Annotated in this window: 49 protein-coding genes and 3 pseudogenes (2 of these 52 cut by a window edge); 28 read left to right on the forward strand and 24 right to left on the reverse strand. The window is 63.9% G+C overall.

The features are described 5' to 3' along the window. Both AB4Z44_RS10235 and AB4Z44_RS10240 read left to right on the forward strand, forming a co-directional pair. On the forward strand, positions 1-70 hold the 3' portion of the coding sequence (locus AB4Z44_RS10235) for a hypothetical protein (RefSeq protein WP_404713931.1). 239 nt of this gene lie to the left of the window's left edge; the window shows 70 of its 309 coding nt (coding positions 240-309); the start codon falls outside the window, past its left edge; its stop codon occupies positions 68-70. Between the two features lie 9 nt (positions 71-79). Then, entirely contained in the window at positions 80-790 is a 711-nt protein-coding gene (locus AB4Z44_RS10240) for a UPF0149 family protein (protein WP_404713932.1), read from the forward strand. Positions 791-932: 142 nt separating this feature from the next. Here AB4Z44_RS10240 and AB4Z44_RS10245 read toward each other — a convergent pair whose 3' ends face one another. Together AB4Z44_RS10245 and AB4Z44_RS10250 are read right to left on the reverse strand one after the other, a co-directional pair. Continuing rightward, positions 933-2,063: a hypothetical protein gene (locus AB4Z44_RS10245; protein ID WP_404713933.1), complete on the reverse strand. Its 1,131-nt coding sequence runs from the start codon at positions 2,061-2,063 to the stop codon at positions 933-935. An 86-nt stretch (positions 2,064-2,149) separates the two neighbouring features. Further along, on the reverse strand, positions 2,150-3,757 hold the full coding sequence (locus tag AB4Z44_RS10250) for a serine hydrolase domain-containing protein (RefSeq protein WP_404713934.1): 1,608 nt from the start codon (positions 3,755-3,757) through the stop codon (positions 2,150-2,152). A 255-nt stretch (positions 3,758-4,012) separates the two neighbouring features. Here AB4Z44_RS10250 and AB4Z44_RS10255 point away from each other — a divergent pair, with 255 nt between their 5' ends. The 5 genes from AB4Z44_RS10255 (at position 4,013) to AB4Z44_RS10275 (ending at position 10,912) form a co-directional block, all read left to right on the forward strand. After that, positions 4,013-4,159 (forward strand): hypothetical protein, encoded by a 147-nt coding sequence (locus tag AB4Z44_RS10255; RefSeq protein WP_404713935.1) that lies wholly within the window; start codon positions 4,013-4,015, stop codon positions 4,157-4,159. Positions 4,160-4,766: 607 nt separating this feature from the next. Continuing rightward, complete coding sequence (locus AB4Z44_RS10260; RefSeq protein ID WP_404713936.1) at positions 4,767-6,389, forward strand: amidohydrolase family protein; 1,623 nt, start codon at positions 4,767-4,769, stop codon at positions 6,387-6,389. Positions 6,390-6,433: 44 nt separating this feature from the next. Next, the gene (locus tag AB4Z44_RS10265) at positions 6,434-7,765 is read left to right on the forward strand and encodes an aspartate aminotransferase family protein (protein WP_404713937.1); all 1,332 of its coding nucleotides are present in this window, start codon (positions 6,434-6,436) and stop codon (positions 7,763-7,765) included. Between the two features lie 57 nt (positions 7,766-7,822). Further along, a complete protein-coding gene (locus AB4Z44_RS10270; RefSeq protein WP_404713938.1) occupies positions 7,823-10,591 on the forward strand; it encodes a TonB-dependent receptor domain-containing protein in 2,769 nt (922 codons plus the stop codon). A 54-nt stretch (positions 10,592-10,645) separates the two neighbouring features. Beyond that, the gene (locus AB4Z44_RS10275) at positions 10,646-10,912 is read left to right on the forward strand and encodes a hypothetical protein (protein WP_404713939.1); all 267 of its coding nucleotides are present in this window, start codon (positions 10,646-10,648) and stop codon (positions 10,910-10,912) included. A gap of 136 nt (positions 10,913-11,048) precedes the next feature. On the opposite strand, the gene AB4Z44_RS10280 is transcribed toward AB4Z44_RS10275, so the two are convergent. The 3 genes from AB4Z44_RS10280 to AB4Z44_RS10290 all read right to left on the reverse strand — a co-directional run bounded on the left by AB4Z44_RS10280 (position 11,049) and on the right by AB4Z44_RS10290 (position 15,923). Then, complete coding sequence (locus AB4Z44_RS10280; RefSeq protein ID WP_404713940.1) at positions 11,049-11,603, reverse strand: pseudouridine synthase; 555 nt, start codon at positions 11,601-11,603, stop codon at positions 11,049-11,051. A 107-nt stretch (positions 11,604-11,710) separates the two neighbouring features. Next, complete coding sequence (locus AB4Z44_RS10285) at positions 11,711-13,474, reverse strand: DUF885 domain-containing protein (protein ID WP_404713941.1); 1,764 nt, start codon at positions 13,472-13,474, stop codon at positions 11,711-11,713. 133 nt (positions 13,475-13,607) lie between these two features. Continuing rightward, the gene (locus AB4Z44_RS10290; RefSeq protein WP_404713942.1) at positions 13,608-15,923 is read right to left on the reverse strand and encodes a serine hydrolase; all 2,316 of its coding nucleotides are present in this window, start codon (positions 15,921-15,923) and stop codon (positions 13,608-13,610) included. Positions 15,924-16,067: 144 nt separating this feature from the next. On the opposite strand from AB4Z44_RS10290, the gene dacB reads away from it, so the two are divergent. Further along, positions 16,068-17,663, forward strand: coding sequence for a D-alanyl-D-alanine carboxypeptidase/D-alanyl-D-alanine-endopeptidase (dacB, locus tag AB4Z44_RS10295; RefSeq protein ID WP_404713943.1), 1,596 nt, complete (start codon positions 16,068-16,070; stop codon positions 17,661-17,663). A 123-nt stretch (positions 17,664-17,786) separates the two neighbouring features. Further along, positions 17,787-18,695 (forward strand): histone deacetylase, encoded by a 909-nt coding sequence (locus tag AB4Z44_RS10300; RefSeq protein WP_404713944.1) that lies wholly within the window; start codon positions 17,787-17,789, stop codon positions 18,693-18,695. Here AB4Z44_RS10300 and AB4Z44_RS10305 read toward each other — a convergent pair. Beyond that, the gene (locus AB4Z44_RS10305) at positions 18,692-18,922 is read right to left on the reverse strand and encodes a hypothetical protein (protein ID WP_404713945.1); all 231 of its coding nucleotides are present in this window, start codon (positions 18,920-18,922) and stop codon (positions 18,692-18,694) included. The two genes, AB4Z44_RS10300 and AB4Z44_RS10305, sit on opposite strands and share 4 nt — an antisense overlap. Next, positions 18,919-19,191 (reverse strand): hypothetical protein, encoded by a 273-nt coding sequence (locus tag AB4Z44_RS10310; RefSeq protein ID WP_404713946.1) that lies wholly within the window; start codon positions 19,189-19,191, stop codon positions 18,919-18,921. Before AB4Z44_RS10310 ends, AB4Z44_RS10305 begins: the two co-directional genes overlap by 4 nt. A 104-nt stretch (positions 19,192-19,295) precedes the next feature. Between AB4Z44_RS10310 and AB4Z44_RS10315 the strand changes: the two genes are divergently transcribed. After that, positions 19,296-20,249 carry a rhodanese-related sulfurtransferase gene (locus AB4Z44_RS10315; RefSeq protein ID WP_404713947.1) on the forward strand — a complete coding sequence of 318 codons (954 nt, stop codon included), beginning with the start codon at positions 19,296-19,298 and terminating at the stop codon, positions 20,247-20,249. Next, positions 20,242-20,877, forward strand: coding sequence for a glutathione S-transferase (locus AB4Z44_RS10320; protein ID WP_404713948.1), 636 nt, complete (start codon positions 20,242-20,244; stop codon positions 20,875-20,877). The genes AB4Z44_RS10315 and AB4Z44_RS10320 overlap by 8 nt, the downstream gene beginning before the upstream one ends. Here the strand turns inward: AB4Z44_RS10320 and AB4Z44_RS10325 are convergent. The 4 genes from AB4Z44_RS10325 to AB4Z44_RS10340 form a co-directional block, all read right to left on the reverse strand. Continuing rightward, positions 20,870-22,282: a hypothetical protein gene (locus AB4Z44_RS10325; protein ID WP_404713949.1), complete on the reverse strand. Its 1,413-nt coding sequence runs from the start codon at positions 22,280-22,282 to the stop codon at positions 20,870-20,872. The two genes, AB4Z44_RS10320 and AB4Z44_RS10325, sit on opposite strands and share 8 nt — an antisense overlap. An 85-nt stretch (positions 22,283-22,367) precedes the next feature. After that, complete coding sequence (gene msrA / locus AB4Z44_RS10330) at positions 22,368-22,874, reverse strand: peptide-methionine (S)-S-oxide reductase MsrA (protein ID WP_404713950.1); 507 nt, start codon at positions 22,872-22,874, stop codon at positions 22,368-22,370. Then, positions 22,871-23,320, reverse strand: a complete 450-nt coding sequence (gene msrB, locus AB4Z44_RS10335) for a peptide-methionine (R)-S-oxide reductase MsrB (protein ID WP_404713951.1) — start codon at positions 23,318-23,320, stop codon at positions 22,871-22,873. Before msrB ends, msrA begins: the two co-directional genes overlap by 4 nt. A 63-nt stretch (positions 23,321-23,383) precedes the next feature. After that, the gene (locus tag AB4Z44_RS10340) at positions 23,384-23,956 is read right to left on the reverse strand and encodes a DedA family protein (RefSeq protein ID WP_404713952.1); all 573 of its coding nucleotides are present in this window, start codon (positions 23,954-23,956) and stop codon (positions 23,384-23,386) included. A 168-nt stretch (positions 23,957-24,124) separates the two neighbouring features. Between AB4Z44_RS10340 and fabD the strand changes: the two genes are divergently transcribed. The 5 genes from fabD to mltG all read left to right on the forward strand — a co-directional run bounded on the left by fabD (position 24,125) and on the right by mltG (position 28,690). Continuing rightward, entirely contained in the window at positions 24,125-25,060 is a 936-nt protein-coding gene (fabD, locus tag AB4Z44_RS10345; protein ID WP_404713953.1) for an ACP S-malonyltransferase, read from the forward strand. 104 nt (positions 25,061-25,164) lie between these two features. After that, a complete protein-coding gene (gene fabG / locus AB4Z44_RS10350) occupies positions 25,165-25,905 on the forward strand; it encodes a 3-oxoacyl-[acyl-carrier-protein] reductase (RefSeq protein WP_404713954.1) in 741 nt (246 codons plus the stop codon). Positions 25,906-25,977: 72 nt separating this feature from the next. Beyond that, positions 25,978-26,214 carry an acyl carrier protein gene (locus tag AB4Z44_RS10355; RefSeq protein ID WP_404713955.1) on the forward strand — a complete coding sequence of 79 codons (237 nt, stop codon included), beginning with the start codon at positions 25,978-25,980 and terminating at the stop codon, positions 26,212-26,214. A 156-nt stretch (positions 26,215-26,370) separates the two neighbouring features. Then, a complete protein-coding gene (fabF, locus tag AB4Z44_RS10360) occupies positions 26,371-27,630 on the forward strand; it encodes a beta-ketoacyl-ACP synthase II (protein ID WP_404713956.1) in 1,260 nt (419 codons plus the stop codon). 67 nt (positions 27,631-27,697) lie between these two features. Continuing rightward, a complete protein-coding gene (gene mltG / locus AB4Z44_RS10365) occupies positions 27,698-28,690 on the forward strand; it encodes an endolytic transglycosylase MltG (RefSeq protein WP_404713957.1) in 993 nt (330 codons plus the stop codon). Positions 28,691-28,730: 40 nt separating this feature from the next. On the opposite strand, the gene argC is transcribed toward mltG, so the two are convergent. The 3 genes from argC to AB4Z44_RS10380 form a co-directional block, all read right to left on the reverse strand. Then, positions 28,731-29,657: an N-acetyl-gamma-glutamyl-phosphate reductase gene (argC, locus tag AB4Z44_RS10370; protein ID WP_404713958.1), complete on the reverse strand. Its 927-nt coding sequence runs from the start codon at positions 29,655-29,657 to the stop codon at positions 28,731-28,733. Continuing rightward, positions 29,654-30,364 carry a C40 family peptidase gene (locus tag AB4Z44_RS10375; RefSeq protein ID WP_404714207.1) on the reverse strand — a complete coding sequence of 237 codons (711 nt, stop codon included), beginning with the start codon at positions 30,362-30,364 and terminating at the stop codon, positions 29,654-29,656. The genes argC and AB4Z44_RS10375 overlap by 4 nt, the downstream gene beginning before the upstream one ends. 148 nt (positions 30,365-30,512) lie before the next feature. Then, positions 30,513-30,872: a MarR family transcriptional regulator gene (locus AB4Z44_RS10380; RefSeq protein WP_404714208.1), complete on the reverse strand. Its 360-nt coding sequence runs from the start codon at positions 30,870-30,872 to the stop codon at positions 30,513-30,515. 256 nt (positions 30,873-31,128) lie between these two features. Here AB4Z44_RS10380 and AB4Z44_RS10385 point away from each other — a divergent pair, with 256 nt between their 5' ends. Both AB4Z44_RS10385 and AB4Z44_RS10390 read left to right on the forward strand, forming a co-directional pair. Next, the gene (locus tag AB4Z44_RS10385; protein WP_404713959.1) at positions 31,129-33,246 is read left to right on the forward strand and encodes a M3 family metallopeptidase; all 2,118 of its coding nucleotides are present in this window, start codon (positions 31,129-31,131) and stop codon (positions 33,244-33,246) included. 79 nt (positions 33,247-33,325) lie between these two features. Beyond that, positions 33,326-33,646: a hypothetical protein gene (locus AB4Z44_RS10390; RefSeq protein ID WP_404713960.1), complete on the forward strand. Its 321-nt coding sequence runs from the start codon at positions 33,326-33,328 to the stop codon at positions 33,644-33,646. 58 nt (positions 33,647-33,704) lie between these two features. Here the strand turns inward: AB4Z44_RS10390 and AB4Z44_RS10395 are convergent, their stop codons facing one another. Next, positions 33,705-35,594 (reverse strand): PAS domain-containing protein, encoded by a 1,890-nt coding sequence (locus tag AB4Z44_RS10395; protein WP_404713961.1) that lies wholly within the window; start codon positions 35,592-35,594, stop codon positions 33,705-33,707. 227 nt (positions 35,595-35,821) lie between these two features. On the opposite strand from AB4Z44_RS10395, the pseudogene AB4Z44_RS10400 reads away from it, so the two are divergent. Next, a pseudogene (locus tag AB4Z44_RS10400) lies at positions 35,822-37,570 on the forward strand (HWE histidine kinase domain-containing protein); the annotation flags it as partial. A gap of 892 nt (positions 37,571-38,462) precedes the next feature. Here the strand turns inward: AB4Z44_RS10400 and AB4Z44_RS10405 are convergent. From AB4Z44_RS10405 to AB4Z44_RS10415, 3 genes are all read right to left on the reverse strand, one after another. Beyond that, on the reverse strand, positions 38,463-39,842 hold the full coding sequence (locus tag AB4Z44_RS10405) for an efflux transporter outer membrane subunit (RefSeq protein WP_404714209.1): 1,380 nt from the start codon (positions 39,840-39,842) through the stop codon (positions 38,463-38,465). A gap of 2 nt (positions 39,843-39,844) precedes the next feature. Next, positions 39,845-42,931, reverse strand: a complete 3,087-nt coding sequence (locus tag AB4Z44_RS10410) for an efflux RND transporter permease subunit (RefSeq protein ID WP_404714210.1) — start codon at positions 42,929-42,931, stop codon at positions 39,845-39,847. 67 nt (positions 42,932-42,998) lie between these two features. Beyond that, positions 42,999-44,168, reverse strand: a complete 1,170-nt coding sequence (locus AB4Z44_RS10415) for an efflux RND transporter periplasmic adaptor subunit (protein WP_404713962.1) — start codon at positions 44,166-44,168, stop codon at positions 42,999-43,001. Between the two features lie 222 nt (positions 44,169-44,390). On the opposite strand from AB4Z44_RS10415, the pseudogene AB4Z44_RS10420 reads away from it, so the two are divergent. Both AB4Z44_RS10420 and AB4Z44_RS10425 read left to right on the forward strand, forming a co-directional pair. After that, positions 44,391-45,003, forward strand: a pseudogene (locus AB4Z44_RS10420) (TetR/AcrR family transcriptional regulator). 231 nt (positions 45,004-45,234) lie between these two features. After that, on the forward strand, positions 45,235-45,636 hold the full coding sequence (locus AB4Z44_RS10425) for a hypothetical protein (RefSeq protein WP_404713963.1): 402 nt from the start codon (positions 45,235-45,237) through the stop codon (positions 45,634-45,636). A 45-nt stretch (positions 45,637-45,681) separates the two neighbouring features. On the opposite strand, the gene AB4Z44_RS10430 is transcribed toward AB4Z44_RS10425, so the two are convergent. From AB4Z44_RS10430 to hisI, 4 genes and pseudogenes are all read right to left on the reverse strand, one after another. Beyond that, positions 45,682-46,854 carry an NAD(P)/FAD-dependent oxidoreductase gene (locus tag AB4Z44_RS10430; protein ID WP_404713964.1) on the reverse strand — a complete coding sequence of 391 codons (1,173 nt, stop codon included), beginning with the start codon at positions 46,852-46,854 and terminating at the stop codon, positions 45,682-45,684. A gap of 3 nt (positions 46,855-46,857) precedes the next feature. Continuing rightward, entirely contained in the window at positions 46,858-47,037 is a 180-nt protein-coding gene (locus AB4Z44_RS10435; RefSeq protein ID WP_404713965.1) for a hypothetical protein, read from the reverse strand. A gap of 12 nt (positions 47,038-47,049) precedes the next feature. Next, a pseudogene (locus AB4Z44_RS10440) lies at positions 47,050-48,662 on the reverse strand (NAD(P)/FAD-dependent oxidoreductase). 54 nt (positions 48,663-48,716) lie between these two features. After that, entirely contained in the window at positions 48,717-49,085 is a 369-nt protein-coding gene (gene hisI, locus AB4Z44_RS10445) for a phosphoribosyl-AMP cyclohydrolase (RefSeq protein ID WP_404713966.1), read from the reverse strand. A gap of 144 nt (positions 49,086-49,229) precedes the next feature. Here hisI and purF point away from each other — a divergent pair, with 144 nt between their 5' ends. Both purF and AB4Z44_RS10455 read left to right on the forward strand, forming a co-directional pair. After that, positions 49,230-50,690, forward strand: a complete 1,461-nt coding sequence (gene purF / locus AB4Z44_RS10450; protein ID WP_404713967.1) for an amidophosphoribosyltransferase — start codon at positions 49,230-49,232, stop codon at positions 50,688-50,690. Between the two features lie 62 nt (positions 50,691-50,752). Next, positions 50,753-51,454, forward strand: coding sequence for an SDR family NAD(P)-dependent oxidoreductase (locus AB4Z44_RS10455; protein ID WP_404713968.1), 702 nt, complete (start codon positions 50,753-50,755; stop codon positions 51,452-51,454). A gap of 30 nt (positions 51,455-51,484) precedes the next feature. On the opposite strand, the gene AB4Z44_RS10460 is transcribed toward AB4Z44_RS10455, so the two are convergent. Both AB4Z44_RS10460 and AB4Z44_RS10465 read right to left on the reverse strand, forming a co-directional pair. Then, on the reverse strand, positions 51,485-52,774 hold the full coding sequence (locus tag AB4Z44_RS10460; RefSeq protein ID WP_404713969.1) for an SGNH/GDSL hydrolase family protein: 1,290 nt from the start codon (positions 52,772-52,774) through the stop codon (positions 51,485-51,487). 98 nt (positions 52,775-52,872) lie between these two features. Continuing rightward, positions 52,873-53,289, reverse strand: a complete 417-nt coding sequence (locus AB4Z44_RS10465; protein ID WP_404713970.1) for a hypothetical protein — start codon at positions 53,287-53,289, stop codon at positions 52,873-52,875. A gap of 104 nt (positions 53,290-53,393) precedes the next feature. On the opposite strand from AB4Z44_RS10465, the gene AB4Z44_RS10470 reads away from it, so the two are divergent. The 5 genes in view from AB4Z44_RS10470 to AB4Z44_RS10490 are tightly spaced (at most 57 nt apart) and all read left to right on the forward strand, a layout consistent with a single transcriptional unit that may run on beyond the window. Then, on the forward strand, positions 53,394-54,341 hold the full coding sequence (locus AB4Z44_RS10470; RefSeq protein WP_404713971.1) for an alpha/beta hydrolase: 948 nt from the start codon (positions 53,394-53,396) through the stop codon (positions 54,339-54,341). Further along, positions 54,338-54,808, forward strand: coding sequence for an RNA pyrophosphohydrolase (locus AB4Z44_RS10475; protein WP_404713972.1), 471 nt, complete (start codon positions 54,338-54,340; stop codon positions 54,806-54,808). The genes AB4Z44_RS10470 and AB4Z44_RS10475 overlap by 4 nt, the downstream gene beginning before the upstream one ends. A gap of 10 nt (positions 54,809-54,818) precedes the next feature. Continuing rightward, positions 54,819-55,778: a YdiY family protein gene (locus AB4Z44_RS10480; protein WP_404713973.1), complete on the forward strand. Its 960-nt coding sequence runs from the start codon at positions 54,819-54,821 to the stop codon at positions 55,776-55,778. Continuing rightward, positions 55,779-56,795, forward strand: coding sequence for an arginine N-succinyltransferase (locus AB4Z44_RS10485; protein ID WP_404713974.1), 1,017 nt, complete (start codon positions 55,779-55,781; stop codon positions 56,793-56,795). A gap of 57 nt (positions 56,796-56,852) precedes the next feature. After that, on the forward strand, positions 56,853-57,671 hold the 5' portion of the coding sequence (locus AB4Z44_RS10490; RefSeq protein WP_404713975.1) for an N-succinylarginine dihydrolase. The gene runs 429 nt beyond the window's last position; 819 of the gene's 1,248 nt are visible here — the first part of the coding sequence; the start codon lies at positions 56,853-56,855; its stop codon lies off the right edge, out of view.

A 57,671-nucleotide genomic window follows, 5' to 3' on the forward strand; every position in this document is an offset into this window, starting at 1 on the left:
AGAAAGGATGCGCGGGATTGTCGGCGTCGCGAGGGTGGCACTGGATTGGACGGTGCGTCGAGCCGCCTGAACACCTCTTGTGCGCGCCGATTCAATTCTGGAGAAGGCGCGCATGCGCATATCCTCTCCCCGCCTCCGTCGCCTCGACAATGCCCTGGCTCACCTTCCGGCCGATTGCGATGCCATGCTGTTGGGCGAACTGGACGGATATCTGGCCGGCCTGATCGTCTGTCCGGACCCGATCGAGCCCGACGAATGGCTCCCGCCAGTCTGGAGCGACGACGGTGGAGAGGTGCCCTTTGCCGAGGAAGATGAAGCCAGATGGTATGCCAGGCTGGTCGTCGAACATCATGACGCTGTCGTGCGGGCCCTGAATAACGGCCCCGGCCGCTATGCGCCCTTTTTCGAAGTGGATACGAGGCACAACGAAGTGTTGTGGGAGATGTGGATCGAAGGCTTCGCCACCGCGATGACACTACGACCCGAGAGCTGGGGCGAGATCATCCAGAGCGGCGACGAAGGCGCGGGTGCGGCTCTCACCGGGCTGATCACACTGGCGGACATTGCGCGGGACGAGAGCGATCTGGAACGCGAGGCCATCGATGCGCTAACCGAAGACGCACCGAAGCTTATCCCGCAATGGATCGACGCCCTGCACGCCTGGCGATCGACGACCAGCCCCGCTGCTCCTGCCTCGCTGAGCCCGTTATCGTCCGCTAAAATTGGCCGGAACGATCCCTGTCCCTGCGGGTCTGGCAAAAAATACAAGAAATGCTGCGGACTGAACTGAAGCTGCCCACGCCCGATAATCGGGCTTGCAGCCACTCTCGCGCCAACGGCCTTCCAGCCGCGCGAAGCAGCGCAACGTCGCGGCGGATATAACTAACCACCGATCGGAGGAAATACTGTCTGTTTGAAGCCGAAGGGCGCGCCTATTCCGCCGGCTGATCCACGAGCGCGCCCCCTCGCCCGGACCGGCGTAATTCTGCAATCCGCACCAGCCCGATCGTGAACAACGGCAGCAGAAAGATCGCCATTACCGCATAGGCCATAGCCCGGTATCCGGTGGCGATCAGCGCGACGAGACCGATGGTCGAAGCGATGAACACCGATCCGAAGGTGAGCGAACCGGTCACCAACAGACGAAGCCATTGCGGCGTCGTCCGTCCGCGCTTGGCATTGTGGACATCGACGCGCGCGTTGAACGCCTGGACGAAGCCTACGCTGCATTCGAGCAAGGCAAAGAACACCATCAACTGGAAGAGGATATGGAAAATCGGCTGGTGCAGCGCGGTCAGCACATAATCGGAGGGCAAGGCTTCGCCCAGCACCCGCGGATAAAAAGCCACCAGGCAGACGAAGAAGACGATTGCGGGAACCATTGCCAGCGGCCCCGCCAGCAGCCCCGATACGATCGCATCGCGCTCGCTCTTCAGATGGCGCAGGACCGGCAGGATCAGCACTGCACCGATCACATTGTACGAGGCATAGGTGAGCCCGCCCGCGATCCAGCCAGTGGCCGGTACTGGGATCTGGAAACCCTGTGCAATCTGCGGCGTGAACGACCACAGGCTGAGCGCGAGGAAGATCGTATAGACGCCGTAGAGCAGGACCGAGACATATTTGAACACCGCCTCGGCCGCCCCCTGCCCCGCCGCGCACACCGCGAGGACGGCGAACACCAGCAGCAACGTCCCGGCAATGAGCGGCGCGCTCAGTAGTGCCGCACCGATCGCGCCAGCGGCCGATCCGAACACGGCGAGGACAAGGATCACATTGGCGAAATAGACGATCTCGAATGCGAAATCGAAACGACCGAGCAGGGCCCGGAAGAAGCTCTGATAATCATAGGCCCTGAGCTTGAAGGCGAGCAGGAAGGTCAGCGCGCAGACAAGGCTCCAGAAGGCCATCGCCAGCGCCATTCCATAAAGCCCGCCGACCGGTCCCGACGGCATGAAGAATTCGACCAGTTCGCGCCCGGTTGCATAACCGCCCCCGATCACCACCGCCTTGAAGGCGAGGCCCGGCAGGACGAAGCGATTGAGCGACGAGAAAAACCGCATGCCACCTCCGGTCGAGCAATTTCGATGCTCAATTCGGAGAAGATTGTCCTGATCGGAAAAACATGCAAGCGACAATCACGGGCGGCTCACCTACGCCCCGGCGTAACCCGCATGAACCGCATCTCATAGTCGCGCGGGTCGCTATAGTTGAAGCCGTTGATCTGTCCGCCTGGATTGCGCACGAACCTGATCATGCCGCCATTGGCGAGGGTGAACACGTCGCCATAAGCCGGATCGAGCCGAATTTCGGGCGCGCGTGCCGGGCTGACGAACGCCGCCGATCCCGCAGCGGTGATGCGCCAGCAGGCGCCGTTATCGATACTGCAATAGCGGCCGGCATAGGTCACGGCGCTTGCCGGAGGGCTCCAGTTCGCCTTGCGATAGGGTATGCGATCGCCCTCCTGCGTTTCGAGGGTCAATTGCCGCCCATCGAAGACATAGGTGCCCGTGCCGATCCGCCACCGGCCTAGCCCGGTTGGATCGAGCGTCTGCCCGCCGATCGAGAGCCGGCCGTTCACGGCACCGAACCAGACCGGGTAGTTCGACACGCTGTTGACGTAGACGCCTTCGGGCCGGTGAGGCTGGGGCTGCGTGTAGGCAGGTGCACGATAAGGCGGAAGGAAGATATCGGCGACCCTCCGCGCCAGGGCGGTCGTATCGGCATCGCCGGCATTGCATAGCAGCGCCACCGACAGGTGCTGCGTGGGATAGCGCCCGAGCCAAGCGCGATACCCACCGGTAGCACCGGGATGGCCGATTTCGGGCAGGCCATTGTGGGCGAGCTTGAACAATCCGGCGGCATAAGCGAGCTTACCGCCACCGGTGAGATTGATCTGATTCTCCATCGCAGCCGTGAAGCCCGGGCCGAGCTTGTCCGACTCCAGCGCGGCGTTCCAGATTTGCAGATCGCGCACGGTCGTCAGCAATCCGCCATTGCCATAGGCATCCTCGATCGGCTGGCCGATCGCCCAGACATTGCCCTCCCGCACATAAGCATGTGCCCGGCGCGGCACGATCGCGGTATGATCGTCTCGCCAGCGCGTTTCGGTCATGCCGAGCGGCATGAAGATCTGCGCCTTCGTGAAGGAGGCAAGCGTCTGCCCGCTCACTCGCTGGACTATGATGGCGAGCAGATTGAAGTTGGTGTTGCTGTAGAGATAGTGGCTGCCCGGTGCGAAATTGAGCGCCTTTTGTCGCGCCGCGATCGCCAGCACGTCGGCGTTGGTGACGGTACGACTGTCGCGCGGCCATCCCTCGACTGCCGCCGCACCGCCCCAGTCGCGCAGGCCGCTGACATGGTGGAGCAAGTGGCGGATCGTGATGCGCGGACCATAATTGGGCATCTCGGGTAGATATTTACGGATATCGTCGTCCAGCCCGAGCCGGCCGGCGCGCGCGAGCAGGATGATCGCCGCGGCGGTGAACTGTTTGGAGGTCGATCCCGCCTCGAACACGCTGTCGGTGCGCACCGGCACGCCCAGATCGAGATCGGCCATGCCATAAGCGCGATCGACCAGCAGATTGCCCTTGTGCATCACCGAGACCGCGCAACCCGGGCTGGTGCCGGTCGCCCAATGCGCGAAAATCCCATCGACCTCGCGAACCTGCTCGGAGGTTGCCTGCGCGGAAACCGGCGCAACGCCTGCCAGGCTGGCGACCACAGCAGCGCCATGCGTTAGGACGCGGACGATCACTGAACTTTATCCCCCTGAAACACTCGGCAATCCGCGACCCGCCTTCCCATCGGGAAGGCGCTTTGTCGAGTATCGACCGTCCGGCGTTCGGTGGGTGAGTTTACCAGCAGGAGCGGCGTCGCCGTCTCACCCTTGCGCCAAGGCTGCTCATGCGTCGTCCGTGCAAGATCGACTCTTGCATCGGCACGCAAAACATGAGCCAATAGCGAATATTGCACTGGTCTGCGCTATGCTGCCGGGCAACGGAGAGGATATATGGATAATCACGCCCGCGGGCCGATCAGCGTTGCGCACAGCGCGTCGAACCGGACCGCAATGACCATGATGCTCGTGATCTTCGGCGGCAGTCTGATCGGCGGCGCGGTGTTGCTCACCACCTTCTTCGAACTTACCAGGCTCTAGGCAAAAGAACGCGGTAATCGACGCCAGAATATTGATTGTCGGTTGGCGTTGCCCCGACGCTCGATCAGTGCGCCGAACAAGGCCAGCGCCCTCTCCTAATTCATTTCAGATTGGCCGACGCCACAGCCAGGGCAAATGACAACGCCCACAAGCCGAGCAGGTTATTACAAGCGGTGCGGGGCCTGCGCCACCTCATCGATAAGACCCATCCTTTATCGACTGCTCGACTTATCGCACGACTATGTTCGAAATACAAATTCCCGTACAAGCTTGTAATTGGATAGCGTTCCATCTCGCTTATCATCGCACGTGGAATAAAGATCCCGGAATATTTCCCGAGATTGGCTTTTATGGCCGTTGCATCTGTAACTATATATTTGTGGCACACCCGTAGCTGCAACGGCTTGGCGCTTTCATATCCTGCGCGGCATGAGCCGCGCGCGGGACATCAGCAGCCCCGCCCGGCCGGAAGTGCCAACATCTCGCTATTGAGACAAAATTATCCTGATCAGAAAAATTTTGCTGTATTTGCCGATTTACGCTGATAGTCTCACATGGTTTCAAGAGTGCGGCCGTGGCCGCGGGAACGGAAACGGGGAAAATGATCGTGAGAACGCTGCTGCTCGCCGCCACCGCCTTGCTCTTGGCTTCTGCGGCAAGCGCAGCCGATTTCGACATCGTCATCCGCAACGGCAAGGTGCTCGACGGCGCCGGCAATCCGTGGGTCCGGGCCGATGTCGCGGTGAAGGATGGCCGCATCGTCAAGATCGGCCAGATCGGCGGCAGTGGCTTCAAGGAGATCGATGCGGCCGGCCGCTACGTGACGCCGGGATTCATCGACATGATGGATCAGTCGAGCCGGGTCCTGCTCGTCAATGGCGGGGCCGAGAACAAGCTGCTCGAGGGCGTCACATCGGTCATCGCGGGCGAAGGCGGCACGCCGGTCCCTGCCGCCGATATCCCGAGCTATTTCGCCAAGCTCGAAAGGCAGGGCATCGCGATCAATTTCGGCACTTATTATTCGCCCACGCAGGCGCGCGTGAAGGTGATGGGCGACGCCGCCGGCATCCCGACGCCCGAGCAAATCAAGGCGATGGGCAAGGAAGTCGATATCGCGATGCACGCCGGCGTGTTCGGCATCTCGTCAGCGCTCGTCTACGCCCCGAGCAGCTTCCAGAGTACCGCCGATCTGATCGCGATGGCGAAGGTCGCGAGCAAGTGCAACGCCATCTACGCCACCCATATGCGCGATGAAGCGAACAAGCTGGTGTCCGCGGTGAAGGAGGCGATCCAGATCGGCGAGGAAGGTGGCGTGAAGGTGGAGATATTCCACCTCAAGGCCGGCTTCCGCCCCGGCTGGGGCAAGCTGATGCCCGATGCGCTCGCAACGATCGAGGCGGCGCGGGAACGCGGCGTCGATGTCGCCGCCGACATGTATGTCTACACAGCGGGCGGCACCGGGCTCGACATCACCGTGCCGGGCTGGGTGTGGGCCGACGGCAAGGAGAAGGGCATCGAACGGCTCAAGGATCCCGAGATCCGCAAACGCCTGAAGAAGGAGATCGTCACCGGCTATCCCGGCTGGTCGAACTTCGTCGAAGCGGCGGGCGGCTGGGAGCATGTCAGCCTCGCCAGCGCACATAGCGATGAATATGCCAGATATAACGGCATGAGCATCGCGAAGATCGGTGCGACGCTGCGCAAGGATCCCGCCGATGTGGCATGGGACATATTGATCGCCGGCCTGCCCGAGCGCGCGACCGCGCTGTATTTCATGATGGGCGAGCCCGACATCGAGCTCGCGCTCCGCCAGCCTTATGTCAGCATCGGCAGCGATGCCGGTGCCGCGGTCAAGCCGGGCGAGCTCGATGCGCTGTCCCTCCCCCATCCGCGCAGCAACGGTAATTTTACGCGCGTCATCGCCGAATATGTCGAGAAGCGCCACGTGCTGACCCTGCCCGAGGCGGTGCGCAAGATGACGAGTTGGCCCGCCGCGCGCATGGGGCTGAGCGATCGCGGGCTGGTGCGCGAAGGGATGCGCGCCGATCTTCTGGTGTTCGATCCTGCCAAGGTGAAGGACGTCGCAACCTACGAGCAGCCGCTGCTGCTTTCGACGGGCATCGACGAGGTCGTCGTCAACGGCGTGCTCGCAGTCGATGATGGTAAAGTAACGGGTTTGCGTGGCGGCCATGTCCTGCGCCACACATGCTCTGCACCGATGGCCGACTGAGCGATGTCGCGCGGCGACCGATCGACGTGCGGGGGCAAGTCGCGATGAGACCGAACGACCTTTCGAGCCACTGGATGCCGTTTACCGCAAATCGGCAATACAAGGCCGCGCCGCGGATGATCGTGGCGGCGGACGGCATGTATTACACTACCGACGATGGCCGCCCGTTGCTCGACGCGACCGCCGGCCTGTGGTGCTGCAATGCCGGCCACAACAATCCACGCATCGTCGAGGCGATCCGAGCACAGGCCGGCGCGTTGGATTATGCCCCCTCGTTCCAGATGGGCCATCCCAAGGCGTTCGAACTGTCCGCCCGGCTGATCGCCATGGCGCCGGCGGGCTTCGATCAGGTCTTCTTCTGCAATAGCGGATCTGAAGCGGTCGATACCGCGCTCAAGATCGCCCTGGGCTACCATCGCGTCCGTGGCGACGGCAGCCGCACACGCTTGATCGGACGCGAACGCGGTTATCACGGCGTCGGCTTCGGCGGCATTTCGGTTGGCGGGATGGTCGGCAATCGCAAGATGTTCGGCGCTTTGCTGAGCGGTGTCGATCATCTGCGCCATACCCATCTGCCCGAACTGAACAGCTTCACGCGCGGCATGCCCGAGCATGGCGCCGATCTCGCCGACGATCTCGAGCGGCTGGTGCAACTCCACGATGCCTCGACCATCGCTGCGGTGATCGTCGAGCCGGTTGCCTGCTCTACCGGCGTGCTCGTGCCGCCGAAGGGCTATCTGGAGCGATTGCGCGCGATCTGCGACCGCCATGGCATATTGCTGATCTTCGACGAGGTCATCACCGGCTTCGGCCGGATCGGCGCTAGCTTCGCCGCCGACCGGTTCGGCGTCACTCCCGACATGATCACGATGGCAAAGGGCATAACCACCGGTGCGGTACCGATGGGTGGCGTGCTGGTGCAGGGCAAGATCTACGATGCATTCATGGACGCGGCGCCCGCCAACGGCATCGAGTTCGCGCATGGCTATACCTACTCCGCGCATCCGCTTGCCTGCGCCGCCGCGCTGGCGACGCTCGACGTCTATCGTGACGAACACCTGTTTGATCGCGCGGCGAAACTCGCGCCGATGTGGGAAGAGCGGCTCCACAGCCTCGCCGATGAAGAGGGCATCGTCGACATCCGCAATTTCGGACTGATCGGCGCGATCGAACTGACACCCCAGCCGGGCGCTCCGGGTGCGCGCGGTTACGACGTCTATCTGCGCTGCTTCAACGCCGGCGTGCTGGTGCGCTACACCGCGGATACGATCGCGATGTCGCCGCCTTTGATCATTTCCGAACAACAGATCGATCAGATCATCGACACGATCCGCACGGCGCTTCGCGCCAGCGCGGCCAGTATCAGCACATCATAAAGATGGCTTAGTTCAGGAGAGGACGCCTGGGATTCAACCTGAAAATGGGGAATTCACATGCGTCTGGACAAAGGGACATTGAAGATCAGGCGGGCAATGCTGCTCGCCACCGCGTTGACCAGCCTGGCCGGGACGGCGCCCGCCTTCGGGGCGCCCGCACCGGCCGCCGATCCGGCTCCCGCCACCGATGAGGCACCGACGGAGATCGTCGTCACCGGATCGCAGGTTCGCCGCGCGGGCTTCACCTCGCCGACCCCAGTGACCAGTCTCACCCCTGCCGATCTTGCCAAGGTCGGCGCACCCAACATCGCCGACGCGCTCAATCAATTGCCCGCGCTCAAACCCAGCATCACGCCATCGTCGGTCACCAACCTTTCGGTCGTGTCGGGCGGCAACTTCCTCGATCTGCGCGGCCTCACCTATCTGCGCACGCTCACCCTGATCGATGGCAAGCGCTACACACCCACCACCGTCACCGGCGCGATCAACATCAACCTCGTACCGCAGGCACTGATCGGATCGGCCGACGTCGTCACCGGCGGCGCATCGGCGGCCTATGGTTCGGACGCGGTCGCCGGCGTGGTCAACCTGAAGCTCGACGACAGATTAGAGGGCATTCGCGGCAGCTTCCAGGGCGGCATCACCGATCACAACGACAATCGCAATTATCTGGCGTCGGCCGCTTTCGGGAAGAGCTTCGCCGGCGGGCGCGGCCGGATCCTGATCGGCGCCGAAATCGCGCAGAACAGCGGTGTCGGCAAAATGGGCGATCGGGACTGGGGCCAGAACCGCACGACGATCAACAATCCGGCCTATGTCGCCGGCAACGGCCAGCCGCAAAGCCTTCTGGTGAATGATGGCCGCGCGTCGAACGCCTCCTATGGCGGCGTGATCAATTCGCCCGGGCTGCTCAAGGGTATCCAGTTCGGCGCAAACGGCACTACCCTGCCCTTCACCTATGGAACCAGCGTGACCGCGACGACGATGAATGGCGGCGATGGCGTCAATGGCGACGCCGATTACGTCCTCGCCTCACCGCTGAAACGCTGGAGCGCGTTCGGCAAGGCGAGCTACGATCTGGTGGACGACATCACCGCCTACGCCAGCTTCGGCTATGGCCACAGCGCGTTCGACGAAGCGAGCATCACCGGCAACGATCAGATCACGATCAAGGCCGACAATGCCTATTTGCCCGCCTCGATCAAATCGATCATGACCGCGAACAATATCGCCAGCTTCGTGATGGGGCGCAGCCTCAACGATTATGCCCGCGGCGGCATCAGCCAGCGCATCCACACCTGGCAGGGATCGGGCGGAGTCAAAGGCAAGATCGGCGGCTCGTGGACGTTCGACACCTCCTATTCCTATGGCAAGACCAAGAATCTGACCCTGTTTACCGGCGATCGCTGGACCTCGCGCTGGAACCAGGCGGTCGACGCGGTGGTCAATCCCGCCACCGGCGGCACCGTCTGCCGCTCGACCCTGACCGATCCGACCAACGGCTGCGTGCCGATCAACCTGTTTGGCGTCGGATCGGCATCGTCGCAGGCCATCAACTGGATCACAGGCGTGTCGCGGCGCAACTGGGACATCACCCAACAGGTCGCCGACGCGGTCGTGCGTGGCGAGCCCTTCTCGACCTGGGCTGGTCCGATCTCGATCGCAGCCGGCGGCGAATGGCGCCAGCAGACCGCCGATGTCACCTCGGACGCGCTTTCAGTCCAGGGAGTCTACCGGGTCGGCAACGTCCAACCTTTCTACGGCCGCGTGACCGTAAAGGAAGGTTTCGGCGAGATCGTCGTACCGCTGGCGAAGGATGAAAGCTGGGCGAAGAATATCGATCTCGATGTCGCCGGCCGCGTCACCGATTACAGCACATCGGGCACCGTCGAAACGTGGAAGGCGGGGCTCAACTATGCCGTCAACGACAGCATCCGCCTGCGCGCCACACGCTCGCGCGATATCCGCGCGCCCAGCCTGAACGAGCTGTTCGCCAAGGGTGCGACCCTGGTCTACGGAATCACCGATCCGGTGCTGAACGCGAGCTATAGCGTCAACGGCATCACCAGCGGCAACCCCAATCTGAAGCCCGAAAAAGGCGATACGACCACCGCAGGCATCGTCTTCACGCCGACCTTCATTCCCCGCTTCAGCCTGTCAGTCGACTATTACCACATCAAGCTCAAGAACACGATCAACACGCTGACCGCATCGAGCATCGTCACCCGTTGCTATACCGATACGCCGGCCCTCTGTTCGCTGATCACGCGCGTCAACGGCACGATCACCCAGGTCTCGCTCGCGCCTGCCAACTTCCAGAGCGCGGTCGAGACCGGCGTCGATGTCGAGGTCGCGTACCGCCTGCCGATCGGGCCGGGCAATCTCGATCTGCACGGGCTGGTCAATTACACCGACAAGCTCGATCTGATCGACGGCAGCAACGTCACCCACTATGCGGGCGATACCGAGCAGCCGAGCCTCGACGGCATCGGCGGCACGCCGCACTGGCGCGCCAATGCCAGCGCGAGCTTCACCACCGATCGTTACCGGCTGAGCATCACCGGCCGCTATGTCGGCGGCGGCGTGATCACACGAACCTACACCACGCTGAACGGCGCCTCCGTCAACGGCCGGGTCTATTTCGACCTGTCCGGCGAGGTGAATGTGTTCAAGACGAGCACCGGCAAGGTCTCCCTGTTCGGCGTCATCCTCAACGCATTCGACAAGGACCCGCCGATCACCGGCATCAGCGGCTACGGCACCACCCGCAGCCTCTACGACATGATCGGCCGCCAATATACGGCCGGCGTGCGCTTCTCGTTCTGATGTACCGCCTCCTCCCCCGTTCCGGGGAGGAGGCGGTTCCGCTATCTCCCCACCATGACCCGGAAGAAATATTACCTCACCGCCACCCTGCCCGACGGCTACGTCAAGACGATCGGCCCGACCGCATCCGACTTCACCCATTACTGGCGGATCGTGGCGACGCTCGGTAATGGCAAGACGGAGGTATTCTGGGGCCACACCAAATCGCTTGCCGAAGCGAAGGGAAAGAAAGCTGCAGCCGCCGATGCTTCCAGCCAGCGCGGCTGGAAAAGTTATGATTTCGAGATTGCCGCGCTGACCCGAACCACCTCCCTGCCCTAACACCGTGGCTCCCGACCAACAGCTCGGCCGGGCGCCGGTCCTTACTTCGCTGCGGCACCGCTGGCCTTCAAGGTCGAGCCGGGCCACGGCTGGCCGGCCTCGATTCCGCGCGTGATGGCGTCACGCCTGCAATTCATCAGCGCGCGACCGCAATCTCCCGCCAGGCACCCGGCTCCAGCCCGTCGAGCGCCCACTCGCCGATCCGCCACCGCACCAGCCGCAAGGTCGGCAGGCCGACCGCCGCGGTCATCCGGCGGACCTGCCGGTTGCGTCCTTCGCGGATCGTCAGGCGAAGCCAGCTATCGGGCACGCTCTTGCGGAAACGCACCGGTGGATCGCGCGGCCACAAAGCCGGATCATCGATCGCTTCGGCCTCGGCCGGCCGGGTCATGCCGTCCTTCAGCATCACCCCGCGCCGCAACCGATCGAGGCTGGCCTCATCGGGATTGCCCTCGACCTGCACCAGATAGGTCTTCGCCATCTTGAAGGCGGGATCGGCGATCCGCGCCTGCAAACGGCCATCATCTGTCAGCACCAGCAGCCCTTCACTGTCGCGATCGAGCCGGCCCGCCGGATAGACACCGGGCAGATCGATATGGTCCGAAAGCGTGGCATGCGCCGATCCCGCGCTGCCGCCCGTGAATTGCGACAGCACGCCATAAGGCTTATTGAACAGGATCAGCCGCGACATGAGCGGCTCATATCCGATTGTACGGTCTTGTCCCGGCGCAACGCGTCACGCGGCCCATCGACCGGTTCGATCGACCATGGTCGGTGGCCAACCGCCATAACGACGCTTCAACCCTTCGCTGTGGCGATATAGCCATCGACCCGCGTTTCCAGCACCGCGAGAGGAAGCGATCCGCCGAGCAAGATCACGTCGTGGAAACGGCGAATATCGAACTTCGTGCCAAGCGCCGACTGCGCCTTTTCGCGCAGCCGCAGGATCGTGCGCTTGCCCACCATGTAGCCGCAGGCCTGTCCCGGCCAGCAGGCGTAGCGCTCGATCTCCTGCCCGCTGAGCGCAACCGGATCGCCGTCGATACCGCTCAAGGTCGCGATCGCCTTTTCGCGGCTCCAGCGCTTGGCGTGGATGCCCGTATCGACCACCAGCCGTCCCGATCGCAACAGCGCATCATGGATATAACCGAGCTCCCAGGCCGGCTGATCCTTGTAGAAGCCCATCTCCTGCGCGAGTTGCTCCGAATAGAGCGCCCAGCCTTCGACATAGGCGTTGAAGTTCATGGTCTTGCGCACCATCGGCATCTCCGACTGCAATTGCAGCGTGATCTGGAGATGATGGCCGGGAATGCCTTCGTGGAAGGTCGTGGTCGGCATGTCCCAGAAGGGCGCCTCGCCGGTATCGCGCAGGTTCAGCCAATAAATTCCCGGGCGCGTACCATCGAGGCTGCCTTGCGAATAATGAGTTGAGGCGCCGCCCTCGGTCGCAGGCGGGATTCGTCTTATCTCGAGCGGGGTCTTGGGCAGGGTTGCGAAATAACCCGGCAGGCGTTTCTGCATCGCCTGCACCAGCGCGTTGAGATCGGCGACCTCCTTCGCCTTGCCTGCATCGGTGTTGGGATAGAGATATTTCGGATCCTTGAAGAGCGCGCCGTAGCGTTCGGCGACACTGCCTTTGGTCATGCCGATCCGCCTGAACAACACATCCGCGCGCGCGGACATCTCGCGCGTCACGTCGAGACCCATGCGGTGCACGTCGTCGGGGCTGAGATCGGTGGTGATGGAGGCTTTGAGCGAGGCCGCGTAATAGGCATCGCCATCGGGCAGGCGCCACACGCCGGCGTCGTGCGTGGCCTTGGGTAGCAGGCTCTGCATCAACGCCATCTGCCGATCGAGTGCGGGGATAACGCGCGCCTGATAGACTGCGGCGGCCTGCGTCTTCCAATCGCCGGCTATGCCCTTGGCGGCGGCGCGGGATGCCAGCGAGGCTACCAATGTCGACCGGTCCGCCGGTGCCCGCAACACCTTCATCTGCGCGAGCGCAGCGTTGATCGCGAAATCGGGCGGCACGACGCCTAGCGCAACGTCGTGCCGAACGCATTCGCATTCCTGGTCCATCATCCGCGCAAACGCATCGAGCCGCGCGAGATAGGCTTCGCAATCCACCTTCGTCTCGATCGGATGCTGGCTGTCGAGGAAATCGGGGATATTGCAGTATGAGCCGGTGACCTGGCTGATGATATAGGGCGCGCCCGAACCTCCGCTACCATAAGCGAACCGGCGATTGGCATCGTCCTGCAGCGCCAGGCCGTAGAGGACGGCATCATGATCGATCGCCGCCGGCGCCCCCAACCGACTGCAATCGATCGCGCGCAACAAGGCGACCTGCCCCGCTACGATGCCCTTGTTATGCGCGATGGCCGCGAGCGAAACTTCGCTGAGCCGCGACCGCTCGACAGCCCGCGCACCCACGTCGAGGCCGAGCGAGGTCGCCGTCTCGGGGCTGTCATCGAGGATCTGCGCGAAGATCGTGTCGAATGCCTTGGCGAGCCCCGCGTCAGCGGTGGGGTTGGCGCTTGCGCGGGCGGTCGCCGACGACATCAGAAGAGCTGCCAGCGACGATGCACAGAATTGGCGGCGGTTTGGCAATGCTTTGGTCCTGCAAAACGGGTCAGCCGGTCTGACTCTTGTCTACCGCGTGCGCAAGTCCGGCAGCGCCGGCCTCATTCCGCCGTCACTCTTTCCCCGCCCGCAAATCCTCGAACGTCACATTGCCGATCGGGTAATCGGCCCAGGCGCCATAATCGAAATGCCACCATTCCTCGGGATAGACGGTGAAGCCGTTCGCCTCCATCGCCGCGCGCAGCACCTCGCGCAACCAGCGCTGGTGATCGGTGCCTCCGACATAATTCGAATAAGAGCGCGCCGACATTTCGTCGTAGCGGCCGGTCGCCACGATCGGCTTGCCGGTGGCGAGATAGTACATCGTCAGATCGACTGCCGCACCGCGATTGTGGCGTGATCCCCGCGACGGATCGGCGACGAACATATGATGTTCGGGCGGGGTCGCATCCCAGAACATCTTGGTCACATACCAGGGGCGATAGGCGTTGTGGATCAGCAGGCCGTAGCCGCGGGCATGGAGCTGCTGGCTGGCCCGCGCGACCGCCTCCGCCGCCGGCCGGCGCATGAAGGCGCCTACGCTGGAATAGACCGGCAGGCCCAGGAAATTGCTGTGATCGGCGTAACGTATCTCAAGTTTGATCGAGGGATCGAGCGACGTCAGCGCGACGAGCGGCGGCGCGGCCGGCTTCGTCGTCTCCACCGGCGGCTGCGCGGCGAGCGCCGCCGCCGGGAGCGCGCCGACATCGCCATTGAGGCCCCGGCGGATCGAGTCCTGCGACTCCTGGCCGAAATCGCGGCGCGGCCAGCTTATCCCGTTGAGCGTCGCAGCGATCGGTACGCCGCTGGCGCCACGCACGAAATGGAGCGTCTCGCGCGGGTAGAGACCGCGGTCGTTCGGGAAGGCATAGGTGTCGGCGTCGATCCTGTGCAGCGGACGCCAGTCGGTCCACTCGATCCGGACATAAGGCTGGCCGTCGCGCTCGTAGATGCGCAGGATGTTGTGCGGCCAGCCATAATCACCGATCAGGGCGGCGAAGGCGGGCTCCGGATCGAACGGTTCGGGCTGAACGGCGCGAACGTAGCGCTTGCCGTCGAGCTCGACCCAGCTCGCATCGGGGGCGAAGGACAAGGCATCGTCGATCAGTTGCGCATCCTCGATCCGATAGGCGCCGCCGCTTTTGCGGATCATGCCTGCGCTTTCGGGGCCATCGATTGCGAGCTGGCCTTGATAGATGCGAACGCCGACGCTTTGATGCCCATCGCTATACCAGCCGGACAGGCGCCTGGCCTCGTCGCCGGTCACGGCTTCGCTGGTGGAGAAAACGGGCAAAGGCTTGCCGGTGCGTTCGGCGAGGAAAGCCTGCAACGCATAGCGCACCAATTTGTCCGAACTGGCGCCGCTATCGACCGTGCTGAACACGATCGCGCCGATGCCCGCCTCCGGCATCAACCGCAACTCGGTCGAAAAACCATAAATGCCACCCGAATGGCCGACCACGCGCTGGCCATCGATATTGGTGACGATGAAGCCGAGCCCGAAGGTGCGCGAGCCGTTTTGAACGGCATATTGCGGACGCCACATCTCGTCGAGCGATGTCGGTTTGATCAACCCGCCGCCATGGTTGAGCATGGCAACCGCAAAACGGCCGAGATCGCCGGTTGTCGTGTAGAGACTGCCAGCCGCCGGCATGCCAAGATCGAACAATGGCGCTGGTGTGCGGGCGCTATCGAACGACGCCATCTCGCTATAAGCGATCTTGTCCCGCAGCGGGGCCAGCGTCATGCTGCTGGCATTCATGCCGAGTGGCGAGAGCACCAGATCGTGGACCGCCTGTTCATATGGCTTCCCCGTCATGGTCGCGAGCACCTGACCGACCACCGCGATTCCCGCATTCGAATATTTGGTGAGCGCTCCCGGCGCGGCGACAAGCGTCGTCTCGTTGAGGCTGGCGACGGTATCGGCCTGCCCCTTCGGCGCCATATCGAAATAATGGCCGCGCGGCGGTTCGCGTACCAACCCGCTGCGGTGCGTCATCAATTGACGCAACGTGATGACGCCACCGAACGGATTGCGGGGGCGGAAGCCCGGCAGATATGTCGTCACCGGCTTGTCGAGATCGATCTTGCCCTGTTCCACCAGCCGCATGATCGCGACGTCGGTGAACAGCTTCGACACCGATCCGGCACGATAGACCGAAGCGGTCGTCGCCGGCACCTTTCCCTCGGCGTCGGCGTGGCCCCACGCTTGCGACCAAACCACACCATTTCGATCGACGAGAGCGATCGCGATCGAGGGAACCGCTTTCGTCTCGATCTCCCATCGTGCGGCGGCGGCGATCCGGTCGGCGGCGGCTTCCAGCAAGGCATGAGCGGGCCAAGCCACCGCCGCGAGGATCACCAACAGAGCGTGGAATGAATTGCGCATGCGCCATCGAACCCCAATCCGGACCGAATTGCCAGACACGAACTATGATCCCGACAGAAATTTTCTGATCAGGATCATTTTCTCTTGACGTAGACCATCTCAGCCGGAACATTCTCGGTCTCAAGCGCTATCGGAGACGGGGGCATGGGTTCGAAATCGATCCGCACGATCGCGGCGACCGCTTTGGCGGCCCTGCTCCTGCCCACCGGCGTATCCGCGCAGGCGACATTCGACGAGGCCTTTGCCAGCATTCGCGATCGGCCCGAATTCGTCCATTCCTTCTTTGGGGTCGAGATCTATTCGATCGACCGCAAGAAAGTGCTTTACGCTTATAATGGCGACAAACTGTTCCAGACCGGATCGACTGCCAAGGCGCTGACCGAAGGTACCTCGCTTGAACTACTAGGCCCCGATTTCCGCTTCCATACGCCGGTCTATCGCACCGGGCCGGTCGTAAACGGTGTGCTCAAGGGCAATATCTTGCTGGTCGGCAGCGGCGATCCCAATCTTTCCAACCGGCTGCAGCCGGACGGCACGCTCGCTTTCGCCGATGAGGATCACAGCTATGGCGGGTTTGAATCGCGGCTGTTGCCGGGCGATCCGGCCCTACCGCTGGCGAAACTGGCCGAGCAGATCGCCGGAGCGGGGATCAAACGGATCGAGGGTCATATCCTGATCGACATCAGCCTGTTCGACGAAGGCGGGCGCGAAATGGGCACCGGGGTGGTGCGATCGCCAGTGGTGGTGAACGACAATGTCGTCGATCTGGTCGTCTCGCCCGGCGCCGAAAATGGCCCAGCGATCCTCAAGCCAAGTCTGGCCATACCTTATCTGCGCTTCGTCAACCTGGTGACAACCGGCGGCAAAGGCAGCGATACCGCTTTCAGCCGCCGCGAAACATCGCTGCCCGACGGCACGATCGAGATCACGCTGAGCGGCCATATCCCAAGCGACAAGGGCAGCTACGTCTATCCCTATCCGGTCGCGAGCCCGTCGCGCTTTGCTGCCGCCCTGTTCGCCGCGCGACTGGCGGATCATGGCGTGAGCGTCGTCGTCCCAGGCGGACCGAAGCCGGCGGGCGATGCGTTCAAGTCGAGCTACGCACCGACCAACAAGCTCGCCGAATGGGTGTCCGCACCCTTGCGCGAGGATGTGAAGGTCACGCTCCAGACCAGTCAAAACCTCCATGCCTCGACGATGCCGTTTGTCTGGGGCGGCATTCTCGCACCCGGCGCGGGGCCCGCCGATTATCGCGGCTTCGCGCTGGAGCGCGCGATGCTGAAGAAAGCGGGCGTCGATGCATCCGGCATCGTGCAGGCCAATGGTGAAGGCAGCGCCCTCTTCTCTCCCGACTTCATCGCACGCTTCCTCGCTTTTATGGCGGGGCGACCGACCTACCAGCTCTATCACGATTCGCTGCCCGTGCTCGGCCGGCGCGGCACGCTCAAGGACATCTTGCCGGACAGCCCGGCAGCCGGCCACGTCTTCGCCAAGACCGGCACCCATATGGGGATCAATCCGCTCGCCGACGGCCTGATCGTCAACGCCAAGGCGCTGGCGGGTTACACGACCACGCCATCGGGCGAGAATGTCGCGATCGCGATCTATCTCAACAATGTCCCGATCGACGCCAGCACGAGCGATCCCGACGCTGCGCGCGAAGCGATTGCGCGCGTGACCGGGGATACGCTGGGCCGCATCGCCGCCGCAGCGCATCTGTTACCGATCACGGCGAAATAGCCCAGCCAGGATGCAACCCGCTTTCTGTCCAAACTTTGCATCGCGAACATCGCCGGCTTCGACGACGGAACACAAAAATGTCCAGAGGTGAAACCAACCGTCGGCTGAGCTAGCAGTTCGCCCATGCTCCACGTCGTCCACCATCCCGGCTACACGACGCCTCTCCCGCCGGCCGGTAGTTTCCCGCACGACAAATATATGCTGGTCATGCAGGCGCTTGAGGAACGCGGTGTCGCCATGTCCACGCATCTGCCGCAGGCGATGCCGCGATCGTGGCTCGAGGCGGTCCATGATCCAACTTACGTCGACGAGGTGCTGCGTTGCGCGGTGCCGGCCGAGAAGGAGCGACGGATCGGCTTCGCGGTCACCGCGCGCGTATCGCATCGTTCGCAGCTCTCGCCGGGCGGCACCTGGCTCGCAGCGTGCCTGGCATTGCGTCACGGCTATGCCGCCAACAGCGCCGGCGGCAGCCACCATGCCCTGTGGGACACCGGCGCGGGCTATTGCGTGTTCAACGACCTTGCGATCGCGGCGCATCGCCTGCTTGCCGAAGCGCGCGTGACGCGGATCCTGATCCTCGATCTCGATGTCCATCAGGGTGACGGCACCGCGGCGCTGACCGCTGGGCATGGCGACATCTTCACCCTGTCGATCCATGCCGAGAAGAACTTTCCGATGCACAAGGCACGATCGAATCTCGATGTGGCTTTACCCGATGGTAGCGGCGACGCGGATTACGAGCAGGCGCTCGAAGACTGCCTGCCGCGCGTGCTCGATGATTTCAGGCCGGACCTCATCCTGTTTCAGGCCGGAGTCGATGCCCATATCGACGATCGCCTCGGCCGGCTGGCTCTATCCGATTCCGGGCTGGAAGGACGCGATCGCTTCGTTGCGAGGCAGGCGCTGGAGCGCGGCATCCCGATCGCGAGCGCGCTGGGGGGCGGCTACGGCAAGGATCGCATGGCGGTGGCACGCCGTCACGCGCAGACGATGGTTACGCTCGCTGCCGAATTTGGACGCCGGGGCGGTTAACCTGCCACCACGATCGGATGATCGAGCCGCAGCGTGTCCATCAGCCGCTCGATCCGGGCCACCTGGCGGACATCGCCCGACGGCGCGATCGACCAGTTGCAATGGGAATGCGTCGCCAGATCGTGCAGCCGGATCGGCCCGACCGCACTGCGCCAGCTACGCGGGCTGCCGCCCGACGTTCGCACCAACGTCCGCACGATCAGATCCTGGAGTTCGCTCACGGTCATGCGTTTGCTCCCTCGTCTCCGGCGCGATCGGCCATATCCATGAAATCGCGCGCGGCGTTGCGGTCTTCCTCGGTCTTGAAGGCAACATCCAGATCGGGCGAGACGCCCAGCATATACATCAACGACCACAAGGCGAACCGTCGGCCGCGATCCTTCTCGAGGCCGAACCGGAGCCGCAATTGCTCGATCCCGGAGCCCATCTGATCAGCGGAAAGCGTGGCGAGATCGGCGGTACCGAAGAAGCGCGTGAGAAGATGGTCGAGGTCCATGGATGGGTCATAGCCGAAGGCCGAGCGCCCCCCTACCCCCCTCGGTTTCGCGGTGCGAGAGTTATGACTATATAGCGGTCACCCCAATCCATCCGGACCCTGCCTTGACCGATCCCAGCCCGGCCGTTCGCATCGCGGCGCTCTACAAATTCGCGCCGTTCGACGAATGCGAAGCCAAGCGTGCCGCGCTTGCGCGTCTGTGCTGCGCGCTGCACGTGAAAGGCACCCTCCTCATCGCGCATGAAGGCATCAACGGCACGATCGCGGGCTCGCCCGCCGCGATCGACGAGGTGCTCGCGCATATCCGGTCGCTCCCCGCTTGCGCCGATCTCGACGTGAAGCTTTCGGCGGCGGATACCCTGCCGTTCCACCGCATGAAGGTCCGCATCAAGCGTGAGATCGTCACGATGGGGCAGCCCGACATCGATCCGCTCGCCGATGCCGGCCATTATGTCGCTCCAGAGGACTGGAACGCGCTAATTTCGCGACCCGACACGATTCTGATCGATACACGCAACGATTATGAGGTCGCGGTCGGCAGCTTTGCAGGCGCGATCGATCCGCAGACGAAGACCTTCCGCGATTTCCCGGCGTGGTTCCGCGCGCAGCGGGCGAGTTTGCTGGGCGACGGCCCTCCACCCAAAGTCGCGATGTTCTGCACCGGCGGGATACGTTGCGAGAAGGCCACCGCTTTCCTGAAGGCGGAAGGGCTGGACGAGGTCTATCATCTGAAGGGCGGCATCCTCAAATATCTGGAGACGGTCGCGGCCGACGAGAGCCTGTGGCAGGGCGAATGCTTCGTGTTCGATCAGCGTGTCGCGGTGACCCACGATCTGACCCCGGGATCGAGCTTGCTGTGCCACGCCTGTCGTCGGCCTGTCAGCGAGGATGACCTCGCCTCTCCGCTTTATGCGCCCGGGGTAAGTTGCCCCGCATGCTACCCCGAGCGAACCGACGAGCAGCGAGCGGGTTATGCCGAGCGCCATCGCCAGAGCCTGCTGGCCGCAGCCCGGGGCGAACAGCATATCGGGGCCATGCCACCGCCGCGCGATGGCTGATCTGCCGATCCTGTACAGCTTTCGCCGCTGCCCTTATGCCATACGCGCCCGGCTGGCGCTGCTGACGAGCGGCACGCCCTGCGAGATTCGCGAGGTGAAACTTTCGGACAAGCCCCCCCAATTGCTGGCGGCATCGCCGAAGGCCACTGTACCCGTGCTGGTGTTGCCCGACGGCACGGTGATCGATCAGAGCCTGGACATCATGCACTGGGCGCTCGGACGCAACGATCCGGATGGCTGGCTCGATCGCGTCGATGACGCGCTGATCGCCCGGAACGACGCCGTCTTCAAACATCATCTCGATCGATACAAATATCCCGGACGCTACCCGGCCGACGGAATCGACCATCGCGCCGCCGGTTTCGCTTTGCTGGCGCCGATCGAGCAGCGCCTCGCCATGACTGCCAATCTGTGCGGCGATGCACCCGGGCTGACCGATGCCGCGCTGCTGCCCTTCATCCGCCAGTTTGCCGCTACGGACCGGAACTGGTTCGATGCGCAGCCGCTGCCGCAACTGCAAGCGTGGCTGTCCGGCCATCTCGTCTCGCCTCTGTTCGAGGCCGCCATGGTCCGGTTGGTACCTTGGAAACCGTCAGATGCAGTGACGATCCTGCCAGGCTTCAGGTAAGCCGCCAGATCGTGCAGAGCATGCCGACGATCACGGCCGGAGCCAGTGCCGCGATCAGTCGGCTGCGCGGCACGGTCGCTCCCGCCCCGTAATCGGCGATCACGAACCCGGCTGCTATCGCGGTACCGGTAATAGTCCATAGATTGTAGCGCAGCTCGGACGACACGCTGAAGGGCAGGTAGCCGAGCCCGTAGAACAGGGTCGACATCGCCATCGGGATAGTCAGCCAGGCCGACGGCATGCTCCAGCCGATCGCCAGCAAGCCGCCCGCCAGTGCCATCCAGAAAATCGGCCAGCCGAGCGGGCTATGGATCGATCCCTCGGCACCCTTGGTGATCGCAGTCAAAGCGGCATTGGGCGTGACGTCGAAATGCCACTCATTTTCGGTCGGCCGTTCGGGCACCGGCCCCTGAACTTCATCGTGGACGAGGAAACGCGAATTGATGTTGAAGTGACCCAGGCGATGCTCCGCATAAGCGATCGGGTGCGCCACTATCGCCCGAACGAGCGTCGGATAGGGTTTGGCTCCCGTCTGATCCATGACCTCATCGATCCGCTTGAACGTGATCGGGCAGGGCTCGGGCGCCCAGGTGGAGTAATAGTCCCACTTGTCGGGGTGGTAGCAGGCCGCATTGACGCCAACGATGTTCGGCACGCCGATCGGCGGGAACATGTCGATGCCGGTATGTTTGGTGATCCCCGCCATATCGAAGATCACGAGCGACAATTCGACATCGCTCTTGTCGGCGCCGATCAGGCGGTTGGCAACCGGCATAGCGGCGACGAGCACTGCAAGCGAAACGATCGCGGCGCCAACCATCCGTAGCGGCGTACGCCGGAATGCGGCGGGCAGGAATGCGACCACCAGTGGCAAAGTCGCCAGGAAGGCGTTGAAACGCAGCATGCCGGCGAAGACCAGCAGCGCGATGCCGGTGATGCGCACGCCCCAGCCGCGTTCGGGCCCGCTCCAGATGAACAGGCCGGTTGCGGTCAGCAAGGCGCCCTGCATCAGGCAATCCTTGAGTACCGATCCCATCAGCGCGAGCGGGAACGGCATCAAGGCGACGGCGACCGTGACGATCGCCGCCTTGTTCCACCCCCGTCGCACCGCGCCGGCGACGATCAGCGCGTAGCCCAGCCAGTAAAGCCCGAGTTGCAGAAGATACATCGACGCCGGGCCGGGCTTGATGGCGATGAATTGTCGCCAGATCCACGCCATGATTGGCGGATGCCAGTCGTCGAACACGCCCTCGGTCGCCTGCCCATATTGGTTGATGGCGTCCCATGTCATCAGTCCGGGCCAGTAGGCCACGCCCTGCACGATCGCAGCGATGATCAGAATGATTGCGAGCACGATGATCGTGCGGCGTTGGGATGCGGCGAAAATCAGCGACGGTCTCGGCATTGCGCCGAACCTAGTCGGGTCGCCGCGATAGACAAGGCGCGATGACATCGACCGGCAGCGCGCCGGCCGATGTCACGACAGAGTGTCAGGCGTCCGCGCGGTGCGGCAATTTCCAGCCGGGCCGGACGAAGTGGCAGGTATAGCCGTTGGGGATGCGCTCCAGATAATCCTGGTGCTCGGGTTCGGCTTCCCAGAAATCGCCGACCGGGGTAACCTCGGTCACGACCTTGCCCGGCCACAAGCCCGAGGCATCGACATCGGCGATCACATCCTCGGCCACCGCCTTCTGCTCGGGGCTGGTGTAGAAGATGGCCGAGCGATAGCTGGTGCCACGATCATTGCCCTGCCGGTTGAGCGTGGTCGGATCGTGGATCTGGAAGAAGAATTCCAGGATCGCACGGAAGCTGGTGACCGCGGGATCGAAGATGATCTCGATCGCCTCGGCGTGGCTCCCGTGGTTGCGATAGGTCGCGTTCGGGACGTCGCCGCCCGAATAGCCGACGCGGGTACTGATCACGCCCGGCAGCTTGCGGACCAGATCCTGCACGCCCCAGAAGCATCCCCCCGCCAGAACGGCGCGTTCGGTACTCATGCTAAGTCCTCCACTTGATCGAGATAGGCACCATAACCCTGCGCCTCCATGTCGTCGCGATGGACGAAGCGCAGCGAGGCGGAGTTGATGCAGTAGCGCAAGCCGCCGCGATCGGGTGGCCCGTCATCGAATACATGCCCGAGATGGCTGTCGCCATTGGCCGAACGGACCTCGGTACGGACCATGCCGTGCGAGACGTCGCGGAGCTCGGCGACATTGGCCGGCTCGATCGGCTTGGTGAAGCTCGGCCAGCCACAGCCAGACTCATATTTGTCCGATGACGCGAACAGCGGCTCGCCCGAGACGATATCGACGTAGATTCCCGGCTCCTTGTTATAGAGCAAGGGCCCGGTACCCGGCCGCTCGGTGCCGCTCTGCTGCGTCACGCGATATTGTTCGGGGGTGAGAGCCGCGACGGCTTCGGCGGTCTTCCGGTAATTTGCCATAAAACCCTCCATTTCCCCGCCTAGATGGTGAGCGGAAGGCGGCTTGTCGAGCCACCGCCCTGATCAAGCCTTGTGGCGACGCCGCAACAGCTTTCGCGACAGGCGGACGCCGATGGCCATGGTTCCACCGATCAAGACCGCGCCGAGCAGCACCCAGATCGCCCAATGGGTGCTATCGAGTAACGGATCGATCGCCTTACCGAAGACATAGCCGATCACGGCCATCAACGGCCCCCAGATGGCCGCAGCCACCATGTTGATCAACACGAAGCGTTTGGCCGGGATGGCGGAGGCACCGATCGCGATCGGACTGACTGTGCGCAGCCCGTAGATGAATCGGAAACTGAAGATGAAGCGGGTCGGATGGCGTTCGAGAATGCCCAGCACGCGCGCAAAGGCTGGCTTGGCGGCGATCGACCTGACCCAGCGGTAATCCCGAAAGTAGCGGCCGGCGAGAAACCAGAGCTGATCGATCACGCACGATCCCACCGCTGCCGCGACCGCGACACCCCACAAGGGCAGCAGCCCGCGATGCGCCAATATGCCGCCGGTAATGACGACCGCTTCGCCCTCGATCCCGGCGCCGCCAAGGATCGCCCACAGGCCATAGCGCGCGATGAGTGCTTCAAGCGCCAAGTGTTTCAAATCTTTCAGACGAGGGAGGGACCGGACGCATACGCCCCCGCAAGCGTCCCGAACGCCTTTTAAGCCTACCTCCCGCCTCGTGACCAGCGTCGCCCCAAAACCTTGCGCTTTCCCCCGCCCCTGCCCTAACGCCGCGCATTCGCAAAATCAGAGGATGCCATGCGCGCGTTCATATTTCCGGGTCAGGGCAGCCAGGCTGTCGGCATGGGTACCGAGCTTGTCCAGGCGAGTGCCATTGCGCGCGCCGTATTCGAGGAGGTCGACGAGGCGCTCGGCCAGCATCTCTCGCGGATCATGGCCGAAGGCCCGGCCGACGATCTGACCCTGACCGAGAATGCCCAGCCGGCGATCATGGCCAATGCCATCGCGGTGCTGCGCGTGCTGGAGCAGGAGGGCGGCCTCAAGTTGGTCGATAAAGCCGATTTCGTCGCCGGCCACAGCTTGGGGGAATATTCGGCGTTGTGCGGCGCGCAGGCGTTCGATCTCGCCACCACCGCACGGTTGCTCAAGCTGCGCGGCCGGGCGATGCAGGCGGCCGTGCCGGTCGGTTTGGGCGCGATGGCGGCCTTGCTCGGCACCGATTTCGATCAGGCCAAGGCGATCTGCGCCGAGGCGGCGCAGGGCGAGGTGTGCGAGGCGGCCAACGACAATGGCGGCGGGCAGGTCGTGATCTCGGGCCACAAGGATGCTGTCGAACGCGCGATGGCGCTTTCGAAGGCGCAGGGCGTCAAGCGCGCCGTCCTCCTCCCCGTTTCGGCCCCCTTCCATTGCGCGCTGATGCAACCGGCCGCTGACGCCATGGCCGACGCGCTGGGAAAGGCTACGGTCCGCTCGCCGCTCCTGCCGGTCTACGCCAACGTCACCGCGGCACCGGCCGCCGATCCCGATACGATCCGCGAGCTGCTGGTGCGGCAGGTCACCGGCACGGTGCGCTGGCGCGAAAGCGTCGCGGCGATGTGGGCCGCAGGTGTGACCGAATATGTCGAATTCGGCGCGAAGGTGCTTGGCCCGATGGTCAAACGCATCGCCCCCGATGCGACGGTGACCAGCGTGATCTCGATGGCCGATATCGAGGCGTTGGCGGCTAGCCTGTAAACATCGCTCCTGCAAAGGCAGGGGCCAGTGTCTCTCACGACGAGAGACGGCGCGAATGAACAGAGAGATAGGCCCCTGCCTTCGCAGGGGCGACGGAGGAGCAGATGTTCGACCTTACAGGCATGACCGCATTGGTAACCGGCGCCTCGGGCGGGATCGGTTCGGCGATCGCGAAGGCTTTGACGGCGCAAGGTGCGACGGTGGCGCTATCCGGCACGCGTGCCGAGGCGTTGACCGCGCTGGCGCACGAAATCGGCGGCGGCTCGGTGCCCGTGCCGTGCAATCTCGGCGATACCGCCGCGGTCGAGGCGTTGATCCCGGCCGCGACGGAGGCGCTGGGCGGCAAGCTCGATATCCTCGTCAACAATGCCGGCGTCACCCGCGATAACCTCACCATGCGGATGAAGGACGAGGAATGGGCGCAGGTGATCGGGGTGAATCTGGAGGCAGCCTTCCGCCTGATCCGCGCCGCGTCGCGCCCGATGATGAAGGCGCGCTTCGGACGGATTGTCTCCATCACGTCCGTCGTGGGCTGGACCGGCAACCCGGGCCAGGCCAATTACGCCGCGTCCAAGGGCGGGCTGACCGCGATGAGCAAGGCGCTGGCGCAGGAATTCGCCAGCCGCAACATCACCGTCAACTGCGTCGCGCCCGGTTTCATCGCGTCGGCGATGACCGACGCGCTCAACGACGCCCAGAAATCCGCCATATTGGGCCGGATCCCTGCCGGTACGTTGGGTACGGGGGATGACGTGGCCGCTGCGGTCGCCTATCTGGCCAGCCGCGAGGCAGGTTATGTCACCGGGCAGACGATTCACGTCAACGGCGGCATGGCTATGCTGTGATCGGGCTCCCCCTTGCGGGAGCGTGGCCACAGGGCTAGGGCAGCGACCAAACAGACTAGGGAAGACAAACAAATGAGCGACACCCCCGATCGCGTGAAGAAGATTGTGGTCGAGCATCTGGGCGTCGAGCCCGAGAAGGTGACCGAAGAAGCGAGCTTCACCGATGATCTCGGCGCAGACAGCCTCGACATCGTCGAACTGGTGATGGCTTTCGAGGAAGAATTCGGCGTCGAAATCCCCGACGATGCGGCTGAGAAGATCAGCACCGTCAAGGATGCGATCGCCTATATCGACACGCACAAGGGCTGATAGCCCGCCAGCAATGGCGTCAACGGCTTCCCGGCGCAGATGCGCTGGGGAGCCGTTTCGATTTTTGGACGTAAGTTTTACGAAGCGTCACCCCGTAGGCGGGGTAGGAGATGCCGCCCCCGGGTCGGCCGACGCGATAACAAGAAGGATGATTCCATGCGCCGCGTGGTCGTGACCGGAATGGGGCTCGTGACGCCGGTGGGTGCCGACGTCGAGACCGCCTGGGCCAATATCAAGGCCGGGAAGTCGGGCGCGGGGCGCATTACGCGCTTCGATCCGAGCGATCAGGTCTGCACGATCGCGTGCGAGGTCAAGCCGGCGGATCATCCGTGGGGCTTCGATCCCGGCAAGCGCGTCGACCACAAGGTTCAGCGCCAGGTCGATCCGTTCATCATCTTCGGTATCGATGCCGCCGGCCAGGCACTGGAAGATGCCGGCATCGGCGAACTCTCCTATGAAGAATCGACCCGCATCGGCTGCGTCATCGGTTCGGGCATCGGCGGCCTCCCCGGCATCGCGAGCGAATCGCTGGTGTGCGAGAATAAGGGGCCCCGCCGCGTATCGCCGCATTTCGTCCACGGCCGGCTGATCAACCTGATCTCGGGCCAGGTCTCGATCAAATATGGTCTGCGTGGTCCCAACCATGCGGTCGTTACGGCTTGCTCGACCGGCGCGCACGCGATCGGCGATGCGGCGCGGATCATTGCCGCCGACGATGCCGACATCATGCTGGCCGGCGGTGCCGAAGGTGCGATCTGTCCGCTGGGTATTGCCGGATTCGCGCAGGCGCGTGCTCTCTCGACTGGCTTCAACGACACGCCCGAAAAGGCCAGCCGCCCGTATGATCAGGCGCGCGACGGCTTCGTCATGGGCGAAGGCGCGGGTATCGTCTGCCTCGAAGAATATGAGCATGCCAAAGCGCGCGGCGCCAAGATCTATGCCGAAGTGATCGGCTATGGTCTGTCGGGCGATGCCTATCACGTCACGGCCCCGCATCCCGAGGGTGACGGCGCGTTCCGTTCGATGCAGATGGCGCTGCGCAAGGCGGGGCTCGAGCCCAAGGATATCGATTATATCAATGCCCATGGGACCTCGACCCCTCTCGGCGACGAACTGGAGCTAGGCGCGGTCCGCCGCCTGTTCGGCGATGCGATGGAGACGGTGTCGATGTCGTCGACCAAATCGATGATCGGGCATCTGCTCGGCGGTGCCGGTGCGGTCGAATCGATCTTCTGCATCCTCGCGATGCGGGACCAGATCGTGCCACCGACGATCAATCTCGATAATCCGTCGGAAAGCTGCGAGGGGGTCGATCTCGTCCCCAACGTCGCGAAGGAGCGGCGGGTGAAGGCGGTGCTCAACAACAGCTTCGGCTTCGGCGGCACCAATGCCAGCCTGGTGATGCGGGCGATCTGATGCCCATAAGTCGTCTTGGCGGAGGCGCCGGCTTCCGCTGGGACGAAGACCCGATTAAGCTGGACTGATGGCGAAACGTCGATCCTCTGCGCGTGGCGGGCTGGGATGCCTGCTGCTGATTGTGATCATCGTCGGCGGCGCGATGTGGCTTTCGGTTTATCGCAACTGGCGCGGGCCGGGGCCGGCGACGCACCACACGACGGTCGTCATTCCCCCGGGCGCGACGCTCGCCGCCGCCGCGCGCGATCTCGAACACGCCGGGGCGGTGCGATCGACCACCGGCTTCCTTCGCTTCGCCCGATATTTCGGATCGGGCGCGCCGATTAGGGCGGGCGAATATGAGGTGGCGCCGCATATGAGCGCCAAGGACATCCTCGCGCTGATCCAGAGCGGCAAGACCGTCCAGCGCATGATCACTATCCCTGAAGGCATGCCCTCGATCGAAGTGTTCGATCGACTGGCATCGGAGAAATTGCTGACCGGCAAGCTCCCGATGCCGCCCGAGGGATCGGTGCTGCCCGGCACCTACAGCTTCCAGCGCGGCGAGCCCCGGCGCGCGGTGCTGAAGCGCATGCAGGATGCGATGACGCAAACGCTCAACCACCTGTGGATGACGCGCAAGGCGAACACGGTCGTCAATTCAAAGCAGGAAGCGCTCACTCTGGCATCGATCGTCGAGAAGGAAACCGGCGTTCCTGAAGAGCGTCCGATGGTGGCGGGCGTCTATTCGAACCGGCTGCGCACCGGTATGCGCCTGCAGGCCGATCCGACAATCATCTATCCGATGACCAAGGGTAAGCCACTCGGCCGCCGCATCAAATTGTCCGAAGTGCGCGCCAAAAACGATTACAACACCTACGCGATGACCGGGCTGCCCGTCGGCCCGATCACCAATCCGGGCAAGGCCTCGATCGCGGCGGTGCTGGCCCCGGCGCAGACGGACGCAGTCTATTTCGTAGCCGACGGCAAAGGCGGCCACGTGTTCTCGACCAATCTGCAGGACCACAACGCCAACGTGCAGAGATATTATAATCTGCGGAAGGCCGAGGGCACGCGCTGACCCGCAGATCTGCCCCCCGGAATTGGGGGAAGTATTTGCGCTAAAGCCGCAACCCTGCGGTCTCGGGCAAGCCAGCCATCAGGTTGAGGCTCTGCACCGCCGCACCCGCGGCGCCCTTGCCGAGATTATCCAGGGCTGCCGCCAGCCGCGCCTGCTGATTGGCCACGTCCGCAAAGACGAACAGATCGAGCCGATCGGTATCGGCCAGTCGCTCGATCGCCAGGGTGCCCTCGTCATAGCCGCTCACGACGCGCACAATCGGAGATTCTTCATAAGCCGCCGCCAGCGCATCGCTCAGCGCAGCCGCCGTCGGCGCGCTCGGAAGCGCCGCGAGGTGAAGCGGGACCTCGACAATCATGCCGCTGAACAGATTGGCGACCGCCGGGGCGAAGAGCGGGGCGATCGCCAGGCCGCAACGCTCGCGCATTTCGGGGACGTGCTTGTGGTTGAGCCTGAGCCCGTAAGTGCGCCATGCGGGTGGAACGCCCTCGCCGGATTCGAACTCCGCGATCATGCTCTTGCCGCCGCCCGAATAGCCCGAGACGGCGTTGCAGGTCAGCGGCCAATCGGCCGGAATCAGTCCGGCCTTCACCAAGGGCGCAACCAAAGCGATGAAGCCGGTCGAATAGCAACCGGGGTTGCTGACACGCATCGCCTCCGCAACCGCCGCCCGCCCCGAAACCTCGGGAAAGCCGTAGATCCAGCCCGGCGCGATGCGATGCGCAGTCGAGGCGTCGATCACGCGGGTGTGTGGATTGTCTATCAGCGCCACCGCCTCGCGTGCGGCATCGTCGGGCAGGCACAGGATCACGATATCGGCGGCGTTGAGCGCGTCGCGGCGCGCGATCGCATCCTTGCGCTTCTCCTCGGGCAGGGTCAGTTGGACGAATTCGCTCCGCCCGGCCAGCCGCTCGCCGATCTGCAATCCAGTGGTGCCGACTGCACCGTCGATGAAAATTGTGGTCACCCGATCCTCCGCCGCGCGGAAATAGGGCTTGCGTGGGTGGGCGCAAGCCGCGCGACAACATCGGCGAGCGGCTCGACCGTCACCGCCATCCAGAATGCGTTGGCGTGGATGAGCCGTTCGGCATCGACCATCAACCCGACGTGACCGGGAAAGAAGACCAGATCACCGCGCACGAGCGCTTCGTCATCGGCCAGCGCGCGACCAAGACCGTCACGCTGCTGATCGCTATCGCGCGGCGCTTCGATGCCCGCGAGACCAAGCGCGCGCTGGACGAGGCCAGAGCAATCGATTCCGTCAGCCCCACGACCGCCCCAGAGATAAGGCATGCCGATCAGCCGCTCGGCCACTACGACCGGATCAGGCTCGACCGCGTCGATCACCTGCAAATGGCGGCGATGGATGAAGCCCGTGTCGGTGCGGACAAAATCCCCGTTCAGCTGCCCATAGACCTGCGCGCCGATCGCCAGCCGCCCGATCAAGGGCGCCTTAATGTCCGCATCAGCGAACACCAAGGCCAGCGGCGCGATCACCTTATGATCGGGTGCCGCGACCGGGCCGAGCGCGCTCGCCGGAACATAGCCGACATAATCGTCATGCAGGCACCGCCCCCACGCCCAGCCCGCCGCGATATCCAGCACGGCGAATCTTTCACCATGAACCAATTGCGAAATGCCGCGCGCATCCGTCGAAGGCCCGGCGCGGAGCATCACCGAATCGACGATGCAGCTGCTTGTTTCGGCACGGGCATAATGCGGCGCAAAGATCGCGCCTGCCAACGTCACATCGGCTATATCGCGGCGAAAGGCGTTAATCCGCGGATCGAGCCGCCGCGACGGCCCGTCCAAGTGGAAGACGTCAGGCCGCGGCCGTGCGGAGCTGGCGCCCGAGATGTGCGGGGGCGTCGCCGTCGATGAGCCCGCCAAAGCCTTCAAGGAATTTCGCCCCTTTGTCCGTCGCTGCGATGAAGATGTTGCGGCGGTCCGCCTCATCCCGTTCGCGGCGCAGATAGCCGAGCGCTCCCAGCGTATTCAAGGCGCGTGTAACGACGGGCTTCGAAACACCAAGCGATTGCGCCAGTCCCCGCACTGTGTGTGGCCCGCCGGTCAGATAGACCAGCAGCAGCAGCGCCATTTGCCGGTTGGTAAGATCCGGCTGACCCGAGCGGACATAGCCGACGAGAGTTTGCATCCACTCTGCCAGCTGCGTGTCGTGCATCATAACGCCTACACCTTGTCCCAAACTCTCCTCCACGCTCCCGCAACCAAACACGCAAAAGCGGCAATCGTTTCATCGGCGTTTGCTATTCCTGTCACAAAGCTGTCGACCTCCGTCCGGACATGGTAAAAAACCAATTTAATATAGTATCTTATGAGGAATCGGAGTGATAGCGCGGGCAAAATGTTGCGGCCGATTGCCCAACAGCCCTCCTTTGGGCAGGCAGACGCCTCCCTCTTTCCGGAGTTCCGATGGCATGAAGACGGTGGCGATCCTCCTGGCCGGCATTTCCTGCACCTTCGCGACAGTGCCGGGGATTGCGCGGACGGGTGCCCCGAACATCTTCGCCCAGCCAAGCCCCCTTCCCTTCGGCGCGCCGCAGTTCGACCGCATTACCGACGCCGATTACCAGCCCGGCTTCGAACAGGGCATCGCCGAGGATGCCGCCGACATCGATCGCATCGCCCACAATCCCGCCGCGCCGACGTTCGACAACGTAATCGTGGCCATGGAGAGGTCCGGCCGGATGCTTCAGCGGGTGCAGGCGGCCTTCTCCGCAGCTCAACAGGCCGATACCAATCCGACGCGCCAGGCAATTCAGAAGGCGGTCGCGCCCAAGCTTACGGCGCATAGCGACGCCATCTATCTCGATTCGGCCCTGTTCGCGCGGATCAAGGCGTTGTGGGACAGGAGGGCGACGCTGGGCCTTAACCCCGAGCAGGCGCAGTTGCTGAAGATCTATTACCAGCGCTTCGTCCGTGCCGGTGCCTTGCTGTCGCCCGACGACAAGCAGAAACTGCGCGACATCAATACGCGGCTGTCGGTGCTACAGACCTCGTTCCAGCAGAAATTGCTTGCCGCCACCAAGGCGGCCGCGCTGGTGGTGGATGAGCCCGCAAAGCTCAAAGGGCTGGGCGATGGCGGCATCGCTGCGGCGGCGGAAGCAGCCAAGGCGCGCGGGCTCGACGGCAAATGGGTCTTGTCGCTCCAGAACACCACCCAGCAGCCGGCTTTGTCATCGCTCGACGATCGCGCGACACGGCAGCAATTGTTCGAGGCGAGCTGGACCCGCACGGTGAAGGGTGACGCCAACGACACCCGGGCGACGATCAGCGAGATTGCCGCGCTTCGCGCGCAGAAGGCCGCCTTGCTCGGCTTCCCGAGCTGGGCCGATTACGTGCTGGTCGATCAGATGGCGAAGACGCCGCAAAATGCCGAAGCCTTCATGGCAAAGCTGATTCCCCCTACCGCCGCCGAGGAGCGGCGCGAAGCTGCCGAGCTCGATGCGACGATCAAGGCCGGTGGGGAGGATTTCACCGTCAAGCCTTGGGATTGGGACCGCTATGCCGATCGGGTGAAGAACGCGCGGCTGGATTTCGATGCCGCTGTGACGAAGCCCTACTTCGAGCTGAACACGGTACTGGAGAAGGGCGTCTTCTATGCCGCCAACCAGCTTTACGGCATCACCTTCAAGGAACGCCGAGATATCCCGGTCTATCACCCGGACGTGCGCGTGTTCGAGGTGTTCGATCGCGACGGCAAACATCTGGCGCTCTTCTATTGCGACTATTTCAAGCGCGATTCGAAGGGCGGCGGGGCCTGGAAGAGCAGCTTCGTCGATCCATCGAAACTGCTCGGCCAGACCGCCGTCGTCTACAACGTCGCGAACCTGCCCAAGCCAGCCCCCGGCCAGCCCGCCTTGATAAGCTTCGACGACGTAACGACGATGTTCCACGAATTTGGCCATGCGTTGCACGGCATGTTCGCGAACCTGACCTATCCGTCGCTCAACAGCACCGCACGCGACTTCGTGGAATTCCCGTCGCAGTTCAACGAGCATTGGGCGCTCGATCCCAAGGTGCTCGCCCATTATGCACACCATTACCAGACCGGCGCACCGATCCCGCCGGCGTTGATCGCCAAATTGCGTGAGGCGGCCAAATATAATCAGGGCTATGCACTCGGCGAGCTCATCGCCGTGGCCGAACTCGACATGCAGTGGCACGCACTGCCGAGCGGCGCGCCGCGCCAAGACGCCGATGCATTCGAGACGGCAGCCCTCACCAAGACCGGGCTCGATGTCGAGCATGTGCCGCCGCGCTATCGTTCGTCTTACTTCCAGCACATCTGGTCCGGCGGCTATGCGGCCGGATATTATGGCTATCTGTGGACGCAGATGCTGGAGAATGACGCGTTCGCGTGGTTCACCGCGCACGGGGGACTGACCCGCGCCAACGGCGATCGCTTCCGAAAGCTCATCCTCTCACGCGGTCATACCCAGGACTATGACGTCATGTTTCGTGCCTTCTACGGCAAGGATCCCGACATCGAACCCATGCTGGCGGACCGTGGGTTGCTTAAGGCAAAACCCTGAGCCGAGCCGAGGCGTCCCGCTCTTGAATCGCCGGAAAACGAGCGTATTCTTTTCAAAATTGAAATAAGGAGCGGATGTCATGGATTATAGCGAGGAGCAGAGGCTGCATGACTCGGTCGGGTTCGTCGGTCTCCGCGCGCAGGCAACTGCAGTCGGCCTGTTGCAGCTCTCGCTCGAATTGCGCCGCGCGGGCGTAATCGACGAGGAGGCGATCAACCGGATCAAGGAGGCGATCGCCAAGGACATCTCGCTGTCGTGCCCCCGGTCCCAGCCGAAACGCGAATTCCTGAGCAACATTCGCAGCCGGCTCGATCGCCTGTTTGCGGGCGGCACCCCGGTGGGTGATGCAAGCATGATGGGCGCCCCCGTGAACCCGCCGCCGGTGGCGGAACGGCATTGATCCAGAGCCTCCTCCCCTATTCCGGGGAGGACGAACTCGCGAAGCGCAGCGTGAAGATTTAAGGCGCCCCCACTGCCGATCCCGCCAGAGGTGCATCGAGCGTCCAGCGCAGCCCAGCCGCCGCATGATCCATCTTGCAGGTCCCGCGGAACTCCGCCGCGGTCGCAACTTCGATCAGCCTCGTGCCGAAGCCGCGCCGTGAGGGCGGCATCACCGGCGGGCCGCCGCGTTCGATCCAGCCGAAATGGAAGCTGGGCTCGCCTTTATCGATCACGTCCCAATCGATGCCGATCCGCCCGGTATCATTCGCAAGCGCGCCGTATTTGAGGGCGTTGGTCGCCAGCTCGTGCAATGCGAGCGCGAGCTGCAACGCCGGCCTTGGGCCGAGCTTGAGTGCACCCCCGCATATATCGAGACGGTCGCGCGGCAGGCTCAGCGCCTCGATCACGCTATCGACCACCGCCCCCACCTCGGCCGAGACCCAACTCGTCGCCGTCAGCAGATCGTGCGCCTTACCGAAGGTCATCAGCCGGTTCGATGCCTCGCGCCGCGCGGTCATCAAATCGGACGCGCTGCGGATCGAGGCATCGACGATCGAGCCCACCACGGCGAGCGTATTCTTCACGCGATGGTTCAGTTCGTTGGTCAGAAGCTGGCGATGCGCATCGGCGCGCTTTTCTTCGCTCACGTCGTCGAGCACGCCGATGAAGCGCGTACAGAGGCCATTCCGGAATTCGGTCCGCCCGACCGCGCTCAACCAACGTGTGTCCCCCGTTTCCCGATCGATCACACGAAATGTTTCCCGGAACGGCCCGCTGCGTTCGGGATCCACTGCGCGCTGCGCCGCTTGCTCGACGCGCGCCCGATCGTCGGGGTGAATGACCATATAGGAATTGGCGACATCGGCGCTTTCCTCGATCGTCAGGCCCATCATTTGCCGCGCGCGTGCATCGTAACGACGAATGCCCGACGCGATATCATGATCCCAGCTGCCCAGTTCGGCCGCGCTCATCGCCAGTTCGCGTCGCATATCGGCCTCGCGCAGCCGATATTCGGTCTCCTTGCGCTCGGTCACATCGATGATGATGCCGGGAAAGCAGGCTGGCTTGCCATGCTGGTCGTGCAGGCAGCGCCCGCGCGCCGAGACCCACAGCACGCGACCGTCGGGATGGACGATCCGATATTCCTCGCGAAACGGCTCGCCGGTTTCGACCGCATCCTTGACCGCGAGCGAGAGCATCTCGCGATCGAGCGGATGGACATTGGCAAAGAACACTTCAATCGGCGCACCGGTGGTGGCGATCCGCGGGTCGAGTGCAAAATCGCGGCAAAGATCGGCATTGCCCGTGACGAGGTCGGTCGAAACGTCCCATTCCCACCACCCGACCGCGCCCAATTCAAGCGCGCGGCGCAGGCGATCCTCGCGAGTCAGGCTCGATTCGATCAGACTGGCCTGTCGCTGAACCAACCGCCGCAACCGCAATTGCTCGGACACCTGATCGGCCAGCACCTGCAGCAGCGACATCTGTTCGGGCGTAAGTCCTTCCGGCCGGGCGACCTTGTCGACGACGCACAATGTTCCCAATGGGGCGCCTTCCTCCGATCGGATGATCGCACTGGCATAGAAACGCAGCGTGAGATCGTCGGTGACCAGCGGATTGTCGACGAAGCGCATATCCTTGGTGGCATCGGGCACGACCATCACCCCGTCGCCGCCGATTGCATGCGCGCAGAAGGACACGTCGCGCGGCGTTTCGGCAACGTCGAGCCCGACCCGTGCCTTGAACCATTGGCGGTTGCGATCGACCAGGCTGACGGCGGCTATGGGCACGCCGAACGCATCCACCGCAGCCCTTACGATCTCGTCGAATGATTCTTCTGGCGGCGTATCCAGCACACCATGGTCGTGCAGAATTCGCAGCCGTTCCTGTTCGCCCCAACTCGTCACACGTCTTCTTCTAGCAAGCCCCGCCCGAAAGCAATGTGGCGTATGATAACGATTGTCGGACGGATCGGAGATGAGCGAGGTTAAGGACCGCCGAGGGATATGGCGCCAAGGCGATGGCTCAAATAGACCGTATGCCAGAACCGGATTTTTGGCTCGGACCCGGAACGATATTGGACCTTGGGTGATTTAGATCGACCTGAAGGGCAGGCGAAAGGCAATTGGCAGACGTGGCGGACGGCGAGACTCAAGTCGATCTCACCAATTGTGATCGCGAGCCAATCCATATCCTGGGCGCGATCCAGCCCATTGGCTTTCTGCTTGCGCTGACGACCGACTGGATGATCTCGCGCGCTTCGGAAAACACGGCCGAGTTCATCGGCATGACGCCCCAGGAGTTGATCGGCCGCCCGTTGCGCGAATGTATTCCAGCCGGGGCCTTCCACGATCTGCGCAACCGCATGTCGATGCTGCGCGGACCCAACGCCGTCGAACGAATGTTCGGTTGTATTCTCGTCGAGCATGCCTCGCCGTTCGATATCGCGATCCACATCTCGGGCGGCCAGATCATTCTGGAGGCAATGCCGGGATCCGACGAACATGGCGACGCCACCGGAACCGTCCGATCCATGATCGCCCGGCTCGATCAATGCCAGGATTTCGACACCTTCTTCAGGGAGGGCGCACGTCAGATCCGCGCTTTGGTGGGCTTCGATCGTGTCATGGTCTATCGCTTCGCCCCCGATCTTTCGGGCGAGGTGATCGCCGAAGTCTGCAAGCCCGGCATCGGGACGTTCAAGGGGCTTCATTATCCGGCGAGCGACATTCCCGCTCAAGCTCGCGAGCTCTACAAACGCAGTCTGCTGCGGGTGATTACCGATGTCGAGGCCGATCCTGTGCGCATCGTCCCCCAGCTCGACGAGGCCGGCACGCCGCTCGATCTTTCGCTATCGCTGCTGCGCGCGGTGTCGCCGATCCATATCGAATATCTGAAGAATATGGGCGTGGGTGCGTCGATGTCGATCTCGATCGTCGTCGATGGCAATCTGTGGGGCTTGTTTGCGTGCCACCATTATAGGCCGCGCTGTCCCACGTTCGAGCGGCGATCGGTCGCCGAACTGTTCGCACAGATGTTCTCGATGCGGCTCGAGAGCCGCGAGCGGCAGGAGACGGTCGAATATGAGCGCCGCGCGCGCGATATTTCGGACCAGCTGCTCGGTGCGGTCGCATCGGACGAAACCCTGCTCAAGGATCCCGACTGGCTCGGCGATATCCTGACCAAAACCATTCCTGCCGACGGTGTCGGCGTGTGGATCAACGGCAACTATGCCTTTTCCGGCACTACGCCGTCGGTCGAGGATTTTCGCAAGGTCATCCGCGCCCTCAACGGCACCGCTGCCGGGCGCGTCTATGCGACCGACAGCATTGCCTCGATCGTCCCCGATGCCGACACATTCAAGGATATGGCAGCCGGCATGCTCGCCATTCCGATCTCGCGCAGCCCGCGCGATTATGTCGTGTTGTTTCGCCAGGAGCTTGTGCGTTCGGTGCGCTGGGCGGGCGATCCGCAAAAGCCGATGCAATATGGCCCCAACGGCCCGCGCCTGACCCCGCGCGAAAGCTTCGAGGAATGGAAGGAAAAGGTCGAGGGCCGGTCGCGTGCCTTTACCGTGTCCGAACTGCGCGTCGCCGAGACGCTGCGCGCCACCCTGATCGAGGTGGTCCTGCGGCTCGCCGACGAGGCGACGACCGAGCGCCAAGCGGCCAGCGCGCGGCAGGAATTGCTGATCGCCGAACTCAATCACCGGGTGCGCAATATTCTGGGCGTGATCCGCGGGCTCGTCCGCCAGTCGCGACCGCACACCGACGATGTCGAGGATTTCGTCAAGGTGGTCGATGGACGCATTCACGCGCTCGCCCGGGCGCACAACCAGATCACCGACGATCATTGGGGCCCTGCCCCGATCCGCGCGATCATCGATGCTGAAGCGGCCGCCTTCATTGCCGACGGATCGGAGCGCGTGATCGCCCGCGGCGAGCCGGTTCTGCTCAACCCGCAGGCTTATTCGACCATGGCGCTCGTGATGCACGAGCTTGTCACCAACTCGACCAAATATGGCAGCCTTTCGGTCGAAGAGACCGGCCGCGTCTTCATCGATTGGAAACGCGACCAAGCCGGCGATCTCGTGCTGAACTGGCGTGAGGAAGGGGGGCCGCCAGTCGCCCCGCCGACCCGCAGGGGCTTCGGTACGACGATCATCGATCGGTCGGTGCCATACGATCTCGGCGGCAAGGCCACTCTCCAATATTTCGAGGAGGGGGTCGAAGCCACATTTTGCATTCCGGCGCGGCACGTGTCCGATCCCAAGGCCTTTGCCGGCCCGGCGATCAAATTCCCGCGCTCGTCACTTGGCCATCCGATGAAGGCTCCCGAGCATGTGCTCGACGGCAAAACCGTATTGCTGGTCGAGGACAGCCTGATCATCGCGCTCGACGCCGAAGATATCCTGTCGCGGCTGGGCGCCGAAAATGTTGCGACCGCGGCGACGGTCGATGCAGCGCTGGAAATCCTCGACACGACCCGACCCGATGTGGCGATGCTCGACGTCAATCTGGGCGACCAGAACGAGCTTCGCGGTCGCGGACCGGCTGCTTACGATGGGAGTGCCCTTCATCTTCGCCACCGGCTATGGCGAGGAGGCGCAACTTCCGCCCGATCATCAATCGCGCAATGTCGTCCAGAAGCCCTACACGATCGAGAATGTCGCCCGCGCGATCGACGAGGTGGTCGCGGCAGAGTAGCGCGCTCCCGTTTCTCCGATCGCTGCCCAAACGGAGGCTGGGATCAGACCGTTTGGGATATGTTCGATCCTATTTGCCCGGATCGTCCGCACCAACCGCGCTGTACAGATCCACGCGATTGGAAAGATCCGCCAGGATCGTCGCGATCTCGCTCTGACGCGCGGCATAAAGCGTCCGCTGGCTGGTTAGCGTGGTCAGGTAGGACGCGATTCCCGCTCTGTACTGCGCGGTCGACAGGGTAAGACTCTTCTCGCTCGCCTGGACGAACTGGCGCTGCGCGGCCCGCTGCCGATCGATCGTGCCGCGCCGGGCGAGCGCGTTGGATACGTCGCGGAAGGCCGACTGGATCGCCTTCTCATAGCCCGCAAGATAATAATCGCGCTGGGCCTTGGCATAAGCAAGGTTGGCGCCGGTCGGCCCACCGAAGATCGGCATCGTTGCCGACGGCGCGACCTGCCATGCAAACGCGCCACCCGTGAACAAAGTCGAGAGTGCCGTACTGGCGAAGCCGAGGCCCGAAGTCAGCGTGATGTTCGGGAAGAACGCCGCGCGCGCCGCGCCAATATTGGCGTTGGCGGACTGCAATTGATGTTCGGCCTGCAGTACGTCGGGACGCTGGAGCAGGACATCGGAGGATAGCCCGGCAGGCGCGATCGCCAGCGCGCTTTCGATCTCGGCGAGCGAGCGGGGCAGCTGCGCCGCGTCGATCGGCGATCCGACGAGCAATTGCAGCGCGTTGCGATCCTGTTCGACCTGGGTCGAATAATTCTCGACATCGGATCGGGCCTGCGCCTCGATCGTCTCGGCCTGATTGACATCGAGCTTGCCGATCAACCCGGCGCGGTCGAGTTCGCGGGTGAGTTCCAGGCTCCGCCCTGCGCTCGCGACCGTATCCTTCGCCACCGCCAGCAGATCGCTATCGGCGGCGAACGTCACCCAAGCCGTCGCCAGCTCCGCTACCAACGTGATCCGGGCCGAACGCGCGCCGGCGTCGCTTGCCAGATACGTTTCGAATGCGGCGCGCGTCAGATCGCGCTGGCGACCGAACAGGTCGATCTCGAACGCGCTGAACCCGAGCGTCGCCGAATAGCTGTTGCGCCCACTCGAATCCTTGCCGGTGATCGAGGCCGAAGCATCGGGACCGATCGTGGGGAGCAGGTTGCTCCGCTGCGAACGATATTGCGCGCGGGCCGAGGCAACGTTCGCGACCGCCTGACGCAGGTCGCGATTATCGGCGAGCGCCTTGGTGATTAATGCCTGCAGGCGCGTGTCGGAGACCAAAGTCTGCCACGCCAGGCCCGGCCTCTGATCGGTCGCGGCCGGATAGACGACGCCGCCGCTCGGGAAAGCCGGCGGCACCGGCGCGCCGGGGCGGACATAATGCGGCGCGAAGTCGCAGCCCGCGAGGGCAAGCGCGCACAATGGCAACGTGAAGAGGATACGACGCATCCTCATGTCGGCACCGCATCGCCGCGCTGCGCCTCGTCTTCGGCTTCCTCATGTCGGCCACCCCCGAACACGCGGATGACAAGCACGAAGAACAGCGGCACCAGGAAGATCGCCAGCACGGTTGCGGTGATCATGCCGCCGAGCACCGCGGTGCCGATCGCGATCCGGCCCTGCGCGCCCGCACCGCTGGCGATCGCGAGCGGCAGCACGCCCACCATGAACGCGATCGACGTCATGATGATCGGCCGCAGGCGGATCCGCGCAGCCTGGATCGCGGCATCCAGCGGTGAGGCGCCGCGGTGATAGGCAAGCTCGGCGAACTCCACGATCAGGATCGCATTCTTGGCCGCGAGCCCCATCGTCGTCAGCAGGCCGACCTGGAAATAGATATTGTTGTCGAGACCCCGCAAGGTGACCGCAATCGCCGCACCGATCATGCCGAGCGGCACCACCAGCAGCACCGACAACGGTACCGACCAGCTTTCATAAAGCGCTGCGAGCGCAAGGAAGACCACGACCGCCGAGATGCCGTATAGCAACGGCCCCTGCCCGCTCGACAGTTGCTCTTCATAGGAAAGCCCGCTCCACGCCACCGACGTACCGGGTGCCAGTTCCTGGGCGAGTTCGGTGATCCGCTTCATCGCGTCGCCCGAACTGTATCCAGCGCCGGCCTGCCCCTGCAGTTCATAGGACGGCACGCCGTTGAAGCGCGACAACGTCACCGGGCCATTGGTCCAGTTCGTCGTCGCGAAGGAGGAGAAAGGCACCATCGTGCCGTTGCTCGCCCGCACGAACCAATTGTCGAGATCGGACGGCATCGAGCGATATTGCGCATCGCCCTGCATGAAGACGCGCTTGACGCGGCCACGATCGACGAAATCGTTGACATAGGTGCTGCCCCACGCCCCGCTCAGCGTGGAATTGACGTTCGCCTGCGTCAGTCCGAGCACCGCAAGCTTGGTCGGATCGACCTGGACGTGAAGCTGCGGCGTATCCTCGAGGATCGACGAGCGCACGGCGGCGAGCTTCGGATCCTTGCTGGCGGCACCGATGACCTTGTCGCGCAACGCCTTGAATTGAGCGGCGGGCATCGCCGTGGAGTTCAGCAGTTCGAAGGTGAAGCCGTTCGACTGGCCGAAGCCCTGGATCGGCGGCGGCTGGACCGCGAACACCTGCGCATCGCGGATTCCCTGGAAGTTCATCGTCGAGCGCATCGAGATCGCGCCCGCACTATGCTTCTGCCCGTGGCGCTGATCGAACGGGTTGAGCAGCACGAAGGCGATACCGGCATTCTGCCCCGATCCGGACAGGCTGAAGCCGATCACCTGGAAGAAATATTCGATGTCCTTCTCGGTCCGCAGATAATCCGCGATCCGCTTCTCGACCTTTTGCGTGCGATCGATATTCGCGCCCGAAGGCAGCGTATACTGGACGATCACCTGCCCCTGATCTTCAGTCGGCAGGAAGCCGGTCGGCAAGCGCACGAACAGCAGGACGAGCACCACCAAGAGCGCGGCATAGCCCACCAGCGCAATGATCTTGCGTCCGAAGACGTTGTGGACGCCGTTGATATAACGATCGGTCTGGCGGGCGAACCAGCGATTGAAACGCGCGCCGTAACCGTTGCCTTTGTCGCGATCCTTCTCGGGCTTCTTGAGCAGGGTCGCGCAGATCGCCGGCGACAGGATCAGGGCGACCAGCACCGACAGCAGCATCGACGAGACGATCGTCAGCGAAAACTGGCGGTAGATCACGCCGGTCGATCCGCCGAAGAAGGCCATCGGTAGCAGCACGGCCGACAACACCACCGCGATCCCGACCAGCGCGGAACCGATTTCGTCCATCGATTTGGCGGTCGCCTCACGCGGGGAGAGATCCTCCTCCTCCATGATGCGCTCGACATTCTCCACCACGACGATCGCGTCATCGACCAGCAGGCCGATCGAAAGCACCAACCCGAAGAGGGTCAGCGTGTTGATCGAATATCCGAACAAAGCGAGCACGCCGAACGTGCCGAGCAGCACAACCGGCACCGCAATCGCTGGAACCAGCGTCGCACGCCAGCTCTGCAGGAAGACGAACATGACGATGACGACCAGCACGACCGCCTCGATCAGCGTCTTCACGACTTCCTTGATCGAAAGCGTGATGAACGCGGTCGAATTGCGCGGGAACGCCAGCTGATAGCCATCGGGCATATTGGCGCCGAGTTGGCGCGCCCGCGTCTTGACAGCCTCGGCCGTCTTGAGCGCGTCGGCGCCGGGCGCAAGCTGGATAGCCATGCCCGAGGCCGGCAAGCCGCGCAGATGGACGAGAAAGCCGTAATTCTCGTTGCCGAGCTCGATCCGCGCCACATCGGAAAGATGCACGACCGAGCCATCGGGCTGCGTCTTGACGACGATCTTCGCGAATTCGTCGGGCGTGGTCAGGCGCGACTGGGCGGTCACGGTGGCGCTGAGATGCTGGCCCGCTGGATAAGGTGGCTGACCGATCTGGCCGGCCGAAACATCGATATTCTGCGCCGAAATGGCCGACGAGATGTCGCTCGGCATCAACTGAACGGCGGCGAGCTTGTAAGGATCGAGCCACACGCGCATCGCATATTGCGACCCGAACACCTGCGTCTGGCCGACGCCGGGTACGCGCGAGATCGAATCCTGGAAATTGGTGACGAGGTAATCCGCCATGTCCGGCGGCTGCGAGCGGTTCTTGGTGTCGTAGACCGCGACCACGATCAGGAAGTCGTTGCTCGCCTTGGTGACGGTGACGCCCTGCTGCTGCACCTGCTGCGGCAGGCGCGGCAGGGCCTGCTGGACGCGGTTCTGCACCTGCACCTGCGCCGTGTCGGGGTTGGTCCCCTTGGCGAAGGTGACACTGATGCTGACGCTGCCATTGGCCTGCGAGCTCGACGAGAAATAGAGCATGCCGTCGAGCGCGGTAAGCTGTTGCTCGATCGGCTGGGTGACGCTCAATTCGAGCGTCTGGGCATTGGCGCCGGGATAGGTCGCGCTGATCTGGACCGTCGGCGGGGCGACGTCCGGAAACTGCGCGATCGGGAGCGAGCGGATCGCGCCGATGCCGCACAGCATCACGCCGATCGCGAGCACCCAGGCGAAGATCGGCCTGGATATGAAGAAACGGCTTATATTCACGCGCTCAGCCTGCCGGCTTGGCTGCGGGTCCGCCCGGCCCGGCGGGCGCCGGCGTTACCGATCCGGCGGGGACCGGCTTGATCGGCGCGCCGGGCCGAGCCTTGCCAGTGCCCTCGACGATCAGTTTGTCGCCGGCCTTGAGGCCCGCCGTGATCAGCCATTTGTCGCCGATCGCGCGGCCGGCGGTGACGCTGCGCATCTCCGCCTTGTTATCGGCCCCGACCACCAACGCCGTGGCATTGCCCTTGGGATCGCGGCTGATACCGTCCTGCGGCGCCAAGATACCCTGCGGCACGGTCGCCTGGGGGGTCATCACGCGTACGAACATGCCCGGCAGCAGCATGCGCTGCGGATTGGGGAAGCGCGCGCGAATGGTCACCGTGCCCGCGGTCGTATCGACATTCACCTCGGAGAATTCGACCGTGCCGGTGAACGGATAGTCGCTTTCGTCCTCAAGCTTCAGATGCACCTGCGCCGACGCCGGCAGCACGCTGCCCTTGGCCAGCGCGCGTCGCAGCGACACGAGCTGCGCGCTCGACTGGGTGATGTCGACGTAAATCGGATCAAGCTGCTGAATCGTCGCCAGCGCATCGGCTTGACTCGCCGTCACCAAAGCACCCGCCGTGAAGGCAGACCGGCCGATCCTGCCGCTTATCGGCGCGACGATACGGGTATAGCCGAGATTGGTATTGGCAGTATTGAGATTGGCCTGCGCCTGCTGCACCTGCGCGCGCGCCTCGCCCGCGGCAGCGATCGCGTCGTCGATATCCTGCCGGCTCACCGCCTCGATATCGCGCAGGCTCTTGTAGCGTGCAGCCTTGGCGTCAGCGGTCACCACCGCCGCTTTGGCTTGCGCGAGCGCCGCCGCGGCCTGATCGCGCGCGGCGCGATAAAGCGCCGGATCGATCTGGTAGAGCGGCTGGCCGGCATGGACCATCGCACCTTCGGTGAAGAGCCGCGCCTTGATCACGCCGTTGACCTGGGGGCGGACATCGGACTGCAAGGTCGCGTTGGTCCGGCCGGGGAGCTCGTTCGACAGTGTCACCGGCTCGGTCTGGAGCACGACGTAGCCGACCTCGGGCGGCGGCGGCGTGGGAGGGGCCTTCTTGCCGCAACCGGCCAAAGCCAGTGCGGCTGCGATGACCGTGGCGCCACTCAGAAGAGTGGCACGCATCGGGCGCCTCGGAGAAGGGCAGGCCTGCGCCGAGAGATCGTTGTTGAGCCGATTCACACCGCCCTGATGCAACGCAACATGGCCGCAAGCAACTGCTTCCGTGGCCCTTGCGCAAAAAATTGATACTGCGGGGTATCAAATTTTCCGGGATACGCCGCTACGATCATATACTTAGTGCCGAGGACTCGACGAAAATCGAAAAAACTATATATACCGATCGTTATGGAAAGCCCGACCCTCGCTACCCCTAAAGGCCGTCCGCGCGAATTTTGCGTCGATCAGGCATTGGCTGCCGCATTGCGCGTCTTCTGGCGCAAGGGCTTCGACGGCGCGTCGCTCACGGATCTCACCGAGGCGATGGGGATCACCCGCCCGAGCCTGTATGCCGCCTTCGGCAACAAGGAAGAGTTGTTTCGCAAGGCGCTGGACCTCTACGGCCGCGAGAAACTGGCCTACGTCCAGTCCGCGCTGGCCGCGCCGACCGCGCGCGGCGTCGCCGAGCGGATGCTCAACGGTTCGCTGGACATCATCACCAGCGGCTGCGATCCGGTCGGCTGCTTCGGTGTCGTCAGCAGCGTCGCCTGCACCGATCACGCCGACTTCAATTCGCTCCGAAGTCGTCGCGCGCCGCGCCGCTTCGGAGAAAGCGATCATCGAACGCTTTCGCGAGGCGAGCCTTTCGGGCGACCTCCCCGCCAATATCGAACCTGAAGGCCTTGCGCGGTACCTGATGGCGATCATGCAGGGCATGTCGGTGCAGGCCAGCGCCGGCGCCACCCGCGCCGATCTCGAGCATCTGGTCGACACCAGCCTGCAGGTCTGGCCGAGCCGCTAGGCACTCACGCAAAACTCTTCCAAAAGAAAAATACCGATCAGTACAGAAAGCGGTTGACGCCCCCCCGACTGATTTATATACCGATCAGTATCGAAGGAGGGCAGCTTGCTTCATCGAAGCGCAAGCTCTCCAAGCCGATAAATTCTAGAGCCGAGGGCGACCGGACCCCGCTGGCGTGTGCATTCCTGCATGCGCGCCAGTCCGATCGCCCGCAGCCGGGGAGTATTTGCCATGGCCTATATCGATTTCCGCGAAGCCGAATTGTCCGGCTCGCTCTCCACCGCCTTCGCGCCGCGCGCGGAACCCGAGGTCACGGCGCATGCCAGCGGCTTTTCCGCGCTCGAATGGCTGGTCGTGGCACTCGCCCGGCGCGACAGCCTGGGCAGCCTGCGCACACCCGGCCGGATCGGTTCGGCTTTGTCGCGCATCTTCGGCGGTCGCGGCGAACCCCGCCTGGCCAATCCCCGGCTGGAGGCGCTGCGCCGCTTTGCGGTCTTCGCCTGGCACCGCGGCCACAATGTGCCCCCGTCGGAGCTGGCGGCCTTTCGCGACGCCGGCTTCTCGCCCAATCAGGCCGAGACGGTGCTGGAAAGCATCCTGAGCACCCGTGCGGTCAAGTTCGCGCGGGGTTGAGGCAATGTCAGTCGCCCCTGTCTCCGCAGGGGCGACTGCTCTACTTTATAGAGCTTGCGCCGCTGCCCAGCCGCTGGCCCAGGCCCACTGGAAATTGTAGCCGCCGAGCCAGCCGGTAACGTCGACGGCCTCGCCGATCGCATAAAGCCCCGGCACCTTCCTGGCCTCCATCGTCTGCGACGACAGATCGGCGGTGCTGATCCCGCCGACGGTAACCTCCGCCTTGGCGAACCCCTCGCTTCCGCTCGGCGTAAACCGCCAATCGGCGATGCGGCGTTCGGCCGCTTCGAGCTTTACGTCAGTGAGATTGGCCAGTTCGCCGACTATCCCAAGTCGATCTGCCAGAGCGATCGCCAGCCGATCCGACAGCCCCTCCGCCAGTATTTTCGACAGCGTTGCGCGCGGCATCGCGCGCTTGGCCTCCCGCAGCCAGCCGGGCGCACGATCTGGCTGGAAATCGATGCCGATAGTCTCTCCATTCCGCCAGTAGGACGAAACCTGCAGGATCGCTGGCCCCGAGAGGCCGCGATGCGTGAACAGGGCTGCTTCGCGGAATCGCACCTTTCCACAAACAGCCATGACCTCGGCCGAAACACCCGCGAGTGCGTGGAACAGGGCTTCTCCGGGTCCAAGCGTCAAGGGCACCAGGGCCGGGCGCGGCTCGACGACCTTGAGCCTGAACTTGCGCGCCAGTTCATAGGCGAAGCCGGTCGCACCCATCTTCGGGATGGACGGACCTCCGGTCGCGATCACCAGCGCGGGCGCTGCCGCCGTCCGCGCGCCGCACGCGACATGGAACATCCCATCGCGATGTTCGACGCCGCCGATCGACGCACCACAGGCGATCTCTACTCCGCCCTTGGCGCATTCCTCGACCAGCATCGCCACGATCTGCTTCGCCGACCCATCGCAGAAGAGCTGGCCGAGCGTCTTTTCGTGCCACGCGATGCCGTAGCGATCGACCAGATCGATGAAATCCTGCGGCGCGTATCGCCCCAGCGCCGATTTGGCGAAATGCGGATTGGCCGAAAGATAGCGATCGGGCGCGGTGTGGATGTTGGTGAAGTTGCAGCGCCCGCCGCCAGAGATCAGGATCTTCTTGCCGGGTTGGTCGGCATGATCGATCAGCAGCACGCTTTTGCCGCGCTGCCCCGCCACGCTAGCGCACATCAGCCCGGCCGCGCCCGCGCCGAGGATGATCGCATCATAACCAGCCATGCGTCAGTGAAGCTTGGCGATCGACAGCCCGTCGAGCTTGGCGCGCTCCTTGACCAATTCCTCGCTGCGGGTCAGTGCCTTGGCGATCGCCTTCAGCGCCATGCCCTTCTTGGCGAGTGTGTGGAGCTTCTGGATCTCGTCCTGCCGCCACGGTTGGCGATGTCGTTCGAATTTCTCGGCCATTGGTTTTCCTTATCAGTGGGCGGCAAGGATGCTGAGCGCCACCGCCTCGGCCACCTTGATCCCGTCGATCGCGGCGGAGAGGATTCCGCCGGCATAGCCCGCCCCCTCCCCGCCGGATAGAGACTGGCGGTGTTGAGGCTCTGGAAATCCTTGCCGCGCGTGATTCGCACCGGCGAAGAGGTGCGCGTCTCGACACCGGTCATCATCGCATCGGGGTGATCGTAGTTGGCGATCTGGCGGCCGAACACCGGCAACGCCTCGCGCAGTGCCCTGACCACGAAATCCGGCAGGCATTGCGCCAGATCGGTCAGGTGGACGCCCGGCTTGTAGGACGGATTGACCTCGCCCAGCGCCGTGGACGGCAGTCCGGCGAGGAAATCGCCGACCCGCTGGCCGGGGGCCGCATAGGTCGAGCCGCCAGCGACAAAGGCCGCGCTTTCCCATTTGCGCTGGAGTTCGATCCCGGCGAGCGGATGCCCGGGATAATCGCGTTCGGGATCGATGCCGACCACCAGTCCCGAATTGGCGTTGAACTCGGCACGCGAATATTGGCTCATGCCATTGGTGACGACGCGGCCCTCTTCGGACGTCGCCGCGACCACCCTCCCACCCGGGCACATGCAGAAGCTGTAGACGGTGCGATCGTCGGCGCAGTGGTGCGACAAGGTATAAGCCGCAGCGCCGAGATCGGGATGGCCGGCACACGGACCGAAGCGCGCACGATCGACCCAGCTTTGCGGATGCTCGATCCGGACCCCGATCGAGAAGGGCTTGGCCTCGATATGGACGCCGCGCGCGTGCAGCATCGCGAACGTGTCCCGTGCGCTATGGCCGAGTGCCAGCACGACATGATCGGCCTCCAGGACCTCGCCGGTCTGGAACCGCAACGCGCGAATGCGGCGGCGCCCGTCGCTGGCGGTCTCGACATCGATATCCTCGACGCGATGGCTCCAGCGATATTCGCCGCCGAGCGCCTCGATCGTCGCGCGCATCGATTCGACCATCGTCACTAGGCGGAAGGTGCCGATATGCGGATGTGCCTCGGTCAGAATTTCCTCGGGCGCGCCCGCTTTCACGAACTCGGTCAGCACTTTGCGGCCGAGAAAGCGCGGATCCTTGATCTGGCTCCAAAGCTTACCGTCGGAAAAGGTGCCTGCCCCGCCCTCGCCGAACTGGACGTTCAATTCGGGGTCGAGCACCGATCGCCGCCACAATCCCCATGTATCCCGCGTCCGTTCGCGCACGACCTTGCCGCGATCGACGATGATCGGGCGGAAGCCCATCTGCGCTAAGATCAACCCGGCGAAGAGCCCGCAAGGGCCGGCCCCGACTACGACCGGGCGCTTGCCCGACCAGTTGGCGGGAGCCTGCGTGACGAAGCGGTAATCGGTATCGGGGGTCGGCCGGGTGTGCTGGTCGATCGCGACGGCGGCCTCGTCGCGCACCTGCACGTCGACCGAATAGACCATCAGGATCGCCGACTTGCGCCGGGCGTCATTGGCGCGGCGGGCGATCTCGAATGAGAGCAGATCGGCAGGCGGAATGCCGAGGCGTTCGAGAATCGCATCTCGCAGCGCCTCGGGCGGATGGCCGAGCGGGAGCTTGAGTTCGGTGATGCGGAGCATCGGGGCCCTTTAGAGCGTATGGCGACGAGGAGATATCCTCCCCGGCACGGGGGCTTATTGTTCGTCCCGCACCAGCACTTCACCCTCGATCCGCCGGTAGAAACAACTCCGCTCGCCCGTGTGGCACGCCGGGCCGGCAGGATTCGCGCGGATCCAGATCGCGTCCTGATCGCAATCGATCCGAATCTCGACCACCGCCAGCACGTTCCCCGAGCTTTCACCTTTCTTCCACAGCCGTCCGCGCGAGCGCGACCAGAACCAGGCGACGCCGCTCTCGATCGTGCGAGCCAGTGCATCGGCATTCATATGAGCGAGCATCAGCGCTTCGCCGCTGGCGTGATCGGTTACGACCGCCGTGATCAGCCCGTTCGCATCCCAGCGTGGCCGGAGGATAGTGCCCTGCTCGACGTCGTCGTCGCTCATCTCGTTGTTCCGCCTAGGTAAAATTACGACTGTGGCCGCAAAGGCAGCCTATCCCCAGAAAACTTGGTCACACCCGCGTCACAAAGGGCGACAATTCGGAAAGCCGTCTCTATATGGGCCATGCACCCGAGCCAAGGCAGGGAAATGCTCACCACAAATCCCTTCGATGACGACAAGCTCCGTGAGGAGTGCGGTATTTTCGGCGTATATGGCAGCGAGACGGCATCCGCCGTCGTCGCGTTAGGTCTGCACGCCCTCCAGCATCGCGGCCAGGAGGCCGCGGGTGTGACCAGCTGGGACGGCGACAATTTCCATGCGCACCGCGCGATGGGGCATGTCGCCGGCAATTTCGACCGTGACGATGTCATTCGCGGGCTGCCGGGCAGCGTCGCCTGCGGCCACGTCCGCTACTCGACCACCGGCGAAACCGCGTTGCGCAACGTGCAGCCGCTCTTCGCCGAGCTCGCCTCGGGCGGGTTCGCGGTCGCACATAACGGTAACATCTCCAACGCGATGAAACTCAAGCGAGAGCTGGTGAAGCGCGGATCGATCTTCCAATCGACCAGCGATACCGAGACGATCATCCACTTGGTCGCCACCTCCAGCTACCGCACCCTGATCGATCGCTTCATCGACGCGCTGCGCAAGGTCGAGGGAGCCTACTCGCTCATCTGCATGACGCCGGAGGGCATGATCGCATGCCGCGATCCGCTCGGCATCCGGCCGCTGGTGATGGGCAAATTGGGCGACGCGATCATCTTCGCGTCCGAAACCGTCGCGCTCGACGTGTGCGGCGCCGAGTTCGTGCGTGAGGTCGATGCCGGAGAACTGGTAATCGTGTCCGAGAACGGCATGCGCTCGCTCCGCCCCTTTGCCGAGGTGCGCGCGCGGCCATGCGTGTTCGAGCATGTCTATTTCTCGCGACCCAATTCGGTGACCGGCGGACAGTCGGTTTATGGCGTACGCAAGGCGATCGGCGCCGAGCTGGCGCGCGAAAATCCGGTCGATGTCGATTACGTCATCCCCGTACCCGATTCGGGCGTGCCGGCGGCGATCGGCTATGCGCAGGAAGCGGGCGTGCCGTTCGAGCTGGGCATCATCCGATCGCATTATGTCGGCCGCACCTTTATCCAGCCGGCGGACAATATCCGCCATCTGGGCGTGAAGCTGAAGCACAATGCCAATCGCGCTTTGCTGGAAGGCAAGCGCATCGTCCTGATCGACGATTCGATCGTGCGCGGTACGACCAGCCTCAAGATCGTGCAGATGATGCGCGATGCGGGCGCGACCGAAGTGCATATGCGCATCGCATCGCCACCGACACGGCATAGCTGCTTCTACGGCGTCGACACGCCCGAGCGCGCGAAATTGCTTGCCGCGCGGATGACGGTCCAGGAGATGGCCGACTATATCGGCGCCGACAGCCTTGCTTTCGTTTCGGTCGATGGCCTTTATCGCGCGATGGGCGAAGCAGGACGCGACGCCGCGCTGCCGACGCATTGCGACGCCTGCTTCACCGGCGACTATCCGACCCCGCTGACCGACCACGACGACATCGCGATCCCGGACCAGTTTGCGCTGCTGGACGAGCGAGTCTTGGTGTGACCTGAATCCTCCCCGGGAACGGGGAGGATTTTAAATCGGTCCCGATCCGCTAAGGCGCCCGCATGACACTCACCGACAAGATCGCCCTCGTCACCGGCGCCTCGCGCGGCATCGGCGCCGCCACCGCCAAAGCCCTGGCCGCCAGAGGCGCGCATATCGTTCTCGTCGCGCGCACGCCGGGCGGTCTTGAGGAGACCGAGGAAGCGATTCACAAGGCTGGCGGCACCGCGACGATCGCACCGATCGATCTGATCGACGGCGATTTGATCGGCCGCCTCGCCGACGCCGTCGCGCAGCGTTGGGGCAAGCTCGATCTGCTCGTGCTCAACGCAGCGATGCTCGGCACGCTGGCGCCGGTGCCGTCGATCGATCCCAAGGAATTTTCGCGACTGCTGACGCTCAATGTCGGCGCCAACCAGGCATTGATCGCCGCGTTCGATCCGCTGCTGCGCAGGAGCGACGCGGCGCGAATGGCGGTGCTCACCTCCAGCGTGGCCGCGACCCCCCGCGCTTATTGGGGCGCTTACGGCGCGTCCAAGGCAGCGTTGGAGACGTTGACGCTCGCTTATGCCGAGGAGATGACCGATCTGATCGATCTGCGCGTCGCGATCGTCGATCCCGGCGCCACCGCCACCGCGATGCGCAAGGATGCCTATCCGGGCGAGGACCCCACCACGATCAAGCAGCCCGCAGCAGTGGGCGAAGCGATTGCCGCGCTGCTGGAGAGCGATTTTCCCACCGGGCACCGCCTGCGGATCGGCTGAGCGGGAGCGCCCGACGGCGCCCCCGATCGATTATCGACCGATACGGTAGCGTCCCAGCACCTTCGCCGAGCGTGCCCCGTTGGTCGCAGTCGCGGGCTCCGGAACCGGCGCGGCCATCGGCTTGGGATCGACCTCGGTTAGCTTTGTCGGCGCGGCCAACAGGCCGGATTGTGTCAGATTGAACACCCCGATCTCACCAAAGCGGAATTTGTAATTCGATCCTGCCGGGACTTTGCAGCGCAGCCAGATCTGGAGCGACGTGAGATCGGCCGGCACAGTGAAGGTCTTGAGGATCGGGCCGAAATTATAGACGCCCTCCTCGACGAGCGTACCAGGCCATTGAACGCCGAGGCGCTCGATCGGCCATGCAGTATTCCCGTTGACGACCAACACATCGCCGAACGCCGTGCCCCCGTAGATCACGTTCTGGGCGAGCCAGTCTCCGGATAGATCGATCACCTGCATCTTGGCCGAGAAGGCCAGCACATCGCCATTGGTCCACGCGGTGTCGTAACTCTTACCGAGCGAGTAGAAATAGCAATAATCCGCCGCCTCCTCGCCACCGACATCGAGTTCCAGGAACGCGCCGGTCTCGATCAGCCCGGTCGTGTCCGCCGCGCGCGAGAGATAGCCGGTGCCCGTTGTATTGGGCGACAACCGCCAACCCGCCGTGCCCGATTGCATCCACGGATTCGAGACAAGGTTGAACGTCGAATAGCCATCGACCACGCGGCCGATTTCCGGCAGCGCCATCACGGGAGCGCGCAACACGCGGACGATTTCCTGCGCTATCGCGAAATGCCCGGCATTGCGCAGCCGGCCCGTTTCCTTGCTCCAGTAAGCACCGATCAGATAGCCCGTATCGGGATCGACCAGCACGGGGTGGATATCGATCAGCGTGCCATATTGGGGCACGGTCTGGCGGAGCCAGTAATTCTGGATGTCGATGGCGAGGCGAGCCGTCTCGCCATCTTCATCATTTCGTGGCGGAGGAATGGTCAGCACGAACAATTTCGCGCCTGCCTTCCGGACGGTATCGAACATGCCGAGCATGGTCGCGGCATAGCTGGCGATCGGCACATTCTGCTCGGCATCATGCGCCCCGGCGAGCAGGAAGATCGTGTCGCAACCGGCGTCGATCAACGCCTTTTGCAGGAACGGCGCGATCTCGGCCGAAGTCTTGCCGGGATGACCCGAGACGACTGGCCTAGCGCCTGCCGGTGGAGCGATGGCGGTGCCGAGCATCGACGGCACCAACGATGTGAAAGGAAAATCCAATGTCGTCGCGGTGATATTGTCGCCGATCCATCCGAACAGCATTGCTCAATTCCCCCAGATTGCCCCGGCCGCGCCTAAGGGTCCGAAGGCAAAGAAATGGTTAACAAGAGCTCAGATAATGGGCGAGATACGATCGAATTTTAACGGGGCGCCGGCGGCGGCGGAGGCGTCATCGCGTAGCGCAGGTAGATACCGCGGTCATCGTCGGTCAGCTGGCGCAACATGGCGATCGTAAGCTCGTTCTGGCGAGTGCGGAACTGGAGCTGGAGCGCATCGCGCTGCTTGAGCAGATCCGCCAATTTGTCGACGTTGACGGTGGTGCCCATCGCCATGCCGGTGATCGACGACTGGACCTGCCGCTGCTGCCGCGCGGTGGCGAGCAATTGCGGATCAGGCGTCCCGAAGACCTTGGCGTAGATGGCGTTGCCGTCGTCCGACAGGCCCGGAATTTTCTTCACCGAGGGCGCGCCTGCGGCGGGTGGAGTAGCCGGCCGCACCGGCGGTGCGGGCTGCTGGGCGATGGCGCCGCTGGCTATGGCGACGAGAAGGATCGGCATCAGGCGTTTCATAAGGCGGCTTCCGGCTGTCATCGTCGTGCCATAAGCCCGCTCCGGCTGAACACAAACTTGATCCGCGCCGCCAAAGAGTGAAAGCCCGCTTCATGACTGAACCTTATGTCCGCCCCGACGTCCTCCCTTTCCTGACCTTTCTCAATGCCCAGCCCGGCCCGAAGGTGCACGAGATGGAGGTCGACGCCGCCCGCACGGCGATGCGGGGCATGAAGGACCTGGCCGATCTGCCGGTCGGCGAGCTGGCGGTGATGCGCGATCTCACTTGCCAAGGACCGGACGGCGATATTCCGCTGCGCCTGTTCGATCCGCGCGCCGATCGCGCGCCCGGGCCGGCGGTCATGTTCTTCCACGGCGGCGGCTTCGTATTCGGCGATCTCGACAGCCACGCCCCGATCTGCGCGGAGATCGCCCGCACGCTCGATCTGCCGGTGATCGCGGTCGACTATCGGCTTGCCCCCGAAAATCGCTGGCCGGCCGCGCCCGACGATTGCGAGGCCGCGGCGCGCTGGGTGGCGGGGAGCCCCAATGAGCTCGGCCGACGCATAACCGGGCTCGTCCTGACGGGCGACAGCGCCGGCGGCACGCTGACGATCGTCACGGCGATGGCGCTGCGCGACGTGCCCGCTGTCGCGCCCGTACTCGCGCAATGGCCGATCTACCCCTTGGTCGACGAATGCCCCGGCTACCAATCTTACCACGATTTCGCGAGCGGGTATGTCCTGTCCAAGGACAGCATAAGCTATTTCGACGACGCCTATCGCGCCGACGTCGCCCATTGGCGTGGCGCGCCGATCCGTGCCGACCAGACCGGCATGCCCCCGACCCTTGTGATCACAGCCTCGCTCGATCCGTTGCGCGATCAGGGGCGCGCTTATGCCGCTGCGACCGCCAAAGCCGGCGTCCCGACGATCTATCGCGAGGCGGTCGGCACGGTGCACGGCTTCATCAACCTGCGCCGCGCCCTCCCATCGGCGGTGACCGACGTTGCCGACTGTCTGGCGCACCTCAAGCTCATGATCGCCGAGGCCCAACGATGACGGACCTGCCCTATCGCCCCGCCGCCGGGATCATGCTGATCAATGCCGATCGCAGGGTTTGGGTCGGCCAGCGGCTCGATAACAGCCTCGAAGCGTGGCAGATGCCGCAGGGCGGGCTCGATCCGGGCGAGGATGCCGAGGCGGGTGCGCTACGCGAGCTGGAGGAGGAGACCGGCATCACGGCCGATCTGGTGGAGATCATTGCGCAGGCATCGAAGCCGCTCGATTATGATCTGCCACCCGACCTGGTCGGGAAATTGTGGCGCGGCAGATATCGTGGGCAGCGCCAGATATGGTTCCTGATGCGCTTCCTCGGCAACGACGCCGATATCGATCTGCAGACCGAGCATCCCGAATTCCGCGCGTGGAAATGGGCCGATCCGGTTCACCTGCCCGACATGATCGTTCCGTTTAAGCGCCAGCTCTACATCGATGTGCTGGCGGAGTTCGCTCCACAGCTCAGCTAAGGCGAGGCCCATGATCCGGTACCCCATGGTTGCCGCGCTGCTGTTGCTGTTCACTCCGGCCATCGCAGTGGCGGCCGATCCCGCACGGCCTCCCCTGATATTGCCCGCCGACAACGATCCCATCGACACGCTCGCCGCGATGATCGCCGCCGCCTACCGCACCGGCGACGATGCGACGATCAACGCGGTGGTCGGGGTTGCGAAGGCAACCTTTCCCAACGAAGTGGCAGTGATCGACCGGCTCGCGGCGGGTGACGCCGCCGTTCTGGCCGCCACCCGCAAGGATGCGCAGGAGCGCGAACGAATCCGCATCCAGCAGGCGCGCTTCTTCGAAATCTGGAAGGGTGAGCTGGAGGCTGGTGCCAGCCGATCGACCGGAACCACTCGCAGCCTGGGCATCTATGCTTCGGCGAAGCTGGCGCGCGACGGGCTCGACTGGCGTCAGAAATTCTCGGCGCGGCTCGATGTGCAGCAGACCGACAATGTCACCACCACCGAGCGCCTGATCGCGGCGTGGCAGCCCAACTACAAATTCGACGAGCGGCTCTACGCCTATGGCCTTACCCAATATGAGCATGACCGGACGCTCGGCTACAACAGCCGCTTCACGCTCGGCGCGGGCGTTGGCTATACGGTTCTGGCAACCAGCAATGCCAAGCTGGAGGTCGAGGGCGGCCCGGCCTTCCGCCATACCGACTATACCGACGAACCGACTCACAATACGGTCGCGGCGCGCGCATCGCTGACGGGCAAGATCGCCCTTAGCCCGACTGTCTCGATCAGTCAGGACGCGGCGCTCTTCTTCGAGGCCAAGGACACCACGATCAGCGCCACCAGCGCGCTCGAGACGACGCTGATCGGCGCGCTCAAGGCCAAATTCTCATACAATATCCAGTACGAGCAGAATGCGCCGGAAGGCGCGCACGCACTCGATACGGTAACGCGCGCAACTTTGGTCTATGGGTTCTGAATGACCAAGGCTTTCATCCGCCCCGCCAGCTCGGCGGACCTCGATTCGCTCTACGAGATGGCGAAGCTCGCCGGCACCGGCTTCACCAACCTGCCGGCCGATCGCGGCGCGCTCGCCGCCAAGCTGGCCGAATTGGACGCCGCCTTCGCGCGCGCCGAGGACGGCCTCCACAACGATCGCTACATGCTGATGCTGGAAGATCCCGAGCATGGCCGGGTCGCAGGCACATCGCAGATCATGGCGCGTGTCGGCGAGATCCATCCTTTCTATTCCTATCGCCGCGGCACGCTGACCCAGCATTCGGCCGAGCTCGGACGGAGTTTCCGCGCGGAGATGCTGACCTTGACGACCGATCTCGAAGGGTCGTCGGAAGTGGGTGGGCTGTTCCTCCACCCGCGTTACCGGGCGGGCGGGCTCGGTCTGCTGCTCGCGCGCAGCCGCTATCTGTTCATTCGGCAGCACCGTGCGCGCTTTGCCGATCGGCTGATCGCCGAATTGCGCGGGGTGATCGACGAAACCGGAGCCGCGCCATTCTGGGACGGACTGGCCGGGCGCTTCTTCGGCATGGGCTTCCGCGAGGCGGACGAGTTCAATGCGATCCGCGGCCACCAGTTCATCGCCGATCTGATGCCCAAGCACCCGATCTATACGGCAATGCTCCCCGACAGCGCGCGCGCGGTGATCGGCCTGCCCCACCCCACCGGCCGCCCCGCCATGCGCATGCTGGAGAGCGAGGGCTTCACGGCGCAGGGCTATCTCGACATCTTCGATGGCGGGCCGACCATGTGCGCGCAGACCGATCAGGTTCGTAGCGTACGCGATGCGGTGGAAGCGACCATCGTGGGCATCGATGGCGGCAAGGGGCGCAAAGCGCTCCTGTCGACGGGACGGCTGGAGAGCTTCCGGTGCGGGTTTGCCCAAGTGAAAGACGCCGAGGGGGGTATCGTCGTGGACGAAGTTGCCTCTGAAATGCTTGGGCTTTCAGTCGGTGACAGGGTTTTGCATGTCGCACATTGATGGCGCGCGTCATGCCGTAGCACCCTTTTTCCCGTCGATCAGCGGGGGGGCCGGGCGGTGATCCGCGAGATCAATTTCGACGGGCTGGTGGGTCCGAGCCATAATTATGCCGGGCTTAGCCCTGGCAATCTCGCTGCAAGCGCCAATGCCGGGCTGGCGTCGCGACCGCGCGATGCGGCACTGGAAGGCATTGCCAAGATGCGCGCCAACCTGGCGCTCGGACTCGCGCAAGGCATCCTGTTGCCACATCGCCGGCCTAACCGCGGCTGGATCGAGAGCCTTTCGACCACGCTGGCTACCGCCGAGCCGTGGATGCGCGCATCGGCACTCTCCGCCTCGGCGATGTGGGCTGCCAATGCCGCGACGGTCTCGCCCGCCGCCGATACCGCCAACGGACTGTGCCACCTGACCGTGGCCAACCTGATGACGATGCCCCATCGCAGCCACGAATGGCCCGAGACGCTGGCGCAGCTCCGCATCGCATTCGCGGGCGAGGGCTTCGCGGTCCATGGCCCGGTCCCGACACCGTTCGGGGATGAGGGGGCCGCCAATCACATGCGTCTGGCACCGACGCACAATGCCCCTGGAGTCGAGATCTTCGTCCACGGCGTGGGCGGCGGCGGCTTTCCCGTACGCCAGCACGCCGAGGCCGGACGCGCCGTCGCACGCGCGCACGGTCTCGATCCCGATCGCACGCTCCATGTCGCCCAGTCCGAGATCGCGATCGCCGCCGGCGCGTTTCACAACGATGTCGTCGCGGTAGCCGACGGCCTCACCGTGTTTGCACATGAGCAGGCGTTCGCGGACCGGGACGGCTTCTACGCAGCGCTGCGCAGCCTGTTGCCCGAGGTGGCGATCGTCGAGGTGCCCGCTGCC

This window comes from Sphingomonas sp. MMS24-J13 (assembly GCF_044905095.1).
Lineage (GTDB): Bacteria > Pseudomonadota > Alphaproteobacteria > Sphingomonadales > Sphingomonadaceae > Sphingomonas_I.

Bases quoted from the DNA above. Each gene is read 5' to 3' on its own strand.
- AB4Z44_RS10325 (WP_404713949.1), bottom strand. From the start codon at position 22,282: ATGCCGAGACCGTCGCTGATTTTCGCCGCATCCCAACGCCGCACGATC.
- fabF (WP_404713956.1), top strand. From the start codon at position 26,371: ATGCGCCGCGTGGTCGTGACCGGAATGGGGCTCGTGACGCCGGTGGGT.
- AB4Z44_RS10375 (WP_404714207.1), bottom strand. From the start codon at position 30,364: ATGCTCCGCGCCGGGCCTTCGACGGATGCGCGCGGCATTTCGCAATTG.
- AB4Z44_RS10415 (WP_404713962.1), bottom strand. From the start codon at position 44,168: ATGCGTGCCACTCTTCTGAGTGGCGCCACGGTCATCGCAGCCGCACTG.
- AB4Z44_RS10390 (WP_404713960.1), top strand. From the start codon at position 33,326: ATGGATTATAGCGAGGAGCAGAGGCTGCATGACTCGGTCGGGTTCGTC.
- AB4Z44_RS10405 (WP_404714209.1), bottom strand. From the start codon at position 39,842: ATGCGTCGTATCCTCTTCACGTTGCCATTGTGCGCGCTTGCCCTCGCG.
- msrB (WP_404713951.1), bottom strand. From the start codon at position 23,320: ATGGCAAATTACCGGAAGACCGCCGAAGCCGTCGCGGCTCTCACCCCC.
- AB4Z44_RS10475 (WP_404713972.1), top strand. From the start codon at position 54,338: ATGACGGACCTGCCCTATCGCCCCGCCGCCGGGATCATGCTGATCAAT.
- purF (WP_404713967.1), top strand. From the start codon at position 49,230: ATGCTCACCACAAATCCCTTCGATGACGACAAGCTCCGTGAGGAGTGC.
- AB4Z44_RS10425 (WP_404713963.1), top strand. From the start codon at position 45,235: ATGGCCTATATCGATTTCCGCGAAGCCGAATTGTCCGGCTCGCTCTCC.
- AB4Z44_RS10320 (WP_404713948.1), top strand. From the start codon at position 20,242: ATGGCTGATCTGCCGATCCTGTACAGCTTTCGCCGCTGCCCTTATGCC.
- AB4Z44_RS10470 (WP_404713971.1), top strand. From the start codon at position 53,394: ATGACTGAACCTTATGTCCGCCCCGACGTCCTCCCTTTCCTGACCTTT.
- fabG (WP_404713954.1), top strand. From the start codon at position 25,165: ATGTTCGACCTTACAGGCATGACCGCATTGGTAACCGGCGCCTCGGGC.
- AB4Z44_RS10455 (WP_404713968.1), top strand. From the start codon at position 50,753: ATGACACTCACCGACAAGATCGCCCTCGTCACCGGCGCCTCGCGCGGC.
- AB4Z44_RS10245 (WP_404713933.1), bottom strand. From the start codon at position 2,063: ATGCGGTTTTTCTCGTCGCTCAATCGCTTCGTCCTGCCGGGCCTCGCC.
- dacB (WP_404713943.1), top strand. From the start codon at position 16,068: ATGGGTTCGAAATCGATCCGCACGATCGCGGCGACCGCTTTGGCGGCC.
- AB4Z44_RS10410 (WP_404714210.1), bottom strand. From the start codon at position 42,931: ATGCTGTGCGGCATCGGCGCGATCCGCTCGCTCCCGATCGCGCAGTTT.
- AB4Z44_RS10460 (WP_404713969.1), bottom strand. From the start codon at position 52,774: ATGCTGTTCGGATGGATCGGCGACAATATCACCGCGACGACATTGGAT.
- AB4Z44_RS10480 (WP_404713973.1), top strand. From the start codon at position 54,819: ATGATCCGGTACCCCATGGTTGCCGCGCTGCTGTTGCTGTTCACTCCG.
- AB4Z44_RS10290 (WP_404713942.1), bottom strand. From the start codon at position 15,923: ATGCGCAATTCATTCCACGCTCTGTTGGTGATCCTCGCGGCGGTGGCT.
- AB4Z44_RS10275 (WP_404713939.1), top strand. From the start codon at position 10,646: ATGACCCGGAAGAAATATTACCTCACCGCCACCCTGCCCGACGGCTAC.
- AB4Z44_RS10255 (WP_404713935.1), top strand. From the start codon at position 4,013: ATGGATAATCACGCCCGCGGGCCGATCAGCGTTGCGCACAGCGCGTCG.
- AB4Z44_RS10300 (WP_404713944.1), top strand. From the start codon at position 17,787: ATGCTCCACGTCGTCCACCATCCCGGCTACACGACGCCTCTCCCGCCG.
- AB4Z44_RS10355 (WP_404713955.1), top strand. From the start codon at position 25,978: ATGAGCGACACCCCCGATCGCGTGAAGAAGATTGTGGTCGAGCATCTG.
- AB4Z44_RS10265 (WP_404713937.1), top strand. From the start codon at position 6,434: ATGAGACCGAACGACCTTTCGAGCCACTGGATGCCGTTTACCGCAAAT.
- AB4Z44_RS10280 (WP_404713940.1), bottom strand. From the start codon at position 11,603: ATGTCGCGGCTGATCCTGTTCAATAAGCCTTATGGCGTGCTGTCGCAA.
- fabD (WP_404713953.1), top strand. From the start codon at position 24,125: ATGCGCGCGTTCATATTTCCGGGTCAGGGCAGCCAGGCTGTCGGCATG.
- AB4Z44_RS10435 (WP_404713965.1), bottom strand. From the start codon at position 47,037: ATGGCCGAGAAATTCGAACGACATCGCCAACCGTGGCGGCAGGACGAG.
- AB4Z44_RS10485 (WP_404713974.1), top strand. From the start codon at position 55,779: ATGACCAAGGCTTTCATCCGCCCCGCCAGCTCGGCGGACCTCGATTCG.
- AB4Z44_RS10270 (WP_404713938.1), top strand. From the start codon at position 7,823: ATGCGTCTGGACAAAGGGACATTGAAGATCAGGCGGGCAATGCTGCTC.
- msrA (WP_404713950.1), bottom strand. From the start codon at position 22,874: ATGAGTACCGAACGCGCCGTTCTGGCGGGGGGATGCTTCTGGGGCGTG.
- AB4Z44_RS10305 (WP_404713945.1), bottom strand. From the start codon at position 18,922: ATGACCGTGAGCGAACTCCAGGATCTGATCGTGCGGACGTTGGTGCGA.
- AB4Z44_RS10385 (WP_404713959.1), top strand. From the start codon at position 31,129: ATGAAGACGGTGGCGATCCTCCTGGCCGGCATTTCCTGCACCTTCGCG.
- hisI (WP_404713966.1), bottom strand. From the start codon at position 49,085: ATGAGCGACGACGACGTCGAGCAGGGCACTATCCTCCGGCCACGCTGG.
- AB4Z44_RS10465 (WP_404713970.1), bottom strand. From the start codon at position 53,289: ATGCCGATCCTTCTCGTCGCCATAGCCAGCGGCGCCATCGCCCAGCAG.
- AB4Z44_RS10430 (WP_404713964.1), bottom strand. From the start codon at position 46,854: ATGGCTGGTTATGATGCGATCATCCTCGGCGCGGGCGCGGCCGGGCTG.
- AB4Z44_RS10310 (WP_404713946.1), bottom strand. From the start codon at position 19,191: ATGGACCTCGACCATCTTCTCACGCGCTTCTTCGGTACCGCCGATCTC.
- AB4Z44_RS10285 (WP_404713941.1), bottom strand. From the start codon at position 13,474: ATGTCGTCGGCGACCGCCCGCGCAAGCGCCAACCCCACCGCTGACGCG.
- AB4Z44_RS10380 (WP_404714208.1), bottom strand. From the start codon at position 30,872: ATGCACGACACGCAGCTGGCAGAGTGGATGCAAACTCTCGTCGGCTAT.
- mltG (WP_404713957.1), top strand. From the start codon at position 27,698: ATGGCGAAACGTCGATCCTCTGCGCGTGGCGGGCTGGGATGCCTGCTG.